Below are 56,731 nucleotides of genomic sequence, written 5' to 3'. Positions count from 1 at the left end.
CCCCAGCAACCCGGTCAGCGCGAGCGCGGCGACCAGCGACGTCCGGTTGCGCCGCACAGGTCCCCGCGCGCCGTCCGGCCCCGGCCCTGTCACAGGTCGAGGTAGTGCTCGAGCCCGACCGTCAGGCCGGGCCGGTCCCCGACGGTCCGCACCGCGTGCAGCACCCCGGGCATGAACGAGACCCGGTCGAACGAGTCGTGCCGGATGGTCAGCTGCTCCCCGGCGTTGCCGAGCAGGATCTCCTCGTGGGCCACCAGCCCGCGCAGCCGCACGGCGTGCACCCGCACCCCGTCGACGTCCGCGCCGCGCGCGCCGTCCAGCGCCGTGGTCGTGGCGTCCGGCATCGCGCCCAGCCCGGCGGCGCGGCGCGCGCGGGCGACGGCCTCGGCGGTGTGCCGGGCGGTCCCGGACGGCGCGTCGACCTTGTCGGGGTGGTGCAGCTCGACGACCTCGACGGACTCGAACCAGCGGGCGGCCTTCGCCGCGAACGTCATGGCGAGCACCGCGCCGAGCGCGAAGTTCGGGGCCACCAGCACGCCGACGCCGGGGCGCGCGGCGAGGTCGGCCTCGACCCGGCCCAGCGACTCCGGCGTCCACCCGGTGGTGCCGACGACCGCGTGCACGCCCTGGGCGACCAGGGACCGCACGTTCGCCTCCGTCGCGGACGGGACCGTGAAGTCCACGGCCACGCGCGCGCCCGTGGCGCCGACCCGGCCGACGTCGTCGCCGTGGTCGAGCACCGCGACCAGGTCCAGGTCGGGCGCCGCCTCGACGGCCGCCACGACCGTCCGGCCCATGCGCCCGGACGCGCCCAGCACGGCCACGGGAGTCTGCTCGCTGCTCGGTGAGGTCACGGGACGTCACCCTAGACGGTCGCCAGGACCTCCTCCATGCCGCGCACGGCCCGGCGCAGCTCCAGCGGGCTGAGCCCGGTGAACCGCTCGACCTCCCGCTGCGGGTACCCGGCGTCGGCGTACGACCGCAGCACCGCGACCACCCGGGGCGCGTCCCCGCGGTCGTCCACGCCGAGCTCCCGGACCGCGCAGGACAGCCGCACCGCCGACAGGAACGCCGCCGGCGTGACGCCGACGTGCGCGGCGAACAGCGCGTGCAGCGAGGCCAGCGACCGGTCCACCGAGCGCGCCAGGTCGATCGAGCGGACCAGCCCGCGCTCGGTGTCCGCGATCCGCACGACGCGCTCGAGGTCGGCACGGTCCCCGGCGGGGACGGGCCGGCGGACGGCGGCGACGAGCTCGGCCTCGAGCGCGCGGGCGACGGCCGCGGCGTCCTCGGGGTCCCCCGCGCGCAGGCGCGCCGCGAGCCCCTCCTCGTCCAGCCCGAGCACCGCGGCGAGCGGCCGGTGGTCGTCCACGAGGAAACCGCCGTCCGGCCGCAGCGCGGACAGCGCCCACGGGGCCAGCCGGGCGCCGACCTCGAAGGACGGGGCGGCCGGGTCGTCGGCGAGCACGACCTGCGGCACGGAGCGGGGCCCGCGCAGCACGCTGCCGATCACCTCGGTCTCGCGGGTCAGCGGGTCGACCCAGCGCACCGGGCCGCCGAGCCGCACCACCGCGGCGGGGCGGCCGTCGGGCAGCGCCACCCGCGGCGGCGCCCCGTGCGGGCCGTGCGCGACCCACAGCGCCTCGACCAGCCCGGACGGGCCGGGGGCGACGGTGACGGAGCGACGGGCGGACGTGACGGCGGCCATGTGCCCATGATCACCCCGCGCGTGCGCGCAGGGAACGGGACCTCGGGCCCGGACGGCGCGGCGGCTCAGTCGCCGAACGGGCCGACGCGGACCACGGAGCGGGGCCGGGACGCGAGGTCCGCGGCGAGCTCCTGGACGTCGCGGGCCGTCACGGCGCGCACCCGGTCCAGCGACTCCTGCGTGGACAGCAGCTCGCCGTGCACCAGCTCCGACTTCCCGAGCCGGCTCATCCGGGAGCCGGAGTCCTCCAGCCCGAGCACGAGCCCGCCGGACAGCTGCCCGACCGACCGCCGCAGCTCGGCGTCGGTGATGCCGCCGTCGGCGAGCCGCTCCAGCTCGGCGACCAGCAGCTCGGTGACCTCGTCCACCTTGCCCGGCGTGCAGCCGGCGTACAGGCCGAACACCCCGGTGTCGGCGTGCCCGGACGCGAACGAGTACGTCGAGTAGGCCAGGCCCCGCTTCTCGCGGATCTCCTGGAACAGCCGGGACGACATGCCGCCGCCCAGCGCCGCGTTCAGCACGGACAGCGTGAACCGGCGGGGGTCGGTGGCGGTCAGGCCGGTGCCGCCGACGATGACGTTCGCCTGCTCGGTGGCCCGGCGCACGGTGACCCGCGACGCCCCGGCCGTGACCGGCAGCGCGTCGGCGGCGCCGCGTCGCGCGGTGGGCGCCGCGCCCTCGTGCAGCGCCCAGCCCCCGTCGTGCAGCGCGCGGACCACCTGCGCGGCGAGCGCCTCGTGGTCCACGTTGCCCGCCGCCGTCACCACGAGGGTCTCGGGGCGGTAGTGCTGGCGGTAGTGCTCCCAGACGGCGTCGCGCGGCACGGCCCGGATCGTGTCCGGGGTGCCGCCGATCGGCCGGCCCAGCGGGTGCTCGCCGAGCACGACGGTGGCGAACCGCTCGTGCGCGACGTCGCTCGGGTCGTCGTCGTTCATCGCGAGCTCTTCGAGGATCACGCCGCGCTCGGTCTCGAGCTCGTCGGCGTCCAGCCGCGCCGAGGTCACCATGTCCGCGATGACGTCGACCGCCATCGGCAGGTCCTCGTCCAGGACGCGGGCGTAGTAGCAGGTGTGCTCCTTGCCCGTGGCGGCGTTGGCCTCGCCTCCGACCTCGTCGAACGCCTCGGCGATGTCCATCGCCGTGCGCCGCGCGGTGCCCTTGAACAGCAGGTGCTCGAGGAAGTGCGTCGAGCCGTGGTGGCCGTCGGACTCGTCGCGCGAGCCGACGCCCACCCACGCCCCCACGGACGCGGACCGCATCCCGGGGACGTGCTCGGTGAGCAGGCGCACCCCGCCGGGCAGGACGGAGCGACGGACGTCGCCGTCGCCCGCCTGCCCGGCGGTCAGGTCGCCGCCCGGCTGACCGGGTGCGACCAGGGGGAGGTGCAGGGGCACGTCAGGCGTCGGCCGGCTCGGTCTCGGCGCCCTCGGCGGGCGCCTCCTCCTCGACCACCGCGTGCAGCGACAGCTTGCCGCGCGGGTCGATCTCGCCGATCTCGACCTGGACCTTCTGGCCCACCCCGAGGACGTCCTCGACCTTCTCGACGCGCTTGCCGCCGACCAGGCGACGGATCTGCGAGATGTGCAGCAGGCCGTCCTTGCCCGGGGAGAGCGAGATGAACGCGCCGAAGGTGGTCGTCTTGACGACCGTGCCGACGAAGCGCTCGCCGATCTCCGGCATGTGCGGGTTGGCGATCGCGTTGATCGCCGCCCGCGCGGCCTCCGCCGACGGACCGTCGGTGGCGCCGATGTAGACCGTGCCGTCGTCCTCGATGGAGATGTCGGCGCCGGTCTCCTCCTGGATCTGGTTGATCATCTTGCCCTTGGGGCCGATGACCTCGCCGATCTTGTCGACGGGGACCTTCACCGTGATGACGCGCGGGGCGTTCGGGGACATCTCGTCCGGGACGTCGATGGCCTCGTTCAGCACGTCGAGGATCGCCAGGCGCGCCTCCTTGGCCTGGGTCAGCGCGTCGGCCAGCACGGAGGCGGGGATGCCGTCGAGCTTGGTGTCGAGCTGGATGGCCGTGACGAACTCGCGGGTGCCGGCGACCTTGAAGTCCATGTCGCCGAACGCGTCCTCGGCGCCCAGGATGTCGGTGAGCGCGGCGTAGCGGGTCTCCCCGTCCACGGTGTCGGACACCAGGCCCATCGCGATGCCGGCGACGGGGGCGCGCAGCGGCACACCCGCGTTCAGCAGCGACAGGGTCGAGGCGCAGACGGAGCCCATCGACGTCGAGCCGTTGGAGCCCAGCGCCTCGGAGACCTGGCGGATCGCGTAGGGGAACTCCTCGCGCGAGGGCAGGACCGGCATGATCGCGCGCTCGGCGAGCGCGCCGTGCCCGATCTCGCGGCGCTTCGGGGAGCCCACGCGGCCGGTCTCGCCGGTCGAGTACGGCGGGAAGTTGTAGTTGTGCATGTAGCGCTTGCGCGTCTCGGGCGACAGCGTGTCGAGCTGCTGCTCCATGCGGAGCATGTTCAGCGTGGTGACGCCCATGATCTGGGTCTCGCCGCGCTCGAACAGCGCCGAGCCGTGCACGCGGGGCAGCACCTCGACCTCGGCGGACAGCGTGCGGATGTCCCGCAGGCCGCGGCCGTCGATGCGGAAGCCGTCGGTGAGGATGCGCTGGCGGATGACCTTCTTGGTCACCGAGCGGACCGCGGCGGACAGCTCCTTCTCGCGGCCCTCGAAGGCGGCGGCGAGCTCGGCCAGGACCTCGGCCTTGACCTCGTCCAGGCGGTTCTCGCGGGTCTGCTTGTCCGCGATCGTCATGGCCTCGCGGATCTTGGCCTCCGCGGCGCCCTCGACGGCCTCGTACGCGTCCGGCTGGTAGTCCGGGAACGTCGGGAACTCGCGGGTCTCCTTGGACGCCTGCGCGGCGAGCTGCTGCTGCGCCTCGACCAGGGCCTTGATGAACGGCTTGGAGGCCTCGAGGCCCTCGGCCACCACGGCCTCGGTCGGGGCGACGCCGCCCTCGTCCTTGATGAGGTTCCAGGACTTCTCCGGGGCCTCGGCCTCGATCATCGCGATCGCGACGTCACCGCCCTCGACCACGCGGCCGGCGACGACGATCTCGAACGTCGCGCGCTCGCGCTCGGTGTACCGCGGGAACGCGACCCACTGGCCGTCGATCAGGGCGATGCGCACGGCGCCGACCGGGCCGGAGAACGGCAGGCCGGAGATCTGGGTGGAGATGGACGCGGCGTTGATCGCCAGCACGTCGTACGCGTCGTCCGGGTGGATCGCCAGCACGGTGACGACGACCTGGACCTCGTTGCGCAGGCCCTTGACGAACAGCGGGCGCAGCGGGCGGTCGATCAGGCGGCAGGCCAGGATCGCGTCGGTCGACGGGCGGCCCTCGCGGCGGAAGAACGAGCCGGGGATCTTGCCGGCCGCGTACTGCCGCTCCTCGACGTCCACCGTCAGCGGGAAGAAGTCGAACTGGTCCTTGGGGTGCTTGCCGGCCGTCGTGGCGGACAGCAGGGCCGTCTCGCCGTCGAGGTAGGCCATCGCCGAACCGGCGGCCTGCTTGGCCAGGCGGCCGGTCTCGAAGCGGACGGTGCGGGTGCCGAAGCGACCGTTGTCGATCACGGCCTCGGCGAACTGGATCTCGGGACCCTCCACGGGTGCCCTCCTCTGCATCGAAGGCGCCGGACCGGTCACGGCGGTCTTCGATCGAGGAACCCGGACACGTGTTCCGGGAACCACTACCGAGGACCGGACGCGTCGACCGGCGCGGTTCTCAGTGGTACGGGGTACAGCATGCGCCAGGGACGGGCCCCGACGCGGGACCAGCCCGGACCCCGCGCGGGGTCCGGGCTGGTCAGGCGGTCAACGCCGCAGGCCGAGCCGCTCGATGAGGCTGCGGTAGCGGTTGATGTCGACCTTCTGCAGGTAGCCGAGCAGGCGGCGACGCTGGCCGACCAGGAGCAGCAGCCCACGGCGGCTGTGGTGGTCGTGCTTGTGCGTCTTGAGGTGCTCGGTCAGGTCCTTGATGCGCTGCGACAGCATCGCGATCTGGACCTCGGGGGAACCGGTGTCACCCTCGTGGGTGGCGTACTCGGTCATGATGGACTTCTTGGTGGCGCTGTCGAGGGGCACGACTCTCCCGGTTTGTCTCGTTGCGCGGTGCTCCGGGGCAGGTCCACCCGGGCGCTCTCGTTCCGCGGCCGTTCTGACGGCTGGGAGAGTCTATCAGCCGGCCACGGGCCGCAGCACCTCGCGGACGCCGTCGACGTCCTGGTGCATCTGCGCGACCAGCGCGTCCACCCCGTCGAACCGCAGGGTGGGCCGCAGCCGCTCGACGAACTCGAGCACGACCTCCTCGCCGTACAGGTCGAGGTCGGTCCGGTCCAGCACGTACGCCTCGACCCGGCGCTGCAGGCCGTCGAAGGTCGGGTTGGTGCCGACGGACACCGCCGCGGGGAGCACCGCGTCCGGCGACCCGGGCGGGAGGCCCGGCCGGCGCAGCCAGCCCGCGTACACGCCGTCCGCGGGGACCATGCCCGCCGACTCGGGGGCGAGGTTCGCCGTCGGGAAGCCGAGGTCGCGCCCCCGCTTGTCGCCGTGCACGACGGTGCCGCGCATCCGGTGCGGGCGGCCCAGGACGCGCGCGGCCTGCCGGACGTCGCCGGCGACGAGCAGCTCGCGCACCCAGGTGGACGACCAGCGGCGGCGCAGCGGGTCGGCGAGCGCGCCGTCCTCGCCGGGTCCGCCCGCCTCGTCGGCCGGCTCCGGGGCGACGTCCTCGATCACCTCGACGCCGAACCCGAACCGCTCCCCCAGCTCGACCATCGTCGCCAGGTCGCCGGCGTTGTCCCGCCCGAACCGCACGTCCCGCCCGACCACGACCGTCCGGGCGCGCAGCCCGTCGACCAGGTAGCGGCGGACGAACTCCTCCGCGGTCTGCCGCGCGAAGTCCAGCGAGTACGGCAGCAGCAGCACGGCGTCCAGGCCGGTCTGCGCGAGCAGCTCCAGGCGGTCCGCGTCCCCGGTCAGCAGCGGCGGGGCCGACTCGGGGCGGTGCACCTGCTGCGGGTGCGGCGTGAACGTGACGGCGACGGAGCGGGCCCCGGCCGCGCGGGCGTCGGCCACCATCCGGGTCAGCACCCCGACGTGCCCGCGGTGCACCCCGTCGAAGTTCCCGATCGTCACCACCGACGGCCCGAAGTCCGCGGGGACCTGCGCCAGGTCCGTCCAGCGCTGCACTCGCACTCCCGTCGGTCGGCGCCTCGCGGCGCGGGTCGCACGCCGGTCCCCGGCGCGGGGACAAGCCTGCCACGCCGCCGGGGGTGCTCCCGCGCGTGCCCGGCGCCCGGCTACGCTCGCCGCAGCCGCGCACGACCCCGCCGCACCCGCCCGCGCCGACCCGCACCCCCCGGAGGCCCGCATGGTCACGCTGCACGCGACGCTCGTCCGCACGGGCGGGAGCACCACCGGCATCCCGGTGCCCGAGGACGTGGTGCTCGGCTTCGACCGCGGCCGGCGGGTCCCGGTCGTCGCGACGATCAACGGCTACGCGTTCCGGAACACGATCGCCGCCTACCGCGGGGCGTACTGGCTCGGCGTGTCCCGGGAGAACCGCGAGGGCGCGCACATCGAGGCCGGCGAGCCGGTGGACGTCGAGCTCGTGGTGGACGACGCGCCCCGCGCCGTCGAGGTGCCGCCCGACCTGGCGGCCGCGCTCGCCGCCGCCGGGCCGGGGCTGACCGACGCCTGGGCGCGGCTGTCGTACTCGAAGCAGCGCGCGCACGTGCTCGCGGTCGAGGGCGCGAAGACCGCCGCGACCCGCGAGCGGCGGGTCGCGGCGGTGCTGGCCGCGCTGGGCTGATCCCGGCTCAGGCCGCGGCCGCGAACACCAGCACCGGCCGCGCGTGCGGCCCCCGGTCCTCCAGCAGCGCGACCAGCGCGCCGTCCGGGGCGACCGCGGCGACGGTCACGCCGGCGCCCGCTCCCCCGGCCGGGATCCGCTGCCCGTAGGACAGCGCCCGGGCCTCGGCCTCCGTGAGCTCGCGCACCGGGAACGTGGCGCGCGCCGCGTCCGCCAGGGGCAGGGTCGGGAGCGGCGCGTCGGCCGGCTCGGCCTCGAGCGCGTCGAGCGTGCGGGCGACGTCGAGGCCGTACCCGCCGACGCGGGTCCGCCGCAGCGCGGTCAGGTGCCCGCCGACCCCGAGCCCCGCGCCGAGGTCGCGCGCCAGGGCCCGGATGTAGGTCCCGGACGAGCACACCACCGTGACGTCGACGTCGAGGACCGCGCCCGACCGGCGCACCTCGTGCACCGCGAACCGGCTGATGGTCACCGGACGCGCCGCGAGCGACACGTCCTCGCCCGCGCGCACCCGGGCGTAGGCCCGCTGCCCGTCGACCTTGATCGCGCTCACCGCGCTCGGCACCTGCTGGATGTCGCCCGTGAGCGCGGCGACGCCGGCCGCCACCCGCTCCGGGGTCACGGCCCCGGCGTCGGTGCGGGCGACGAGCTCGCCCTCGGCGTCGTCGGTCGTGGTGGCCTCGCCGAGGCGGATCGTCGCGGTGTACTCCTTGTCCGCGCCGACGACGTAGGCGAGCAGCCGGGTCGCCCGGCCGACGCCGAGCACGAGCACGCCGGTCGCCATCGGGTCGAGCGTGCCGGCGTGGCCGACCTTCCGGGTCCCGGCGAGCCCGCGCGCCCTGGCGACGACGTCGTGGCTGGTCCAGCCCTGCGGCTTGTCGACCACGAGCAGGCCGTCGGGGGCCGTCGGGCGGCGGGGACGGTCGGGGCGGCGCGGGTCGCGCGCGGGGCTCACGCGGTCGCCCCGGCCGCCGTGCCGCTCGCGGCGGCGACCACCTCGGGCGCGAAGCACCGCAGCAGCGCGTCGAACCCGGCGTCCTCCCCCGCGTGCGCGAACCCGTCCGAGCTCAGCAGCACGTTGATCAGCATGCCGTCCGCGACGAACCGCCGGGAGGTCTCGTCCCCGTCCGGGTCGTCGCCGTCGACGCGCGCCCGGAACAGCCGGAACACCTCGCCGAGCGTGTGCCGCGCCAGCGCGCCGACCTCCGGGTCGCCCGACGTGAAGCCGTGCATCACGACGCGCAGCAGGTCGCGGTCGGCCATGAGCGCCACGTAGGCGCGCCCGGTGCGCTCGACGGCGTCCGGCCCGGGCTCGACCGCCGCCATCGCGGCCAGCACCCTGCCCGTGGCGTACCGGTACAGGTCGAGGAACAGCCGCTGCTTCGACCCGAACAGCCGCACCACGTACGGCTGCGAGACGCCGGCGGCGCGCGCGACCTGGTCGGTCGTCGTGCCGGCGTAGCCACCCTCCGCGAAGACGGTCAGCGCGGCCGCGAGGATCTGCTCGCGGCGCTGCTCCCCCGACATGCGGGGGGCGCGCGGGGCGGCGGGCCAGGCGTCGTCGTCGAGATCCATGGTTGACATGTTATCAGTCGATTACTAGCGTGCGCCGCGTCGAAGTAATCAGCCGATGCTTACAGGAGTCCCCGATGCCGACGCCGACCCGCACCACCGCCCCGCGCGACCCCGTCGCCCCGGGTGCCGCCGCCGGCACCCCCGCGCCGGCGCCCGCCGCCCGCACCGCGACCCGCGCCGTCCCCGTCGCGGTCGCGCTGCTCGCCGCGTCGCTCCCGATGTTCATGGCGACGCTCGACAACCTCGTCGTCACCAGCGCGCTGCCCGTCCTCCAGGCCGAGCTCGGCGCCACGCTCACCGACCTGCAGTGGGTGGTGAACGCCTACACGCTGGCGTTCGCGACCCTGATGATCGCCGCCGCCACCCTCGGCGACCGCTGGGGCCGCCGCCGCACCTTCCTCGGCGGGATCGCGGTGTTCACCCTCGGCTCGGTCGCCGCGGCCCTGGCGGGCTCCCCCGGCGCCCTGATCGCCGCCCGCGCCGTGCAGGGCGTCGGCGCCGCCGCCGTCATGCCGCTCTCGCTCACGCTGCTCGCCGCGGCGGTCCCCGCGTCCCGCCGCGCGATGGCCATCGGCGTCTGGGGCGGCGTGTCCGGCCTCGGCGTCGCGCTCGGGCCGGTCGTCGGCGGTGCCGTGGTCGAGGGCATCTCCTGGGAGGCGATGTTCTGGATCAACGTGCCGGTCGCGCTGCTCGCCGTGCCGCTCGTCCTGCGCGCGCTCCCCGAGGGGCGCGGCCGCGCGCAGCGGCTGGACCTGCTCGGCCTGGTGCTCGCCGCCGCGGGCGTCCTCGGGATCGTGTGGGGCGTCGTGCACGGCAACGAGGACGGCTGGACGTCGGCCGGCGTCCTCGGCCCGATCGTCGGCGGCGTCGCCGCGCTCGCGCTGTTCCTCCGGCACGAGGCGCGCACCCCGCACGCCCTCGTCCCGCTGCGGCTGTTCCGGTCGCGCAGCTTCTCCGTCGCGAACGTCTCGGGCTTCGCGTTCTCGCTCGGCGCGTTCGGGGCGGTGTTCCTGCTCGCCCAGTACCTGCAGGTGGTCCAGGGCTACTCGCCGCTCGAGGCCGGACTGCGGACGCTGCCGTGGACCGCCGCGCCGATGGTGGTCGCCCCGCTCGCCGGGATCCTCACCCCCCGCGTCGGCGTCCGGGTGCTGCTCACCGCGGGCCTCACGGCGCAGGCGGCGGGCCTGGCGTGGCTGGCGCTCGCGACGTCCGACGGCGGCTACGCCGCGCTCGTCCCCGGCCTGGTGCTCGCCGGGGTCGGGATGGGGCTGACGTTCGCGCCCAGCGCCACCGCGGTCCTCGCGGACATGGCACCGGACGACCACGGCACCGCCTCGTCGACGAACTCGACGCTCCGGGAGGTCGGCGTCGCGCTCGGCGTGGCGGTACTGACCGCGGTGTTCACCGGCGCGGGCGGCACGATCAGCCCCGACGGCTTCGACGCGGGCCTGCGCCCGGCCGTCCTCACGGGCGCCGCGGTCATCGCGCTGGCGGCCCTGGCGTCCCTGGCGATGCCCCGCACCACGGGCCGCGAGCCCGCTCGCGCGCAGGCCTGACCGGGCGCGCCCCGTCCCGCCGACGTCGTCACACGCACACGAGGTCGTCACTCACGCCAGTGACGACCTCGTGGCGTCGTGACGACCTCGCGGCCCCACGGCGGGCGGTGGCGCTCAGCGCGCGGCGTCCGCCTCGTCCTCGTCGTCGTCGGCCGGCTTGCGGTACGGGTCCGCCTCGCCGGCGTACTGCGCCGCCGCGGCGAGCGCCGACACCTCCTTGTCGCGCCGGGCCGCCTCGAGCAGCGCGGCGTCCAGGTGCGCGGCGGTCTCCGGGACCGCGTCGAGGTGGAACTCCAGCGTCGGCGTGAGCCGGACGCCGGTCTGCTTGCCGACCTCGGAGCGGATCAGGCCCTTGGCGCTCTCCAGCGCCTGGGCCGTGCCCGTGCGGGCCTCCTCGTCGCCGAGCACCGTGTAGAAGACGCTCGCGTGCTGCAGGTCGCCCGTCACGCGCACGTCGGTCACCGTCACGAAGCCCAGGCGCGGGTCCTTGATCCGGGTGTCGAGCATCTGCGCGACGATCTGCTGGATGCGGTCCGCGAGCTTGCGGGCCCGGGGGTGGTCCACCATGTCGATCTCCTCTCAGCGCCCGCGTCGGCGGGCGGACGAACGGCCGCGGGCCTGCCCCCACGCTCGGCGCGTGGGGGCAGACCCGCAAGTGCGACCGGTCAGGAGCGCGGCTTCTCGCGCATCTCCCAGGTCTCGATGACGTCACCCTCGGTGATGTCGTTGTACGACCCGAGGCCGATACCGCACTCGTAGCCCTCGCGGACCTCGGTGGCGTCGTCCTTGAACCGCTTGAGCGACTCGATGGTGAGGTTGTCGCCGATGACGGTGCCGTTCCGGAGCACCCGCGCCTTGGTGTTGCGGCGGATCTCCCCGGACCGGACCAGCGAACCGGCGATGTTGCCGAACTTGGAGGAGCGGAACACCTCGCGCACCTCGGCGGTACCGAGCTGCACCTCCTCGTACTCCGGCTTGAGCATGCCCTTGAGGGCCGCCTCGACGTCATCGATCGCCTGGTAGATGACCGAGTAGAACCGGACGTCCACGCCCTCGCGCTCGGCGAGGTCCTCCACCCGCTCCGCGTACTTGACGTTGAAGCCGATGATGATGGCGTTGTCGACCGTGGCGAGGTTGACGTCGTTCTGCGTGATCGCACCGACACCGCGGTGGATGACCCGCAGGTCGACCTCGTCGCCCACGTCGATCTTGAGCAGCGCGTCCTCGAGGGCCTCGACGGCACCCGACACGTCGCCCTTGAGGACGAGGTTGAGGGTCTCGACCTTGCCCTGCTGCAGCGCCTGCGTGAAGTCCTCGAGGCTGATGCGCTTGCGGCGCTTGGCCAGGAGGGCGGCACGCTCGGCCGCCTCGCGCTTCTCGGCGATCTGCCGCGCGGTCCGCTCGTCCGGCGCCACCAGGAAGGTGTCGCCGGCGCTCGGCACCGACGCCAGGCCGAGGACCAGCACCGGACGCGCCGGGCCCGCCTCGGTGACGTTCTCGCCGTGCTCGTCGAACATCGCGCGGACGCGGCCGTGGGCGGTGCCCGCGACGATCGCGTCGCCGACGCGCAGCGTGCCGGACTGGACCAGGACGGTCGCGACGGCGCCGCGGCCCTTGTCGAGGTTCGCCTCGATGGCGACGCCTCGGGCGTCCTTGTCGGGGTTGGCCCGCAGGTCCAGCGAGGCGTCCGCCGTCAGCAGGACGGCCTCGAGGAGCTGGTCGATGCCCATCCGCTGCTTGGCCGACACGTCGACGAACATGGTGTCGCCGCCGTACTCCTCGGCCACCAGGTTGTACTCGGTGAGCTGCTGGCGGATCTTCGCCGGGTTCGCCGACTCCTTGTCCACCTTGTTGACCGCGACCACGATCGGCACACCGGCCGCCTGGGCGTGGTTCAGCGCCTCGATGGTCTGGGGCATCACGCCGTCGTCCGCCGCGACCACGAGGATCGCGATGTCCGTCACCTGCGCACCGCGGGCACGCATGGCGGTGAACGCCTCGTGACCCGGGGTGTCGATGAACGTGATGGCCCGGTCCTGGCCCTCGTGCTCCGCACGGACCTGGTACGCACCGATGTGCTGGGTGATCCCGCCGGCCTCGCCCGCGACGACGTCCGTGGACCGGATGGCGTCGAGGAGCTTCGTCTTCCCGTGGTCGACGTGACCCATGACCGTGACGACGGGCGGGCGCGGGAACAGGTCCTCGTCGGACTCGCCCTCCAGCTCGGCGTCGAGGTCGATGTCGAAGGCCCCGAGCAGCTCGCGGTCCTCCTCCTCCGCCGAGACCATCTCGACGACGTAGCCGAGCTCCGCGGCCAGCGTCCCGAAGGTGTCCTCGTCCAGCGACTGCGTCGCCGTCGCCATCTCACCGAGGTGGAACAGCACGGTGACCAGCGAGGCCGGGTTCGCGTCGATCTTGTCCGCGAAGTCGTTCAGCGACGAGCCGTGGCGCAGGCGGATGACGGTCGAGCCGTTCCCGCGCGGCACCTGCACGCCGCCGAGCGATGGCGCCTGCATCTGCTCGAACTCCTGGCGCTTCGCCCGCTTCGACTTGCGCCCGCGGACCGGACGGCCCCCGGCGCGCCCGAAGGCACCCTGGGTGGAGCCGCGACCGCCGGCACCCGGACGGCCACCGCCGCCACCGGGACGACCGGCGAAGCCGCCGCCACCACCGGGACGGCCACCGCCGCCGCCGTAGCCGCCGCCACCGCCGCCACCGGGACGACCGCCGCCGCCACCCGGACGGGCCGGGCGGTCGCCGGGACGGCCGACGCCGCTGGTGCTGCGGCCCGGCATCATGCCCGGGTTCGGGCGCGGGCCGCCGGGACGCGGCGCCGCGGGACGGGGCCCGCCCGGACGGTCGCCGGCACCCGCGCCGGCCGAGGCGGCCGGGGCGTCGGAGCGGCGCTCACCGGGGCGCGGCATGCCCTGCGAGGACGCGAACGGGTTGTTGCCCGGGCGCGGGCCACCGGGGCGCGGCCCGCCGGAGCGGGGCATGCCCTGCGAGGACGCGAACGGGTTGTTGCCCGGGCGGGGACCACCCGGACGCGGCGCGCCACCGCCGGGCCGGGGGGCGCGCTCGCCGCCCTGCCCCTCGGAGCGCGCCGGCTGGGCCGGGCGCGGCGCCGGGGCGGCCGGACGGGCCGGGCCGGGACGCGCGGCCGGGGCGGCCGGGGCCGCGGACGCGGCGGGGGCCGACGGGGCGGCGGCCGCCGGGCGCGCCGCGGGGGCGGGCGCCGGGGTCGACGGCCGTGCGGCCGGGGCCGGGGCCGGGGTCGCCGCGGGCGCCGAGGCGGCCGGGGCCGACGGCGCGGGGGCGGCGGGGGTCGCCGACGGGGCCGGCGCGGCGGCCGGGGCGTTGGCGGGCCGGCTCGCGGCGGGCTTCGCGCCGCCACCGGCCGGGTAGGTGTCCCGCAGCTTGCGGACCACCGGCGGCTCGATCGTCGAGGACGCCGAGCGCACGAACTCACCGAGCTCGTTCAGCTTGGTCATGAGGGTCTTGCTGTCGACTCCGAGCTCCTTGGCGAGCTCGTAGACGCGGACCTTGGCCACATCTCTCCCTGTCTCGGCCCGCCCGGACAGGGTCGGACCGTCGTTAGTGCTGGGTACTCATCGCTGGGTACTCATCGGTGCGTGCTCATCGGGCAGCCATCGGCTCTTCGACCCGCTTTCCCTGTTCGACGGTGCACATGCCACCGGGCCGGTGCCCGGCGGCGACGGTCCTCCTCACGCGACCCCGAGGTGCGCCCGGACCGCGGACGTGTCCAGCGGCCCCGCGAGACGCAGGGCCCGCGGGAACGCACGACGGCGCTCGGCGAGCTCGAGGCAGTGAGGATCGGGGTGCAGCCACGCCCCCCGGCCCGGCAGAGCGCGGCGCACGTCGACCACGACCGCGGGGTCACCCGCGTCCGTCGTCGCCGCGACCACGCGCAGCAGGACCGACCTCGGACCGGTCGTCCGGCACCCCACGCACGTGCGCACCGGGCCCGTGACGACCTCCGCCGCGGGGTCCGCGGCGTGGGTGTCGGGGTGGCGCCTGCTCGGCGAGGAGAGCCGGGCACCCGGCCCAGCCTCGACCAGTCTAGCGCGCGCCCCCGGGTCTGCCGACCGGCGACTCACCCCCGGGCCCGACCGTCACCTCGGCCGTCGCCCTCTGCGGCCCCCGCAGCGGCCGGCTGCGCGTCGGCCGGGGCCTCCTGCGCGTCCGACCGGATGTCGATGCGCCACCCCGTCAGCTTCGCGGCCAGCCGGGCGTTCTGCCCCTCCTTGCCGATCGCGAGCGACAGCTGGTAGTCCGGCACGACGACGCGCGCGGCGCGCGCCGCGGGGTCCACGACGGTGACGGACAGCACACGCGCCGGGGACAGCGCGTGGGCCACCATCTCCGCCGGGTCGTCCGAGTGGTCGACGATGTCGATCTTCTCGCCGTGCAGCTCGGCCATCACCGCGCGGACGCGGGCGCCGAGGGGGCCGATGCACGCGCCCTTCGCGCCCAGGCCCGGCACGCGGGACCGGACGGCCATCTTCGTGCGGTGGCCGGCCTCGCGGGCCAGGGCCGTGATCTCCACGTGCCCCTCCGCGATCTCCGGGACCTCCAGCTCGAACAGCTTGCGCACGAGGTTCGGGTGCGTGCGGGACAGCGTGATCTGCGCGCCCTTCGCGCCGCGCGACACGTCCAGCACGTACGCGCGGATCCGCTCGCCGTGCACGTACTCCTCGGTCGGGACCTGCTCGTGCGGCGGGAGGACCGCCTCGGTGCCGCCCACGTCGACCATGACGACGCGCGGGTCGCGGCCCTGCTGGATGACCCCGCCGAGGACCTCGCCCTCCTTGCCGCGGTACTGCCCCAGCACCTGGTCGTCCTCGGCGTCGCGCAGCCGCTGCACGATCACCTGGCGCGCGGTGGCGGTGGCGATCCGGCCGAAGCCCGCCGGGGTGTCGTCGAACTCCGGGCCGACCACGGACGTCGTCGGCGGCACCGCGGTGACCGTGCCGTCCGCGTCCGCGCCCTCGGCGTCCGGCGCCGGGACCACGGTGCGCTCGCGCGCCCACACGGTCACGTGCCCCGAGCGCCGGTCGAGCTCCACCCGGGCGTCCGGGTGCGCGTCCGGCGTGCGGTGGTAGGCGGAGAGCAGCGCCTGCTCGATCGCCGAGACCAGGACGTCCAGGCTGATGTCGCGCTCGCGCTCGATGAGCCGCAGCGCCTGCATGTCGATGTCCACGTCAGTCCTCCCGGCCCGTCGGCCCGTCCGTCGCGCCGTCGCCGGCGCCGTCCCGGTCGCGCCCGCCGTCCTTGACGAGCTCGACCTCCACCCGGCCCGTGCGCACCCGCGCGAGCGGGACCCGCACGGGGTCGCCGACCTTGGCCGGCCGTCCCTTGACCCCCGGCGTCACCGGGGTCACCACGACCGCCTCGCCGTCGCCGCCGTCCCGCTCGACGTCCACGAGGCGCCCGGAGAGCGTCCCGCCGTCCTCGAGGTCCAGCACCACCAGGCGGCCGATCGCGCGGGCGTAGTGCCGGCGGGCGGTCAGCGGGGCCGCGGCCCCGCGGGTGGACACCTCGAGCGTGTACCGGTCGGGCAGACCGTCCAGGCCGTCCAGCGCGGCGGACACCGTGCGGGACACCTCGGCGACGCCGTCCAGGTCGACGGCCTCCTCCGCGTCCTCCACGGCGTCGACCACGACGCGCACCACGGGGCGGCCGGCGTCGCGCGCGAGCTCGACGTCCTCCAGCCACAGCCCGGCGGCGGCCACCACCGGCTCGATGGTCTCCCGGATGCGCTGCGCGCTGACGGGCGGGGCCATGCTGACCTCCTGGGTCGGTCCTCGGTTCGGGTTCGTGCGGCACGGCCGGCGTGCGCGCACGCCGACCCCGGGGACGTCGACGCTGTGTGGTTGTCGGGTCCTGCGCGTGGAGCGGCGCGCGGCCGGCAGCCGCGTGCTGCCACCAGGGTAACGACTCCGGCGCCCCGCACCCGCCGGACGCCCGGGCGAGCCGCCCGGCGTGGGAGGATCGCGCTCGATGCGCACCACGGTCCCCCGCCCCGCCCCGGCCCGCCCCCGGCTCGCCACCCGCGCGCTCGCGGGGCTCCTCGCGGCGGCCACGGCCGCGACGCTGTCCGGTTGCGGGCTGCGCTGGGAGACCGACGCCCCGTCGGAGCCCGTGCCCGACGCGGCCGAGTCCGCCCGCCGGACCGCCGTCGACGACGCCCTCGACCTCGCGGCCGCAGCCCGCGCCGCGGCGGCCGGTGCCGACGCCGCCACCGCCGAGGTGCTCGCGCTGGTGGACGGCGCGGCGACCGCCCAGGCCGACGCGCTCGGCGGCGTCTACGACTCCGGGCTCCCGGCCGCGACCCCCACCCCGACGACCACCCCGACCCCCGTCACCGCGGACCCCGCGTCCGTGCTCGCGCGGCTCGGCACCGGGACCTCCCAGGCGCGGGCGGACGCGCTCGGCGCCGCCGACCCGGGCCTCGCCCGCCTCCTCGCCTCGGTGGCCGCCTCCCGCGCGCAGCTCGCGGCGCGGCTCGCCGGCGCGCTGGGGACCGAGCCGCCGGCCGCGGACACGGCACTCGCCGCGACGGACTGGACGCCCGGGGCCGCGGCGGACGGCTCGGGCTCGGGCGACGGCTCGGCCGCGCAGAGCCCGTCACCGACGCCGGACGCGAGCGCGAGCGCGACGGCGGCGCCCACCGCACCCGCGGACGCGCAGGGCGACGACCTCGACCGGACCACCGTGCTCGCGCTCGTCCTCGCCGAGGACCAGGCGGGCTTCGGGCTCGAGGTCGCTGCCGCGCGCCTCGACGACGCCGAGCGGGAGCGCGCGCGGTCCCAGGCCGCCGCCCACCGCGCCGCCGCGACCGCGTGGGCGCTGGCCGGCGACGTCGCGGGCACCGCGGACGACCCGCGCCGGGTCAGCTACGCCCTCGGCGCGGACGTGTCGACGCCCGACGCGGTCCGGACGTTCTGCGCGGGGCTGCTCACGGACCTCGCCGCGGCGTACGCGGACGCGGTGCTGGGGACCTCCGCCGGGACGACCGACCGGGCGGCGACGGTGGACGGCCTCCGGGAGAACGCGGTCGCGAGCCTCGCGTGGCAGGGCACCCCGACCCCCCTCCCGGGCCTCCCCGCCGCCGCCTGACCCGCCGCCCCGCAAGCGGCGGGACCGCCGAGAGTGCACGCGACGACGGGGGTGCACTCGCGCGAGCGCACTCTCGCCGCGGGGAGCGCACCCTCGGCGCGGGGGGGGCACCCTCGGCGCGGTCGGCGCCGCGCGCGAGGTCGAGGGTTTCGCGCGGGAGCGGGGGCCGAAACCCTCGACCTCGGCGGAGCGCGGAGGGCGGAGCGCGGAGCGCGGAACGCCACGCGACCCCGGCGCGGGTGCGGGCGGGTCGCGCGGGGCGGGTCAGCGCGCCAGGAGCGCGTCCACCAGCTCGGCGACGCGGTCCGCGGCCTCGGCCACCGGGACCTGCTCGGCCTGCGGGCCGCCCTCGGTCACGACGCGCGGGCGGACCTCGACCACGCCCTCGGCGAGCCCGCGGCCGACCACGACCACGAGCGGCACGCCCAGCAGCTCCGCGTCGGCGAACTTCACGCCGGGCGAGACCTTCGGGCGGTCGTCGTAGAGCACCTCGACGCCGCGGGCGTCCAGGGTCGCCGCCAGGGACTCGGCGGCCTCGAACACGGCCGCGTCCTTGCCGGTCGCCACGATCTGGACGTGCGCGGGGGCCACGCCGGCGGGCCACGCCAGGCCGCGGTCGTCGTGGTTCGCCTCGGCGAGCGCCGCCAGCACGCGGGACACGCCGATGCCGTAGGACCCCATGGTCACGACCTGCGTCTTGCCGTTCTGGTCGAGCACCGTGAGGCCGAGCGCCTGGGCGTACTTGCGGCCGAGCTGGAAGATGTGGCCGATCTCGATGCCGCGCGCGAGCTCCAGCGGGCCGGAGCCGTCCGGCGCCTCGTCGCCCGCGCGCACCTCGGCGGCCTCGACGGTGCCGTCGGCCGTGAAGTCGCGCCCGGCCACGAGGTCGAACACGTGCCGGCCCGGCTGGTCCGCGCCGGTGATCCACCGCGTGCCCTCGACCACGCGCGGGTCGAGCAGGTACCGCACGGCGGTGCGCCCCTCGGCGTCGGCGGCCAGGCCCTCGCGGTTCGGCCCGAGCACGGACGGGCCGATGTAGCCCTTCACCAGCTCGGGGTGCGCGGCGAAGTCGGCCTCGACGGCGGTCTCGACCTCGGCCGGGGACAGCGCGGCCTCGAGTCGCTTGAGGTCGACCTCGCGGTCGCCGGGCAGGCCGACGACGAGCAGCTCGCGCTCGCCGGTCGGGTGCACCAGCGCCAGGACGACGTTCTTCAGGGTGTCGGCCGCGGTCCACGCGCGATCGGGCCGGGCGAACCGCTCGTTCGCGATCGCCACGAGCGAGTCGATGGTCGGCGTGTCCGGGGTGTCCTCCACGTGCGCCGCCGGGGCGTCGTCGTAGGGCAGCGCGGGCGGCGCGACCGTGGTCACGGCCTCGACGTTCGCCGCGTACCCGCCGGGCGACCGCACGAACGTGTCCTCGCCGATGGCGGTCGGGTTGAGGAACTCCTCCGACCGCGAGCCGCCCATGGCTCCGGACGTGGCCGCGACGATGACGTACTCCAGGCCGAGGCGCTCGAACACGCGCTGGTACGCGGCGCGCTGCGCGGCGTACGACGCGTCCAGGCCGGCGTCGTCCACGTCGAAGGAGTAGGCGTCCTTCATGATGAACTCGCGCCCGCGGATCAGGCCCGCGCGTGGGCGCGCCTCGTCGCGGTACTTCGTCTGGATCTGGAACAGCGTGAGCGGCAGGTCCTTGTACGACGAGTACAGGTCCTTGACCAGGAGGGTGAACATCTCCTCGTGCGTCGGCGCGAGCAGGTAGTCGTTCTCGCGGCGGTCCTGCAGCCGGAACAGGTTCGGGCCGTACTCGGTCCACCGGCCGGTCGCCTCGTACGGCTCGCGCGGCAGCAGCGCGGGGAAGTGCACCTCCTGCGCGCCCGCGGCGGCCATCTCCTCGCGGACGACCTGCTCGACCTTGCCCAGCACCCGCAGACCGAGCGGCAGCCACGTGTAGATGCCGGGGGCGGCGCGGCGGATGTAGCCGGCGCGGACGAGCAGCTTGTGGCTGGCCACCTCCGCGTCGGCCGGGTCCTCGCGCAGGGTGCGGACGAACAGGGTGGACAGGCGCAGCAGCATGAGGGGCAGCCTAGTGGGCGCGCCGGGTGTCGGACGCGTGCGCCACCATGGGGTCATGCCGGAGCTGCCCGAGGTCGAGTCGCTGGCCGTCTTCCTGCGCGAGCGCGCCGTCGGGCGCACCGTGGCGGGGGTCGAGGTGGGGGCGATCAGCGCCCTCAAGACGTTCCGCCCCGCCCCGCAGGACCTGGCGGGCGGCACGGTGGTGAGCAGCGACCGGCACGGCAAGTGGCTGGACCTCGGGGTGCGCCCGGCGGCCGGGGGCGACCCGCTGCACCTGGTGTTCCACCTGGCGCGCGCCGGCTGGCTGCGGTGGTCGGACGCCCTGCCCGCGACGCCGGTCCGGCCCGGGAAGTCGCCGCTCGCGCTGCGGGTGCGGCTCGACGACGGCTCCGGCTTCGACCTGACGGAGGCGGGCACCCGCAAGCGGCTCGCGGTGCACGTCGTGGCGGAGCCCGCCGAGGTCCGGCCGATCGCCACGCTGGGCGTCGAGCCGCTGTCGCCGGAGTTCACGCCCGAGCGGCTGGGCGCGCTGCTGCAGGCCCGGAACCAGCAGGTCAAGGGCCTCCTGCGGGACCAGGGCACGATCGCCGGCATCGGCAACGCGTACTCCGACGAGATCCTGCTGGTCGCGCGGACCAGCCCCTTCGCGCTGACCCGGTCGTTCGACGCCGGCAAGGTCGCGCGGCTGCACGAGGCGACCGTCGGCGTGCTGCGGGAGGCCGTCGCCGCCGCGGCCGGGCGCCCGGCCGCGGAGCTCAAGGATGCCAAGCGGCGTGGGATGCGGGTGCACGGCCGCACCGGCGAGCCCTGCCCGGGCTGGGACGGGGTCCCGTGCGGCGACACCGTGCACGAGGTGTCCTTCGCCGACTCGTCGCTGCAGTACTGCCCCACCTGCCAGACGGGCGGCACGCCGCTGGCGGACCGCCGGATGTCCCGCCTGCTGCGCTGACCAGGACCCGAAGGTCCCAGGACCACCCCCGGCTCCGTCCGTAATCTCTCGGTCAAGCCCGCGTCAGTCCCGTCCCGTGCTCCGGGCACGCCCCCGCGCCCGACGGTCCGACGCCCCTCGACCGGGAGATGCGCACATGACCCTGGACACGTTCGCCGACGTGCGGCAGCAGCTCGCCGACGTGACCCTCCCGCCGGAGGTGCGCGCCTGCCTCGAGGCGTGCGAGAACGTGGTCGTCCCGGCGTCCCGGGCCGAGCTGTACCGGCTCGCGCTGGGGCCCGACGGCGGGCCGACGTTCGCCGTCGAGTACGACGTCGACGGGTCCCCCTACCGGGAGGCGGACATCGCCCGGTGCCGCAACGGCATCGCCGTGAACTACCCCGAGGACTACATGCGGCGCCGGGACCCGGACTGCATGCGGATCGCCGACGACCTGCCGACCGACAAGCCGCGCTACCGCGACGTGTTCGGCGCGGAGTTCGCCCCGACCCGGCAGGAGACCCTCGACTGGCTGTCCGGCCAGGACCTCGTCGTCGTCCCGTTCAAGGCCGGCGGGCCGTCGTTCGGCTACCCGTCGCTGGCGATCTGCCCGGCGAACGCCGCGTTCTTCGCCCTCACGCTGGTGGACCTGCAGGGCTGGGTGACGTTCGACGAGCTCGGCGAGCACACGCCGTGGTCGATCCTCTACGTCGCGCCGCCGTTCCGGCACACCCACTTCGGCGGCCGGCAGGTCGTCGTGCACAACCGCTCGGAGTCGCTGCACGAGGTCTGGGCGTACAACCTGTACCCCGGCCCGAGCGCCAAGAAGGGCGTGTTCTCCGCGCTGCTGGACATCGGCGAGCACGAGGGCTGGATCACGGCGCACGCCTCGTCGGTCCGGGTCACCACGCCGTACGAGAACGTCACCGTGATCATGCACGAGGGCGCGTCCGGCGGCGGCAAGTCCGAGATGTGCCAGGAGATCCGCCGCGAGCACGACGGCCGCATCCTGGTGGGCCACAACGTGGTGCGCGACTCGCCGTACTACATCACCCTCGGCGAGACGTCCGCGCTCGCGCCGGTGACCGACGACATGACCCTGTGCCACACCACCCTGCAGCGCGGCAACGGCCGGCTGACCGTCGCCGACGCCGAGGCCGGCTGGTTCGTGCGGGTGGACAACATGACCTCGTACGGCGAGGACCCGACGTTCGAGCGCGCGGTCATCCACCCCGAGGAGCCGCTGGTCTTCCTGTCGATCGACGGCGTGCCCGACGCGACCGCGCTGCCGTGGGAGCACACCCTCGACTCCACCGGGAAGCGGTGCCCGAACCCGCGCGTGGTCATCCCCCGCACCTCGCTGCCGAACGTGGTCAGCGAGCCGCAGGAGGTCGACGTCCGCACGTTCGGCGTGCGGATGCCGCTGTGCACCCGCGAGAAGCCGACGTACGGGATCATGGGGATGATGCACATGGTCCCGCCGGCGCTGGCGTGGATCTGGCGCCTGATCGCCCCGCGCGGGGACAAGAACCCGTCGATCGGCGAGTCCCCGGAGGCGCTGAAGAAGCTCGCGCACCACGGCCTGGTCGCCGAGGGCGTCGGCTCGTACTGGCCGTTCTCGACCGGCACCAAGGTCGGCGCGGCCAACCTGCTGCTCGACCAGATCCTGTCCTGCGACCAGACCCGGTACGTGCTCACCCCGAACCAGCACATCGGGGCGTACAAGGTCGGGTTCGCCGCCGAGTGGCTGACGCGCGAGTACCTGGCCCGCCGATCCGGCGGCCGGTTCCTGCGCGACCAGCTCACCCCGGCCCGGTGCTCGCTGTTCGGGTACCGGCCGATCGAGGTCAAGCTGGACGGCCAGCAGATCCGGCCGACGCTGCTGCAGCCCGAGGACCAGTCGCAGGTCGGCGTCGAGGCGTACGACACGGGTGCACGGATCCTGCAGGAGTTCTTCGCCGAGGAGCTCAGCCAGTTCCTCACGCCGGGACTGGACCCGCTGGGCCGGGAGATCATCGAGACCTGCCTGCGCGGCGGGACGGTGCGGGACTACGAGGAGATCACCCCGATGTTCCTGTGACGCACGGCGGGACGTTCCCCGGTCCGCGACCTCGCGAGTCCGGGCCCGTCCTCCGCGCGGACGGCGGTGGCCCCCACCGGGGAGGTCCCTGCGCCGGCGTGGGATAGCTTCGGCACATGCTGGCGCCGCCGGACGTGGTCCGAGCAGCCGCGGACCCAGGAGCGGGCGAGTGGTTCGGCACCTGGGGCCCGCTCGTCGGCGTCGTCGTCGGCGCCCTGCTCGCCGGGCTCGCCCAGATCGTCGGCGCTTCCCTCGGCACGCGGCGCGAGCGCGTCGCCGCCGACCGCGAGCGCCGTCGCCAGGCGTACCTGGCGTTCACGATCGCCGCCGACGCCGAGATGGACGCGATCCAGCGGCGCCAGCTGGCGTACCTCGGGCACGGGGGCGACCTGGCGTCGGCGATCGAGACCCGCGTGGTGGCGCTCAACCGCCGCGTGGACGCCGTCACGGCGATCCAGTTCTGCGCGCCGCTGCCGGTGCAGGAAGCCGTCGATCGCGTCGGCCGCGCGCTCACCGCGATCCGGGACGACCTGCCGACCCTGGACGAGTTCCGGCGCGAGTGGCGGTACGTCCCTCGGCTCCAGCACGATGCGATCGTGACGATGCGGCACGACCTGGGCATCCCCGGGACGGTCCGGATGGACGCCGACGTGGCCGCCGTCGGCCCCGTGCCGGACGGCTACCCGCCGGGCACCCGGGGACCGGGACCGGCCGCCGGGGGCCGGGCCGGGTCCCGTGGCTAGAACAGCACCGTCGCGTACGTCCCGACCTGCCGGAACCCGACGGCGCGGTAGGCCGCCAGCGCCCGCTCGTTGTAGTGGTTCGCGTACAGCGACACGGTGGGCGCCACGTCCCGCCGGGTGAGCGCCACGACGGCGGCCATGCCGCCCTCGGACAGCCGCTCGCCGCGCCTGCCCGGGTCGACCCACACGCCCTGCACCTGCGCGACCCCGCCGGCGACCGCGCCGAGCTCGGCCTTGAACACCACCTGCGGCGAGCCGGCGACCTGCTCGACGCGCACGTACGACCGGCCGTCCCGGATGAGCGAGCGGACGCGGGCCTCGTAGGCACCGCCGGTGCCGACGACCGGCGAGTAGCCGACCTCCTCGGTGAACATCCGGATGCAGGCGGGCAGCACGATGCCGTACTCGTCGGGCGCGGACCGCCGGACGAGCGGGTCGGGGGCGAGGACGGGCGGGTGGTCGATGACCATCGACGGCTGGTCACCCCGGACCTCGCGCACCGGCCCCCAGGACGGCGCGAGGCGGTCCCACAGCCCGAGCACCGCGTCCGCGTCGCCGACGATCGAGGAGCAGCGCCGGCCCTGCGCCCGGCCGAACGCCGCGAAGGAGTCGAGCGCGGCGGGTCGCACGGCGGGGTCGGGCACGACGGGCACGACGTTGGCGCCGGCCCAGCACACGGCCGCGAGGCGTCCGCCGACCTCGTAGCCCCACACCTGGCCGCCGACGCGCCGCAGCCCGTGCCGGTCGGCCTGCTCGAGCCGCGTCGTGGCGAGCACCGCCGCGACGGGGTCCTGCGCGCAGACGGCGAGGGCGTCCGGCAGGTCGAGGTCCCCCAGCACGCGCGCGGTGCCCGGCCCGGCGACCGGCGACCCGGCCGCCACGTCCTCGCGCGCGCCGTGCACGGCCTCAGCCCACCGTGACGACGGGCCCGCCGCCGGCGACGGGGTCCATCCCGTCCGCGATCCGCAGGGCCTCGTCGATCAGCGTCTCGACGATCGCGGACTCCGGGACGGTGCGGACCACCTGGCCGCGGACGAAGATCTGGCCCTTGCCGTTGCCGGACGCGACGCCGAGGTCGGCCTCGCGCGCCTCGCCCGGCCCGTTGACGACGCAGCCCATGACCGCGACGCGCAGCGGCACCTCCAGGCCCTCGAGCCCCGCGGTGACCCGCTCCGCGAGCGTGTAGACGTCCACCTGCGCCCGGCCGCACGACGGGCAGGACACGATCTCGAGCTTGCGGGGCCGCAGGTTGAGCGCCTGCAGGATCTGCGTGCCGACCTTGACCTCCTCGACCGGCGGCGCGGACAGCGAGACGCGGATGGTGTCGCCGATGCCCTTGCTGAGCAGGGCGCCGAAGGCGGTCGCGGACTTGATCGTGCCCTGGAACGCCGGGCCGGCCTCGGTGACCCCGAGGTGCAGCGGCCAGTCGCCGGCCTCGGACAGCAGCTCGTACGCGCGGACCATGACGACCGGGTCGTTGTGCTTGACGGAGATCTTGAAGTCGTGGAAGTCGTGCTCCTCGAACAGCGACGCCTCCCACACGGCGGACTCGACGAGCGCCTCCGGGGTGGCCTTGCCGTACTTCTGCAGCAGCCGGGGGTCGAGCGACCCGGCGTTGACGCCGATGCGCAGCGAGACGCCGGCGTCCTGCGCGGCGCGGGCGATCTGGCGCACCTGGTCGTCGAACTTGCGGATGTTGCCGGGGTTGACCCGGACGGCCGCGCAGCCGGCGTCGATCGCCGCGAACACGTACCGCGGCTGGAAGTGGATGTCCGCGACGACCGGGATCTGCGACTTGCGCGCGATGGCCGGCAGCGCGTCGGCGTCGTCCTGGCTGGGCACCGCGACCCGGACGATGTCGCAGCCCGCGGCGGTGAGCTCGGCGATCTGCTGCAGGGTGGCGTTGACGTCGGCGGTCAGCGTCGTCGTCATGGACTGGACGCTGATCGGGGCGTCGCCGCCGACCTCGACCTTCCCCACGCGGATCTTCCGGGTCGGCCGCCGCGGCGCCAGCACCGGCGCGGGCGCCTCGGGCATGCCCAGGCTGATCGGGGTCGTCACCGGGTCATCATCCCACCGCGCCGCGCCGGTGCACCCCGCGACCCACCCGCCGGCCCCACCCGCGGTCAGCCGAGCGTCGCGGGGCTGACGATGTCGGCGTAGGCGAGCAGCAGCCCCATGCCGCCGAGCAGCACGAACACGGCGAGCGCCACGGGCTGCAGCCGGGCGGCGTCCGCGGGCCGCGGCCGGGGCAGGTCGCGCACCCGGGCGACGGTCCGCTTCGCGCCCTCCCACAGGGCCGCGGCGACGTGCCCGCCGTCCAGCGGCACGAGCGGGATGAGGTTGAAGACGAACAGCGCGATGTTGAGCGACGCGAGCAGGCTGAGCATCGCGGACACGCGCTCGGTCACGCCGACCCCGGGGGCGTCGCTGGACGCGACCTCGCCGGCGAGGCGGGCGATGCCGACCGGGCCGAGGACGCCGGTGGCGTCCCGCTCCGCGCCGCCGAACGCGCTCTCGGCGATGCCCACGAGGTTGGCGGGCAGCGTGACGACGGCCTTGCCGGTCTGCCACACGGCGTCCGCGGTCAGGGTCGCCACCTCGGAGACGGGCTGGCGCTGGAGCTCGGTCGCGGGGCTGACGCCGAGGAACCCGACGCTCGCGGTGACGGGCTCGCCGTCGTCGTCGAGGACGACCTGGCCGTCGTCGCCGACCACGGGCCGGTCGGCCACCACCGGGGTCACGGACAGCGTCACGCGCTCCCCGTCCCGCTCGACCACGACCGGCACGGCCTCCTCGCCCGTGCCGCGGATCATCCCGGAGAGCTGGTCCCAGCTCTCGACCGCGACGCCGTCGTAGGAGACCACCGTGTCGCCGGGCAGCAGGCCGGCGGCCGCACCGGGGGCAGCGGGGTCGTCCGCGGAGCACTCGGTCGCCGTCGAGTCGGCGGGCAGCACGCACTGGCTGACCGACGCGAGCGTGGTGCTCGCGCCCTGGGTGCCGAACCCGACGAGCACCACGGCGAGCAGCACCACGGCGATGAGCAGGTTCATCACCGGGCCGCCGAGCATGACGACGAGCTTCTTCGGGGTGGACAGCCGGTAGAACGCCCGGTGGTCCTCCCCCGGCCGGATCTCCTCGGCGCTGGCCTCGCGGGCGTCGGCGGCCATGCGGCTGAAGAAGCCGCGCACCGGCGGGTTCCCCACCGCCTCCGGGGTCGGGTACATGCCGATCAGCCGGACGTAGCCGCCCAGCGGGACCGCCTTGACGCCGTACTCGGTCTCGCCGCGGGTGCGGGACCACAGGGTCGGCCCGAAGCCCACCATGTACTGGCTGACGCGCACGCCGAACCGCTTGGCGGGCACCATGTGGCCGACCTCGTGCAGGGCGATGGACACCAGGATGCCCACGACGAGCACGAGCACGCCGATCACGTAGGCCATGCGGCACCTTCCTCGTCGCGGGCGGCGGGTGCGCCCGGGGTGGACGACCCCCCATCCTGCCCCCTCGACCTGGACGCCGGCTGGACGTCCGCCGGGTCCGTGGCGGCGTCGGCGTCGTCGGCGTCCCCGACCTCGACCCGGTCGCGGCCGCCCCGCTTGGCCCGGTACATCAGCGCGTCCACCCGCTCGATGGCGCGGGCCGGCTCCTCGTCGGCGTGCAGCGCGGTCACGCCGAGGCTCGCGGTGACGTGCACGTCCACGGCCCGGCTCACGGCGCGCGGGAGCGCGGTGCGCAGCCGCTCGGCCATCTCCCGGGCGTCCGCGAGCGCCATGCCCGGCGCGACGACCACGAACTCCTCGCCGCCGAGCCGCGCGACGAGGTCGCCCGAGCGCACCTGCTGCTCGAGGGCCCGAGCGACCGTGACCAGCACCCGGTCCCCCACGGCGTGCCCGAGGGTGTCGTTGACGAGCTTGAACCGGTCGAGGTCCAGGTACACCAGCGCGACGTCCAGGCCCGACCCGACGACGCGCGCCTGGTACGCGAGCTCGTCCTCGAGCCGGCGCCGGTTCGCCGCCCCGGTGAGCGCGTCCCGGTAGGCCATCTCCCGCATGGACGCGGCCTCGGCGCTGGCGTGCTCGGCGACGAGGAACGCCCGCGTGGCGTGCTCCTTGGTCCGGGACAGCACCCAGACCATCGCCGCGAGCACCGCCAGGTACACCGCGTACCGGCCCAGGTCGACGGCGTGCGCGCCACGCTCGCCGTCGTCGGGGCCGGCCGCGAGCGCCACGAGCCCCACGCCGAGGACGGCGAGCACGAGCAGCCCCGCGTGCAGCACGGCGAACCGGGTCGGGTACACCAGGTACCCGATCACGACGAACAGGGCCAGGCCCATGAAGGTCGTCGGGAACAGCGCGTCCCAGCCACCGCCCGCCTCCGTGACCAGGCGGCTCGCCATCGTCGCCAGCCACAGCAGGTCGAGGCCCGTCAGCACGACCCGGGACACCGGCACGGTCGCCCGGGGCCGGCGCAGCACCACCCAGCCGAACAGCAGCAGCACGACGAGCAGCAGCGGCGACACCCCGCGCAGCAGCGGGTCCTCCCAGCGCACGACGAGGACGGCGACGACCGCCAGCGCCCCGCCCGCCAGGCAGACGAGCAGGACGCGGCGGATCAGGCCGAGCGTCGGGTCCCCGGACCGGCGCGCCACGGGCAGGTCCCGGGGCGCCGGGGACGGTGCGGACATGGCGGGCTCCGGTGTCGGGGTCGAGGCACGGTACCTCGGCGCGACCCGGCCCGGCCCGCCGGAACGGCCCGGTTCACCCGGTCCTCACCCGTCCGGGCCGGGTGCCGGCACCGCCGGAGGTCACGGCGTGCGCTCGTCCAGCCCCCAGGGCGAGCCGTAGCCGGCGGGCTCCGGCGCCGCGAGCAGGTCGAGGAACGGCACGGCGTCGAACGCCTCCGGCCCGAGCACGCCGGCGCCCCGCCACACCCCGGCCGCGAGCAGCTCCAGGGCGACCACCGGGTTCACCGCGGTCTGCCAGACGACGCACTGCGCGCCGTACTCGGCCATCGACCACGCGTTGTCGACCACGTGGTGCAGGTAGACCTCCCGCGGCGCGCCGTCCGTGCCCGTGCCGGTGACGAGCAGGCCGGCGCACGTGGCGCCCTCCATGCGGGGGCCGATCGTCGCCGGGTCGGGCAGCACGGCCGCCACCACGTCCCGGGGGCTGACGGTCGCGTCCCCGACCCGCACGGGCGCCGTCGAGTCCAGCCCGAGCGTGTGCAGCGTCCGCAGCACGCCGATGAACTCCTCCCCCAGGCCGTACTTGAACGTGACCCGCTCGGCGTCGACCCACCGGGGCATGAGCAGCACCTCCTCGTGCTCGACGTGCACGCACTCCACCGGGCCCACCGGGGCGGGGAAGTCGAACACCTCGGGCTCGTGGAACGGCGGCACCGTGTGCCAGCCCGCGTCGCGGTCGCCGGCCGCCCGGGCGCGCGCGGCGTCGTAGACCACCGGCGGGTTCAGGCACTCCTCGATCGTCGTCCAGATCGAGAACGAGGGCGCGAACACCGGCTCGCCGTCGTCGCCGCGGACGACGAGGTTCGCCCCGTCCCGCACGCCGAGCTCGTCGATCCGGGAGAACAGGTGGTCGGCGGCGTACCGGGCGAACACGTCGGACAGCCCCGGCTCGACCCCGATGCCGAGCAGCGCGAGCCGGCCCGCGGCCTCCCACGCGTCCGCCCGGGCGAACTGCGCGTCGCCCAGCTTCACCCCGACCCGCTCGTACGGGGCCTGCGGGTCGGGCGTGGACAGCGACATCGCCATGTCGAGGTAGTCCACCCCCGCGGCGAGCGCGGCCTCGAACACCGGCAGCACGAAGCGGGGGTCCACCGCGTTCAGCACGTGGGTCGCGCCGTGCTCGCGGAGCAGCGCCGCGACGGACGCGGGGTCGGAGGCGTCGACCGCGGCGGCGACGAACCGCCCGCCGACCACGTCCCGCTCCGCCGCCGCGGCGACGGTGCGCGCCGCCCGGCCGGGGTCGCGGTCCGCGACCACCATCAGCTCGAAGAACTCCCGGCGGGCGGCGATCCGGGCGACCGCGTCGCCCACCCCGCCGCTCCCGACCACGACGACGCGCATGATGTCCCTTCGGTGTGCGGGCGCCGCGGTCAGCGGCGCCGACGGAGCCGTCCGCTGCGGACGACCTGGGCCCCCACCACCACGAGCAGCGACAGGGCGAACATGAACGACCCGATGACGTTCGCCTGCGGCGGGATGCCGCGCGTCGCCGAGACGTAGACGAACTTCGGGAACGTGGTGAAGCTGCCCGAGTTGAAGTTCGTGATGATGAAGTCGTCGAAGCTCAGCGAGAACGACAGCAGCGCGGCCGCGGCGATCCCGGGGAGCAGCAGCGGGAACGTCACCTTCCAGAACGCCTGCCAGGGCGTCGCGAACAGGTCGGCGGCCGCCTCCTCGAGCCGGGGGTCGAGCGAGGCGACGCGCGCCTTGACGGTGACCACGACGAACGACACGCAGAACATGACGTGGGCGGCGACGACGGTCCAGAACCCGAGCTGCACCCGCAGGGAGAGGAACTGCGCGAGCAGCGCCGCGCCGAGCACCACCTCTGGGGTGGACATGGGCAGGAAGATCAGCAGGTTGGCCAGGGCGCGTCCTCGGAAGCGGTAGCGCACGAGGGCGACGGCGAGCAGCGTGCCGAGCACCGTGGCGACGAGGGTGGACAGCAGGCCGACCTGGATCGAGTGCGCGAACGCCTCGCACACCTGCGGCGCGCCGCACGGGTTGCGCCAGTTGTCCCAGGTGAAGCCGCGCCAGACCAGGTTGGTCTTGCCCGCGTCGTTGAACGAGAACGCCACGGTGTAGGCGACCGGGACCAGCAGGTAGAGGAACGCGAGGGCGGCGAACACCGGGACGACGGCGTCGCCCAGCCGCCACCGCCGGCGGCGGCGCGCGGGCCGGCGCGGCGCGGGCGCGGTGCCCGCGGCGGCGGGGGCGGCCGTGACCGCCGGGGCGCTCACAGCAGCTCCTCGGTGCCGGCCCGGCGGACGTACAGCCCGACGAGCAGCAGGATCGCGACCATGAGCACGACCGACAGGGCCGCGGCCGTCGGGTAGTCCAGCACCTTGAAGAAGCGCGCGTCGACGACCTGCCCGATCATCGCGGTGTCCGTGCTGTTGCCGAGCAGGCTGGAGTTCACGTAGTCCCCGCTCGCGGGGATGAACGTCAGCAGCGTCCCGGACACGACCCCGGGCATCGACAGGGGCAGCGTCACGGTGCGGAACGTGGTGACCGGGCGGGCGTACAGGTCGCCGCCCGCCTCGATCAGCCGGGGGTCCAGCCGCTCGAGGCTGGCGTAGATCGGCAGGGCCATGAACGGCAGGAAGTTGTAGGTCAGGCCCGCCACGACCGCGAACGCCGTGGCCGTGAGCCGCCCGTCCGGCGGCAGCAGGTGCAGCCAGCGCAGCGCCTGCACCACGAACGAGTCGTCCGCGAGGATCTGCTTCCAGGCGATCGTCCGCAGGATGAAGCTGGTGAAGAACGGCGCGATGATCAGCACCAGCAGCACGCCCTGCAGGAGGGTGCGGCCCCGGGCGCGCACGGCGATCACGTAGGCCATCGGGTACCCGATCAGCAGCGCGGCCACGGTCGCGACCAGCGCGAAGCCGAACGACCGCACGAGCTGCGGCCAGAACTGCGCGAGCGCCTCGGTGTAGTTCTGCCACCGGAACGCCGGCTGGAACTGCCCGACGTCGCCCCCCGGGACCGGCACGTACAGCGAGGTCGCGAGCAGCGCGCCCACGGGCACGACGAAGAACAGCACGAGGTAGGCGGTGCCGGGCAGCATCAGCCCGAACGCCCCCGACCGCGACCGCCGGGACGGCGCCGGCGCGGGCGAGGCGGGACCGGTCTCGGTCAGCGCGGCGGCGATGCTCATGCGGCGTCCTCGGCAGGCGCCACGGACCCGGTGCCGGGGTCCTCGGTGCCGGCGTCGCGGTCCTCGGCGCCGTCGAGCGCGAAGGTGAAGTCGACGGCCCACGCGAGCCGCACGGCGTCCCCGACCGCCGGCCCGGACCCGCCCCCGGCGTTCTGGGCGAACACGCCGAACGTGCCGACCCCGGGCAGCGCCACCTGGTACTGGGTGCTCACCCCGGCGAACGCCACGTCCGTCACCGTCCCCGGTCCCAGCACGTTCGTCCCCGGCCCGGGCTCCTCACCCGGCGCGAGCACCCGGAGCTTCTCGGGCCGCACCCCGACGAGCACCCGACCCGCGGTGCGCACGGCCCGGCTCGCGGGCACCCGGACCCGGGTCCCGGCGATCTCGACGCCGAGCACCCCGTCCGCCGGCGCCTGGCGGACCTCGCCGGCGACCAGGTTGGACTGCCCGAGGAAGTTGGCGACGAACGCCGTGCGCGGCAGCTCGTACAGGTCGGCGGGCCGGCCGAGCTGCTCGATGCGCCCCTGGTTCATCACGGCGACGGTGTCGGCCATGGTCATGGCCTCCTCCTGGTCGTGCGTGACGTGGACGAACGTGAGCCCGACCTCGGTCTGGATCCGCTTCAGCTCGAGCTGCATCTGGCGCCGCAGCTTGAGGTCCAGGGCGCCGAGCGGCTCGTCGAGCAGCAGCACCGCCGGGTTGTTCACCAGGGCGCGGGCGAGGGCCACGCGCTGCTGCTGGCCGCCGGACAGCTGCGCCGGCCGCCGGTCGCCGAGGTGGCCCAGCTGCACGAGCTCCAGACCCTCGCGGGCCCGGCGCTCCGCGTCCGCCACCCGCCGGCGCCGCAGCCCGAACGCGACGTTGTCCAGCACCGACAGGTGCGGGAACAGCGCGTACGACTGGAACACCGTGTTCACGGGGCGCTGGTGCGCGCCGGTCCCGGTGACCTCGCGGCCGCCGATGGAGATGGCGCCCGAGGTCGGCTGCTCCAGCCCGGCGACCATCCGCAGCGTGGTGGTCTTGCCGCAGCCGGACGGCCCGAGCAGCGCGAAGAACGAGCCCGACGGCACGGTGAGCGTGAGGTCGTCCACCGCGGTGAACGCGCCGAACGTCTTGGTCACGTCCCAGATCTCGAGGGCGGCGCCGGCCCGTGCGGGCGCCGGGGTCGGGGCGCTCACGCGCCGATCACGTCCAGGAACGCGCCGTTGTAGGTGGTCTCCTCCTCGGGGGTGAGCGTGCGGAACACGTGCGCGCTGGCGAGGGTCGCCTCGTCGGGGAAGATCATCGGGTTCTCGGCGAGCTCCGGGTCGATCGCCGCCATGGCCTCCTGGGCTCCCTGCACCGGGGTGATGTAGTTGACCCACGCGGCCACCTGCGCCGCCACCTCGGGGTCGTAGTAGTAGTCCAGGACCGCCTCGGCGTTCGCCTTGTGGGTCGCGCCCACGGGGATCATGAGGTTGTCGCTCCACAGCGTGCCGCCGGCCTCGGGGATGGCGAACGCGAACCGGTCGTCGTTCTCGTAGTTCAGCGCGGTGATGTCGCCGGACCAGCCGATGACCGCGACGGCGTCCCCGCTCACCAGGTCCTGCGCGTAGGAGTTGCCGCGCACCTGCCGGATGTGGCCGGAGTCGATCTTCTCGCGGAGCACCGCGAGCGCCGCGTCGAACTCGGACCCGCCCCAGTCGCCCGAGGGGTCGACGCCCTGGTCGAGCATGATCAGGCCGATCGTGTCGCGCATCTCGGAGAGCACCTCGACCTTGCCCGCCAGCTCGGGCGCCCACAGGTCGGCGACCGAGCGCATCCCGCCCGGCACCGCGTCCTTGGACCAGGCCAGCCCGCCGAACCCGGACTGCCAGGTGAGCGAGTGCGCGCGGCCCGGGTCGAAGTCGACCTCGGCGAGGTCCGGCAGGATGTTCGCCGCGTTCGGGATCGCGGAGCGGTCGAGCTCCTGGGTGTAGCCCATCCGGATCATCCGGGCGGCCATCCAGTCGGTCAGCGTGACGATGTCGTAGCCGATGTCCTGGCCGTTCGCGAGCTGCCCGGAGACCTTGCCGTAGAAGGTGTCGTTGTCGTCGACGTCCTCCGTGTACTCGACGTCGATGCCGGTCTGCGCCGTGAACGCCTCGAGCGTCGGGTAGCCCGTGCCCGCCTCGTCCTGGTCGAGGTACAGCGTCCAGTTCGCCCAGCGGACGAGCTTCTCCGTGTCGGACAGGTCGGTGGCAGCGGTCGCGGAGGTGCCGGACGACGGGCTGCCGCCGGTGCCGCAGGCGGCGAGCAGCAGCCCGGCGCCGACGCCGCCGAGGGCGCCGGTGAGGAACTGGCGGCGGGACGGTCCGGGCACGACGGGGGCGCGCCGGGCACCCCGCGCGGCGGCGATCAGGGCGCGCACGCGCGGGTCGGCCGGGACGGCACGGCGAGGGGACATCGGACTCCTCAGGGGTGGGACGGGGTCGGGCGGGCCGGTCAGTCGATCGCGCTCATCACGTGCTTGATGCGGGTGTAGTCCTCGAGGCCGTACATCGAGAGGTCCTTGCCGTAGCCGGACTGCTTGAACCCGCCGTGCGGCATCTCGGCCACGAACGGGATGTGCGTGTTGATCCACACCACCCCGACGTCCAGGTCGCGCGAGAGCCGCATGGCGCGCGCGTGGTCGGAGGTCCAGACCGAGCCGGCCAGCCCGTACCGGACGCCGTTGGCGAGCGCGACGGCCTCGGCCTCGTCGGCGAACGGCTGCACCGTGATGACCGGCCCGAAGATCTCGTCCTGCACGGCCTCGTCGTCCTGGCGCAGCCCCGCGACCACGGTGGCCTCGTGGAAGTACCCGCGGTCGCCCTGCCGGCGGCCGCCGGCGACGACCTCGGCGTGGCCGGGCAGCCGCTCCAGGAACCCGGTGACCCGCGCGAGCTGGTCGGCGCTGTTCACCGGGCCGAACGCCACGCCCGGGTCGTCCGGGGCGCCGGTGCGCTGGGTCCGGGCCTGCGCGGCGAGCGCCGCGAGGAAGTCGTCGTGCACCGCCGCCTGCACCAGCACCCGCGTCGCCGCGGTGCAGTCCTGGCCCGCGTTGAAGTACCCGGCCGACGCGATCCCGGCGGCCGCGGCGTCGAGGTCGGCGTCGGCGAACACCACCACGGGGGCCTTCCCGCCGAGCTCCAGGTGCACCCGCTTCACGTCGCGGGCGGCGGAGCCGGCGACCTCCGTGCCCGCGCGCACCGACCCGGTGATCGCCACCATGTCGGGCCGCGGGTGCTCCACCAGCGCCCGGCCCGTGCCCCGGTCCCCGCAGACGACGTTGAGCACGCCCGGGGGCAGGATCCCCGCGGCGAGCTCGGCGAGGAGCAGCGTGGACGCCGGCGTGGTGTCCGACGGCTTGAGCACGACGGTGTTGCCGGCCGCGAGCGCCGGGGCGATCTTCCAGACCGCCATCATCAGCGGGTAGTTCCAGGGCGTCACCTGCCCGACCACCCCGACGGGCTCGCGCCGCACGAAGGACGTGTGCCCCGCCAGGTACTCCCCCGCGGACGCCCCCTCGAGGACGCGCGCCGCGCCGGCGAAGAACCGGAGCTGGTCGACGCACGGGGGCACCTCCTCCGTCGCGGTGAGGTGCAGCGGCTTGCCGGTGTCGCGGGACTCGACGGCGACGAGCTCGTCGGCCCGGGCCTCGACGGCGTCGGCCAGCCGCAGCAGCGCGCGCTGCCGCTCCGCCGGGGTGGTGCGGCGCCACGTCGTGAACGCGCGGGCCGCGGCGCCCACCGCGGCGTCGACGTCGGCGGGCCCGGAGACCGGGGCGTGCGCGTAGACCTCGCCGGTCGCGGGATCCACCACGTCGGCGACCCGGCCGTCGCGCGCGTCCGCCCAGGCGCCGTCCACGAGGTTCTGCAGCCGGAGCGGCGCGGTGCTGGTGCTGGTCACGGAGTCTCCTCACGGGTCTGACGTGCTCGGCACGCTAGCCGCGCCGGTGGTGCCGCCACAGCGTCGCTCCGCGAAAATCCACGTAAACTGTGTGTTTCGGCGAGCGGATCCGCGCCGATTCGCGCGCCGGACGACGGAATCCCTTGCGCGGCCCCGGGGCGCTGGGTCACGATCGGGACCGTGACCCCGCGCCACCCCGACACCCCGCCGACCCTGGACGAGACGTCCAAGGCGATCATCGAGCAGCTCCAGGAGGACGGCCGCCGTCCCTACGCGGCGATCGCCAAGGCCGTCGGGCTGTCCGAGGCCGCCGTGCGCCAGCGCGTGCAGCGGCTCACGGACGCGGGCGTCGTGCAGATCGTGGCCGTCACCGACCCGGTCCAGGTCGGGTTCGCCCGGCAGGCCATGATCGGCATCAAGGCGGAGGGGGACCTCGAGGCCCTCGCCGACGCGCTCGCCGGCCTCCCCGAGGTCGACTACGTCGTCATCACCGCCGGCGGGTTCGACGTCCTGGTCGAGGTCGTCTGCACCGGGGACGACCACCTGCTCGCCGTGCTCAACGACCGCATCCGCACGCTGCCCGGCGTGCGGACCACCGAGACCTTCGTCTACCTCAAGCTGCGCAAGCAGCAATACGACTGGGGAACCCGATGACCGACACGCTCACCACCGTCACCCCCCGCGGCACCGACCGGCACGCCGCCGCCCGCGACCACCTCTGGGGCCACTTCACGCGGCAGAGCGCGTGGGCCGAGCAGGTGCCCACGATCGTGCGCGGCGAGGGCCACCACATCTGGGACGACCGGGGCCGGAAGTACATCGACGGCCTCGCGGGGCTGTTCGTCGTGCAGGCCGGCCACGGGCGCGCCGAGCTCGCCGAGCGCGCCCGGCAGCAGGCCGAGGAGCTCGCGTTCTTCCCGCTGTGGTCCTACGCGCACCCGCAGGCGATCGACCTCGCGGAGCGGCTCGCGCACCATGCGCCCGGCGACCTGAACCGGGTGTTCTTCACGACGGGGGGCGGCGAGGCCGTCGAGACCGCGTGGAAGCTCGCCAAGCAGTACTGGAAGCTCGTCGGGAAGCCGGGCAAGCACAAGGTGATCTCCCGGGCGGTCGCGTACCACGGCACCACGCAGGGCGCGCTGTCCATCACGGGCATCCCCGCGCTCAAGGCCCCGTTCGAGCCCCTGGTGCCCTCGACGCAGCGCGTCCCGAACACCAACCGGTACCGGGCTCCCGAGGACCTGCGCGACGACCCCGAGGCGTTCGGGCGCTGGGCCGCCGACCGGATCGCCGAGGCCATCGAGTTCGAGGGCCCCGAGACCGTCGCCGCCGTGTTCCTGGAGCCGGTGCAGAACGCCGGCGGCTGCTTCCCGCCCCCGCCCGGGTACTTCCAGCGCGTCCGCGAGATCTGCGACCGGTACGACGTGCTGCTCGTCTCCGACGAGGTGATCTGCGCGTTCGGCCGGATCGGCGAGATCTTCGCGTGCAGCGACTTCGGGTACGTGCCCGACATGATCACCTGCGCGAAGGGGCTGACCTCCGGGTACTCCCCCATCGGCGCGACCGTCGTCTCCGACCGGGTCTACGAGCCGTTCCGGACCGGGGACGCGACCTTCTACCACGGCTACACGTTCGGCGGGCACCCGGTGTCGGCGGCCGTGGCGATGGCCAACCTCGACATCTTCGAGCGCGAAGGGCTGACGCAGCGGGTGCACGAGAACGCCCCGCTGTTCCGCGCCGAGCTGGAGTCGCTGCTGGACCTGCCGATCGTCGGGGACGTCCGCGGCGCCGGGTACTTCTACGGCATCGAGCTGGTGAAGGACACGGCCACCCGGGAGACGTTCTCCGAGGCCGAGTCCGAGCGGCTGCTGCGCGACTTCCTGTCCCCCGCCCTGTTCGAGGCCGGCCTGTACTGCCGGGCCGACGACCGCGGCGACCCGGTCGTGCAGCTCGCCCCGCCGCTCACCTGCGGGCCGGCGGAGTTCGCCGAGATCGGGCAGATCCTGCGGGGCGTGCTCGGCGAGGCGTGGGCGCGGCTGTGAGCACGCCCGGGGGCGGCGACGCGGCCGCCGCGGGCGCCGCGCTCGCGTGGTCCGCGGGGCGCGACCTGGCCGGCCTGTCGCTGTGGTTCGACCAGGTCGCCGCGGACGCGCCGATCGAGCCGCGCGAGCCGCTGGACGGCGACACCACGGCGGACGTCGTGGTGGTCGGCGCCGGCCTCACGGGCCTGTGGACCGCGTACTACCTGCTCGAGGCGGACCCGGCGCTGGACGTGCTCGTGGTCGAGCAGGCGGTCGCGGGCTTCGGCGCCAGCGGCCGCAACGGCGGCTGGTGCTCGGCCCTGTTCCCCGCCTCCGCCGAGGCGCTGGCCCGCCGGCACGGCGAGGACGCGGCCCGGTCGATGCGGGCCGCGATGCGGGACACCGTCGTCGAGGTCGGCGGCGTCGCGGCGGCCGAGGAGATCGACTGCGACTTCGCCTACGGCGGCACGGTCACGCTCGCCCGGACTCCGGCGCAGCTCGCGCGGCTCACCGCCGAGGCGCGGGACGCGACCCGGTGGGGCGACGAGCTCGACCTGCTGACCCCCGCCGAGGTCGCCGCGCACGTGCGGGCCGACGGCGTGCTCGGCGGCGCGTGGACGCCCGACTGCGCGCGGGTGCAGCCGGCCCGCCTGGTCCGGGGGCTCGCGGACGCCGTCGAGGCGCGCGGCGTGCGGATCGCCGAGCAGACCCGGGCGCTGCGGATCTCCCCGCGCGCGGTCGTCACCGACCAGGGCACCGTCCGGGCGCGGCACGTCGTGCGGGCGGTCGAGGCCTGGACCCCCACCTTCCCCGGGTCCCGCCGCGACCTCGCCCCGGTGTACTCCCTGATGATCGCGACCGAGCCCCTGCCGCCGAGCGTCTGGGACCTGGTGGGGCTGGACCGCGGGCAGACCTTCACCGACGGGCGGCACCTGCTCGTGTACGGCCAGCGCACCGCCGACGACCGCCTGGCCTTCGGGGGCCGCGGCGCGCCGTACCACTGGGGCTCCGCCGTCGAACCCGCGTCCGACCAGGACCCGCGTGTCGCCCGGGCGCTGCGCCGGGCGCTCGTCGAGCTGTTCCCCGCGGTCCGGCACGCCCGCGTCACGCACGCCTGGGGCGGGCCGCTCGGGGTGCCGCGCGACTGGCACGCCTCCGTCGGCCTCGGGGACGACGGCATCGCCTGGGCCGGCGGCTACGTCGGCGACGGAGTGGGCACCGCCAACCTCGCCGGCCGCACCCTGGCCGACCTGCTCACCGGGACCGACTCCGCGCTGACCCGGCTCCCGTGGGTCGGGCACCGGTCCCCCCGCTGGGAGCCCGAGCCGCTGCGCTGGGCGGGGATCACCGCCGGGCTGCGCGGGGCCGCGCTCGCCGACGCCGAGGAGCGGCTGACGGGGCGGCCGAGCAGGGTCGCGCGGCTGCTGGGGTCGCTGACCGGGGCCTGATCAGCCGGCCGCGATGCGCTCCCGCGCCCGGGCCCGGGCCCAGTCCTCCGCGGCGTGCACGTCGGCGACCGACCCGGCCGGCGCGCCGGGGTACGCCGCGAGCACCTCCTCGACCGTCGCCACGATCCCGAGGAACCCGAGGCCGCCGCCGAGGAAGGCCGCGACCGCCTCCTCGTTCGCCGCGTTGTAGACCGCGGGGTGCGTGCCCGAGGCCGCCACGGCCGCGCGCGCGAGCGCCACCGCACCGAACACGTCCTCGTCCAGGGGCTCGAACGTCCAGGACGCCGCGCGGGTCCAGTCGCACGCCGGCACCGCCTCCGCGACCCGCTCCGGCCAGGACAGCCCGAGCGCGATGGGCAGCCGCATGTCCGGCGGGGACGCCTGCGCGATCGTCGAGCCGTCCGCGAACTCGACCATCGAGTGCACGACCGACTGCGGGTGCACCACCACCTGGATGTCCGCGACCGGCACGTCGAACAGCAGGTGCGCCTCGATGAGCTCCAGGCCCTTGTTCACCAGCGTCGCGGAGTTGATCGTCACGACCGGCCCCATCGACCAGGTCGGGTGCGCCAGCGCCTGCTCGGGCGTCACGTCCGCGAGCTCCGCGCGGGTCCGGCCCCGGAACGGCCCGCCCGACGCCGTGAGCACCAGGCGCCGGACCTCGCCGCGCGCCCCGCCCCGCAGGCACTGCGCGATCGCCGAGTGCTCGGAGTCCACCGGCACCACCTGGCCCGGGCGCCCGACCGCGGCCCGGACCAGCGGGCCGCCCGCGACCAGGGACTCCTTGTTTGCCAGCGCCAGCGTGCTGCCCGACTCGAGCGCCGCGAGGGTCGGCCCGAGCCCGACCGACCCGGTGATGCCGTTCAGCACCACGTCCGCCCCGCGGGCGGCGAGCTGCGCGGCGGCGTCCGGGCCGGTCAGCACCTCGACGCCCATCTGCCGCAGCCCCGCGTCGGCCGACGCCCGCACGAGCTCGGCGAACACCGCGCCCGCGGCGTCCGGGTCCGCCACCGCGACGGTCTGCGCGCCGAGCGCCACCGCCTGCCGGGCCAGCGCCGCGGGATCCGCCCCGCCCGCGCTGAGGCCGGTGACCCGGAACCGCTCGGGGTTCCGGGCGACGACGTCGGCGGCCTGGGTGCCGATCGAGCCGGTCGAGCCGAGCAGGACCACGGTGCGCGCGTTCACCCGCCCCATCCTGCCCGAGAGGGTGGGGCCAGCCCCACCCGCGGTCCGCCGGGGGACGTCAGTGCACGCTGACCTGCGCCGACGCCAGACTGGGGGCATGACCCCGACGACGGCCGCCACCCGGCCCGCCCCCGCCGGCGTGCACCGCCGCCTGCTCGCGGACTCCGCGTACCTGCTCACCTCCCTGCCGTTCGCCCTCGCGTCGTTCGTCGTCATGACCGTCGGGCTGTCGCTCTCCGCCGGACTGCTCATCGTGTGGGCGGGCGTCCCCCTCGCCGCCGGGACGGTGGCCGCCGCCTCGGTGCTGGCGCGGGTGGAGCGCGGCCGGCTGGCCGCCGCGGGCCGGCCGCTCGGCGAGCCTGCCTACCTGCCGGAGCGGCACGCGGACTGGCGCCGCTGGCTCGACCGGCTGCGCGACCCCGCGCGCTGGGGCGAGGTCGCGCACGGCCTGGTGGCGCTGCCCCTGACGATGCTCACCTGGTCGGTGGCGCTGGTGTGGTGGACGGGCACGCTCGTCGGGCTGACGTCCTGGGCGTGGCTCCGGTTCCTGCCCGCGGGGGCGGAGGTCGGGTTCACCGGCCTGCCCGAGCTGGTGCCGGGCCTGTCGCGCGGGATGGTCAACCTCGTCGTCGGCCTGGTGCTCGCCGGCACCCTGGTCCCCGTGCTGCGGGGCTGCGCCGCCGCCCACGAGGCGCTCGGCACCGCCCTGCTCGCCCCCTCGACCGACCAGCTCCGGCGCCGCGTCGAGCACCTGGCGCACAGCCGGGCCCAGGCCGCGGACGCCGAGGCGCAGTCGCTCCGCCGCCTGGAGCGGGACCTGCACGACGGCCCGCAGCAGCGCCTCATCCGGCTCGGCATGGACCTGTCGACCGCGGAGCGCCGGCTCGCGGGCGCCGAGGTGGACGGGGCCCGCGAGGTCATCGCCGAGGCCCGGCGGCAGGCCGAGGACGCGCTGGCCGAGCTGCGGGCGCTGAGCCGCGGCATCGCGCCCCCCGTGCTCGCGGACCGCGGGCTGGTCGCCGCGCTCGTCGCCGCGGCGGCCACCTCACCCGTGCCGGCCACCCTCCGCACCGACCTGGCCGAGGGCGAGCACCTGCCCGCGGCAGTCGAGAACGCCGCCTACTTCGCCGCCTGCGAGGCGCTCGCCAACGCCGCCAAGCACGCCGGGGCGACCGCGGTGGACGTGCACCTGACCGCAGGCGGCGGCGAGCTCGTCCTCACCGTCACCGACGACGGCCGCGGCGGCGCGCAGGTGCTGCCCGGCCACGGCCTTGCCGGCCTGCGGGACCGCGCGGCCGGCGTCGACGGCGTGGTGGACGTGACCGACGCGCCCGGCCACGGCACGATCGTGCGGGTGAGGATCCCGTGCGCGTAGTGCTCGCCGAGGACGCCGTCCTGCTCCGCGAGGGTCTGGTCCGCCTCCTGCAGGAGGCGGGCCACACCGTCGTCGCCGCCGTCGGCACCGCCCCCGACCTGCTCGACGCCGTCCGCGAGCACAGGCCCGACCTGGCCGTCGTGGACGTCCGCATGCCGCCCGGCCACCGCGACGACGGGCTCCGGGCCGCCGTCGCGCTGCGGGCCGAGCGGCCGGACCTGGGCGTGCTCGTGCTGTCGCAGTACGTCGAGGAGGCCTACGCCCGCGACCTGCTGGCCGACGGGCGCGGCCGGGTCGGCTACCTGCTCAAGGACCGCGTGCAGGACCTCGACGCCCTGGCCGGCACGCTCGACCGCGTCGCCGCCGGCGAGGTCGTGCTCGACCCCGAGGTGGTCGCTCAGCTCATGGTCCGCCGGACCGCCACGTCGCCGCTGGCCGCGCTCAGCCCGCGGGAGCGCGAGGTGCTCGGCCACATGGCCGAAGGGCGCAGCAACACGGCCATCGCCGACCGGCTCGTCGTCACCGACGGGGCCGTCGAGAAGCACGTGTCGAGCATCTTCGCGAAGCTCGGGCTCGTCCCGTCCGACGGCGACCACCGCCGGGTCCTGGCCGTGCTGGCCTGGCTGCGGGGCTGACTACTCCGCGGCGAGCAGGACGTCGACCGCGCGCTCCAGGAAGGCGTCCACGGGGGCCTCCGCGTACGCGCGGGCGCCCTTCGCCCGTGCGAAGACCGCCGAGCGGATCTCCTGCGCGGTCAGCGGGGTGTTCTTGTCGAAGTAGTCCACGAGCCGGTGGCACAGGGCGTCCACGTCCTCCACCGCGTACCCGGGCTGGCGGCCCTTCGGCGGCGCGAACCGCTCGCCGTCCGGGCGGGTGAGCCGGCCGTACAGCGTGCGCGCCTGGTCCGCGAGCGTCTCGAGCCACGCCTGCCGGCCGTTCTCGGCGATGTAGTCCGCTCGGGAGCGGGCGACGAACGCCGCCTCGAGCCGGTCGAGCGCCGCGTCCACCGCGGTCGTCGAGTAGCCGTGCCGCACGAGGTCGAACGCGACGGTCCGCACGTCCCGGCTCGACAGCGCGCCCGCCGGGCCCTGCTCGTAGACGGTCCGGGCGTGCGTGAAGAAGTCGTCGACCTCCTCCGGGTGGTACCCCGTCCGCATGCCCGTGACCTTGCGGAACATGGCGCCGCCGCTCATCAGTCCTCCTCCGCCGCCAGCTGGCCGCACGCACCGTCGATGTCGCTGCCGCGCGTGTCCCGGACGGTGGTCGGGATCCCGTGCGCCCGCAAGCGTGCCACGAACTCCTGCTCCACCGCCGGGTCGCTGGCGGTCCACTTCGAACCGGGCGTCGGGTTGAGCGGGATGGGGTTGCAGTGCACCCAGCCGCGGCCGCGCCGGTTCAGCTCCGTGCCGAGCAGGTCCGCCCGCCACGCCTGGTCGTTGATGTCCCGCATCAGCGCGTACTCGATGGACACCCGCCGGCCGGTCGCCTGGAAGTACTCGTGGGCGGCATCGATCGTCTCCTTGACGCTCCACCGGGTGTTGATCGGCACGAGCTCGTTCCGGAGCTCGTCGTCCGGCGCGTGCAGCGACAGCGCCAGCGTCACGGGGATGCCCTCACCCGCGAGCTTGCGCATGGCCGGCACCAGGCCGACGGTCGACACGGTGATGTTGCGGGCGGACATGCCCATGCCCTCGGGCACCGGCGCGACCAGGCGGCGCACGGTCTCCATGACGGTCTTGTAGTTCGCGAGCGGCTCGCCCATGCCCATGAACACGACGTTCGACAGCCGGGTCGGGCCGCCGGGCACCTCGCCGGCCTGCAGCGAGGCCGCCGCGGAGCGGACCTGCTCGACGACCTCGGCCGTCGACAGGTTGCGGGTGAGGCCGAGCTGGCCGGTCGCGCAGAACGGGCACGCCATGCCGCAGCCGGCCTGGCTGGACACGCACAGCGTCGAGCGGTGCGCGTACCGCATGAGCACGGACTCGACCTTGGCGCCGTCGAACAGGTGCCACAGCGTCTTGACGGTGGTGCCGCCGTCCGCCTGCATCGTCCGCGCGGCCGTGAGCAGCTGCGGGAAGAGCGCTTCGACGAGCTTGTCCCGGCTGCCGGCCGGCAGGTCGGTCATCCGCTCGGGGTCGGCGGTGAGGTGGCTGAAGTAGTGCGTCGCGAGCTGCTTCGCGCGCAGCGGCTTCTCGCCGAGCGCGGTGACGGCCTCGACGCGCTGCTCGGGCGTGAGGTCGACGAAGTGCTTCGGCGGCTTGCCGCGGGCGCCCCGGGTGGGGGCGGACAGGTCGAGGGCGACGGGCGTGGCGCTCATGCTGAGCCTCCTCGGGGTCTCGGGGTCAGGTGGTGGCCGGGAGCAGGAGCTCCAGCAGCAGGAAGACGACGGGCGCGGCCAGCAGCATCGAGTCGATCCGGTCCAGGATGCCCCCGTGGCCGGGCAGCAGCGTGCCCATGTCCTTGAGCTCCAGGTCCCGCTTGATCATCGACTCGCCCAGGTCGCCGAGCGTCGCGACCGCGACGGTCGCCACGCCGAGCAGCGCCCCGACCGCGGGGTCGCCCTCGAGCAGGAAGTGCACGCCCAGCACGCCGACCACGCTGGCCAGCACCACCGAGCCGAGCAGGCCCTCCCACGTCTTCTTCGGGCTCACCGACGGCGCGAGCGGGTGCCGGCCGATCAGCACGCCCACGACGTAGCCGCCGGTGTCGTTCGCGACGCAGAGCAGGATGAACAGCGCCACCCGCATCGCGCCGTCCTCCGCCGCGAGCAGCAGCATGACGAAGCCGGCCATCAGCGGCAGGTACGCCGCCGCGAACACCCCCGCCGTGGCGTCGCGCACCGCCGCCGGGCCGGAGCCGTCCAGCACGCGCCAGACGACGATCCCCCCGACCGTCAGCACGAACGCGACGAACAGCGCCTCCATGCCGGCGACGTACGCCGACACGAGGATCCCCACGTCCCCGACCAGTAGCGGCAGCACGGGGATGTGCACACCCCGCCGGGCGAACGCCTGCGTCAGCTCCCACAGCCCCGCGCCCACCGCGACGATCGCGACGACGCCGAAGACCTCCTTGCGGATGAACAGCGACGCCGCGACCGCGACCAGCAGCCCGAGGCCGACGGCGACGGCGACGGGCAGGTCCCGCCCGGCACGCGAGGTGCCCGGTGCGGGTGCGACGGCGGGGTGGGCGGACATCAGACCTCGAGCAGCTCGCTCTCCTTGGACGAGAGCAGGGCGTCGATCAGCTCGACGTGCCGCTTGGTGACGGCCTCGAGCTCCTTCTCCGCGCGCACGACCTCGTCCTCGCCGGCCTCGCCGTCCTTGACCAGGCGGTCCAGCTCGTCCTTCGCCCGGCGGCGCACGTTGCGGACGGACACGCGGGCGTCCTCCGCCTTGGACTTCGCGAGCTTCACGAACTCCTTGCGGCGCTCCTGCGTGAGGGCCGGCAGGGTCACCCGGATGACGTTGCCGTCGTTCGTCGGGTTCACGCCCAGGTCCGAGTCGCGCAGCGCCTTCTCGATCCCCTGCATCGACGACTTGTCGAACGGGGAGATGAGGATGGTGCGCGCCTCGGTCACGTTGAACGACGCCAGCTGCTGCAGCGGCGTCGGGCTGCCGTAGTAGTCGACCGTGATCTTGTTGAACATCGCGGCGTTGGCCCGGCCGGTCCGGATCGCGGCGAAGTCCTCCTTCGCCACCTCGACGGCCTTGTCCATCTTCTCCTCGGCCTCGAGGAGGATCTCGTCGATCACGGTTGCTCCTTCGGTTCTGGTGCTGCGGGGGGCGTGCGGCCGGGCGGGCGTGCCGGCGCGAGGGGTCAGTCCTCGGTGACCAGCGTCCCGATCTTCTCACCCCGGAGCACGCGGGTGACGTTGCCGTGCTCCTCGAGACCGAAGACGCGCATCCGCACGCCGTTGTCGCGGCACATCGACAGGGCCGTGGAGTCCATGACCCCGAGCTCCTGGACGATCGCCTCGGTGTAGGTCAGGTGGTCCAGCCGCACCGCGTCGGGGTTGGTCCGCGGGTCCGCGGAGTAGACCCCGTCCACGCCGTTCTTGCCCATGAGGACCTCGTCGCAGTGCGTCTCGAGCGCGCGCTGGACGGAGACGGTGTCGGTGGAGAAGTACGGCATCCCCGCGCCGGCGCCGAAGATGACGACGCGGCCCTTCTCGAGGTGCCGGATGGCGCGCAGCGGGATGTACGGCTCGGCGACCTGGCCCATCGTGATGGCGGTCTGCACGCGCGTGTCCACGCCGGCCTGCTCCAGGAAGTCCTGCAGCGCCAGGCAGTTCATGACGGTGCCCAGCATGCCCATGTAGTCCGCGCGCGCCCGGTCCAGGCCGTTCTGGGCCAGCTCCGCGCCGCGGAAGAAGTTGCCGCCGCCGACCACGATGGCGACCTGCACGCCCTCGCGGACCGCCTCGGCGATCTCGGCCGCGACCCGCCGGACCACGCCGGCGTCCAGACCGATCGCGCCGCCGCCGAAGGCCTCCCCCGACAGCTTGAGCAGCACCCGCCGGGCGTCGGTGTCGTTGGTCACGGGGTCCTCCGGTGTCGTCGGCGTGTCGGGTGGTGCTCGCGCCGGTGGCCCCGGCCCTGCCGGGCCGGGGCCACCGGGTGGTGCGTCGTCAGGCGCCGACGCGGAACCGCACGAAGCCGGTCACCGTGCCGCCGACCTCGGCGAGCACCTGGGCGACGGACTTCTTCGAGTCCTTCGCGAACGGCTGGTCCAGCAGGACGACGTCCTTGAAGTAGCCGGTCAGGCGACCCTCGACGATCTTCGGCAGCGCGGCCTCGGGCTTGCCCTCGTTGCGGGCGGTCTCCTCGGCGATGCGGCGCTCGTTCTCGACCGTCTCGGCCGGGACCTCGTCGCGGGTCAGGTACGCCGGCGAGAACGCGGCGATGTGCGTCGCGATGTCGCGGGCCACCTCGGCGCCCTTGGCGTCGGTCGCGACGAGCACGCCGACCTGCGGGGGGAGGTCCTTGTTCACCTTGTGCAGGTAGACCGAGACCTTCTCGCCGGCGACGCGGGCCACGCGGCGCACGACGACCTTCTCGCCGAGCACGGCGGCCGTCTCGTCGACGACCTCCTGCAGCGACTTGCCCTCGGCGTCGGCCGCGAGCAGCGCGTCGGCGTCCCGGGCACCCGAGGCCACGGCGGTCGCGAGGACCTTCTCCGCCAGGGTGATGAACGTGGCGTTCTTCGCGACGAAGTCCGTCTCGGAGTTCACCTCGACGATCACGCCGACCTCGTCCGCGCCGTCACCGGCGGTGACGACCTCGGCCGCGACCAGGCCGTCGGAGGCCGAGCGGCCCTCGCGCTTGGAGACGCCCTTGAGGCCCTTGACGCGGATGATCTCGAGGGCCTTGTCGGAGTCGCCCTCCGCCTCCTCGAGCGCCTTCTTGACGTCCATCATGCCGGCGCCGGTCTTCTCACGGAGCGCCTTGATGTCGGCCAGGCTGTAGTTGGCCATCTGTTCCGTCCTTCTCGTCAGTACGTGCGATCGGCGGGCCGGGTCACTCGGACTCGGCGGCGCCCTCGGACTCGGCGGCGGCGGTCTCGGCGGCAGCGGCCTCGGCGGCGGCCTCGACGGCCGGGGCGGCGTCCTGGCCCGGGGTGGCAGCACCCTCGGCAGGGCCGGCCTCGCCCGGCGCGGCGACCGGGTCGCCGGCGGCGGCAGCCGTGGCGGCCGACTCGGCGGTCGCGTCGGAGGCCAGCGACTCCTCGGCACCGGCCAGGAGCTCGCGCTCCCACTCGGCCAGCGGCTCGGCGTCGGCCGGGGCGGCCTCGGCGCCGCCACCCTGGCGGGCGGAGTGGCGCTGCAGGGTGCCCTCGGCGGCGGCGTCCGCGATCACGCGGGTCAGCAGCTGCACGGCGCGGATCGCGTCGTCGTTGCCCGGGATCGGGTAGTCGACGACGTCCGGGTCGCAGTTGGTGTCGAGGATCGCGACGATCGGGATGCCGAGCTTGCGCGCCTCGTCGACGGCCAGGTGCTCCTTGTTGGTGTCGACGATCCAGACCGCGGACGGGGTCCGGGTCATGTCGCGGATGCCGCCCAGCGTCTTCGCGAGCTTGTCCTTCTCGCGACGCATGATGAGGAGCTCCTTCTTCGTGTACGCGCTCCCCGCGACGTCGTCGAAGTCGATGAGCTCGAGCTCCTTGAGGCGCTGCAGGCGCTTGTTCACCGTGGCGAAGTTGGTGAGCATGCCGCCGAGCCAGCGCTGGTTGACGTAGGGCATGCCCACGCGGGCGGCCTGCTCGGCCACCGGCTCCTGCGCCTGCTTCTTGGTGCCGACGAACAGGATGCTGCCGCCGTGCGCGACGGTCTCCTTGACGAAGTCGTACGCGCGGTCGATGTAGGACAGCGACTGCTGCAGGTCGACGATGTAGATGCCGTTGCGCTCGGTGAAGATGAAGCGCTTCATCTTGGGGTTCCAGCGGCGGGTCTGGTGCCCGAAGTGGACACCGCTCTCGAGCAGCTGGCGCATGGTCACGACGGCCATGACAGGTCCTTCCGACGCGCCCACGTCGGGGGCGCGCACAGTGATCGCGGGCCTGCCGTCACGGCCGGCCCGCTCGTCCGGTTGTCGACGCCCCCCGGTCGGGCGGCGTCCCTGGCGCCACGCCCACGCCGACGCCGGGACGAACCCGGACCGCTGCCGGCGTCGGCCCTCGGACGCGCCGCCGGTTCCGTCGGGACGGAGCGGCTGCGGCCTCGGTGATGACGCGCGATGTCGACCGGCACGCACCGGTCGCAGGAAGGAGTCTACCGGACCGGCACCAGCGCCCGGGACCGTCCGCGGGCCCGCGCGGGGTGAGCCGCGCCACCGCGCCGCGCCGTCACGGGGCGCCGAGTCCTCCACAGGGGATGCGGGGGTGCGTGGTCCCCAGGATCGCACGGGGGCGGTGGTGACCGGCGGGGGACGCGGGGCAGCGTCGGGGCGTGCCCCTGCCGCTCCTCCCCCCGCTCCCGCCGCTCCATGGCCGCGCCGGCCGGTCGTCGCCCGCCCTGCCGGCGACGCTGGCCTGCGCACTCGCCTCCGCGGTGCTCGTTCTGGCGTCGCTCACCGGGGGCGTGGCGGTGCCGTCGGCCCCCGACGCCTCCGCCGCCTGGTCGCCGCCCGTCGAGCCGGTCGTGGTGCGGCAGCCGTTCGACGGGCCGCCGCAGCCGTGGGCCGCCGGTCACCGCGGGGTCGACCTGGAGGCCACCGCCGGGACCCCGGTGCGGGCGCCGCGGGCCGGGACGGTCACGTTCGCGGGCGTGGTGGTGGACCGGCCCGTGCTCACCGTCCTGCACGACGACGGGCTGCGCAGCTCGGTCGAGCCCGTCGCCGCCGCGGTGCCCGTGGGCACCCGGGTGGCCGCCGGGGACGCCGTCGGCACCGTCACGGCCGACCCCGGGCACTGCGCGCCGGGGACGTGCCTGCACTGGGGGGTGCGGGACGGCACGACCTACCTGGACCCGGCGCTGCTGCTCCGGGGCGGGCCGGTGGTGCTGCTCGCGGGGGCGCCGCCGGAGGGGCCCGTCGTGGGGCCCGCGGCGGGGTGGGCCGCGGCGTCAGCCGCGGTCGGCCTCCGTGAGGCGCGCCCGCAGCCGGAGCATCGCCGCGGTGTGCATCTGCGAGATCCGGGACTCCGTGACCCCGAGCACCCGCCCGATCTCCGCGAGGGTCATGCCCTCGTAGTAGTAGAGGACCAGGACGAGCTTCTCGCGCTCGCCGAGCTGGTCGATCGCCCGGGCCAGCAGGAACTTGGTCTCCTGCGCCTCGAACGAGTTCTCCGGGTCGGGGGTGCGGTCGTCGCCGAGGGTGTCGAGCAGGGACAGGCGGTCGCCGCGGTCCTCCCCCGCGCCCAGCAGCTCGTCCAGGGCGGCCACGTTCACCGTCGACAGCTGCGTGAACAGCGCGCGGAGCTCGCGGATGTCCATCTGCAGGCGGGCGGCGACCTCGCTCTCGGTCGGCACGCGGTGCAGCTCGCTCTCCAGCTCCGCGTACGCGCGGTCCACCGCCCGGGCCTTGGTCCGCACGGAGCGCGGGATCCAGTCCATGGCCCGGAGCTCGTCGATGATCGCCCCGCGGATGCGCGCGCTCGCGTAGGTCTCGAACTTCACCGAGCGGCCCGGCTCGTACTTCTCGATCGCGTCGATCAGGCCGAACATGCCGTAGGACACGAGGTCCGCCTGCTCGACCATCGCGGGCAGCCGCATGCCGACCCGGCCGGCCACCGCGGTGACGAGCGGGGCGTAGTGCAGGATCAGCCGCTCGCGGACCAGGCGGTCGCCGCCGGCCTTGAACAGCTGCCAGTCCAGGGCGACCGGGTCGACCGGGAGCGCCACGACCTCGGCGAGGTCGGCGTCCTCGACCGCGGACAGGGAGACGACCACGCCGTCCAGGTCGGCGTCGTCGAGGTCCGCCGCCGCGCCCGCGAACCCGGGGTGCGGGAGCGCACCCGCCGGGTCCAGGACGTCGACGAGCTCCGGGTCGGCCGTCTGCTGCCGCGGGATGACACCGAGCGGAGCCCGCGGCGCGCGCGTGGCCGCCACCGGGACCGTGTCCTCAGCCGGGACTGACATGGGGCTCTCCATCTCGGACGTCATGCGCGGGGGTGCGCCTGCTCGTAGGACGCGCGGAGGCGGTCCGCGGTCACGTGGGTGTAGCGCTGGGTGGTCGCGAGGCTCGCGTGGCCGAGCACCTCCTGCACGCTGCGGAGGTCGGAGCCGCCCTCCAGCAGGTGCGTCGCGACCGAGTGGCGCAGCGCGTGCGGAGCGACGTCGTCGACCCCGGCGAGCCGGGCGACCTCGTGCACGGCCTGGCGCAGCCGTCGCTGGTCGACGCGGCCGCCGCGGCGGCCGAGCAGCAGCGCCGGACCGGAGCCCGGCACCGCGAGGGCGGGCCGGCCACGGGTCAGCCACGCCTCGACGGCGTCGACCGCGAGCTCACCCACGGGCACGACGCGCTGCCGGTCGCCCTTGCCGGTGACCCGCAGCGTGCGCGCCCCGAGGTCCAGGTCGTCCACGTCGGCGCCGCAGAGCTCGGCGACCCGCACGCCCGTCGCGTACAGCAGCTCGAGGGCCGCCCAGTCGCGCAGGTGCACCGGGTCGCCGTCGTCGGCGCGGACGCGCGCCGTGTCGAGCAGCGTGGCCGCGGCGCCCTGGTCCAGGACGGTCGGCAGGTGCGAGGCGGGGCGGGCGCTCGCGAGGCGGAGCGCCGGGTCCTCGGCGACGCGTCCCGTGCGCGCCGCCCAGGCGAAGAACGTGCGCGCGGCGGCGCCCCGGCGCGCGAGCGTCGCGCGGCTGCGGTGCGTCGTGGCCATCGCCGCGAGCCACCCGCGGAGCACCGCGATGTCGACCTCGGCGAGGTCCGCGACGCCGTGCCGGCGGGCGTAGCCCTCGAGGTCCGCGAGGTCGCCCAGGTAGGCCCGGACGGTGTGCTCGGACAGGCCGCGCTGGGCCCGGAGGTGCACGGCGAAATCGGCGGTCGCGGGGTGTGTCCCCCGTGCCGTCCGCGTCTCAGCCCCCGTGTGCACGGGACTACGGTCGCCCGTCACACCTCCGGGCGACAAGCGGTCTGTGGTGCGATTCACCCACCCCTGTACGAATCACGGTCAAATGTCCGATTTCGGAGTACGGATTTCGCTCCGTTCGGGGGCTGTCCGGGCGTTCGCGTGTCCACCGGGTGGCCCTCGCGCTCACCCGCGAGGGCCACCCGGAGGTGTGAAACGCTTTCCCCCGGGATGCGGGGACGGCGCAGCTGTGCCAAGGCGCGCCTTCGGGGGGTCACCCGCGTGCGCGCCGTGCACGTGCGCCCTGCGTCGGCCGGGGACGGCTCCGGCGCCAGCCCCCCTCGGACCGTTCGGCGCGTCCGGTGAGCTCGAGCAGGCCCAGGGCTGCCAGCACCTCGTCCTCCGCGAGCCCCGAGCACCGGGCGAGCCCGGTGACGTCGAGCGACCGCCGGACCGGCAACGCGTCGAGGACCCGCGAGGCGGGGCTGTCGGCGCGGTCGGTCGGATCGACGTCGTCGGCGGGGCGGGCGCCCTGAGCCGGGTCGGCGCGGGCGGTCGGATCAGCGCGGTCGGCCGGGTCGGCACGGCCGGTCGGATCGACGACGTCGGCGCGATCGGCCGGGTCGGCGCGATCGGTCGGACTGGAGCCGTCGGCGCGATCCGCCCCGTCGGCGCCTCCGGTGGGCTCGGCGGGGTCGGCTGAGCGCCCGCGGGCGGCACGGTCCGAACTGCCGCCACGGGCGGCCGAACCGCCGGGGCTGCCGGCGACACCCGCGAGGTCGAGCACGCCGGCGTCGTCGTCGCCTCCGTCCTCCCGCCCCCGCTCCCCTCCGAGCAGCTCGAGCACGTCGTCCACCCCCGTCACGCAGACCGCCGCCCCGTCGCGCAGCAGCCGGTGGCACCCCGCCGACGCCATGGAGGTCACCGGCCCCGGCACCGCCCCGACCGGCCGCAGCAGGTCCCCCGCCCGCGCCGCCGTGCTGAGCGCCCCGGAGCGCCACGCCGCCTCGACGACCACCGTGGCGCCGGTGACCGCGGCGATCAGCCGGTTGCGCTGGAGGAACCGCGCGCGGGTCGGCGGCGTGCCGGGCGGGCTCTCCGCGACGAGCGCCCCGCCGGACGCGGCGAGCCGCTCGAGCAGGTCCAGGTTCCCCGCAGGCGAGGGTCTGTCGACTCCCCCGGCGAGCAGGGCGACCGTCGGACCGCCGACGACCACCGCGCCGCGGTGCGCGGCGACGTCGATGCCGAACGCGCCACCGGACACGACCGTCACCCCGCGGGCGGCCAGCCCCGCGGCGAGGTCGCGCGCCACGTGCTCGCCGTACGGCGTGGCGGCACGGGCGCCCACGACCGCGACCGAGCGCCGCAGCAGCGCGTCGGTCGCGCGGTCCCCGCGCACCCACAGGACCGGCGGTGCGAGCGGTCCGAGGTCGCCGAGCCGCTCCGGCCACCCGGGCCGACCGGGGACGAGCACGGCGCCGCCGACGGCCGCGAGCGCGTCGAGCGCCCGGCGCGGCTCCAGGTCCGCGAGCCGCGGCGCCCAGCGGGGCAGCGCCCGCGCGAGCACCCGCGCCCACGCGCCCGGCGGGGTCGCGACGGGGCGGCCCGCTCCCCCGTCCTCGTCGCGCAGCAGGTGGCGCAGCCGGTGCAGCGCGGCGTCCGTGCCGACGCCGACCGCCCACGCCGCCCACGCCAGCGCGGCGGGCGCACCCAGCGCCGCGACGACCGCCCCGGCGGTCGCGTCGCCCGGTTCGGCGACGAGGCTCCACGCGACGCGGGACAGCACCTCGGGATCGTCGCGCGGGTCGCTCCCGTCGCCCGGGCGACGCCGGTCACCCGGGTCACGCCCGTCGCCCGGGTCACGCCCGTCCCCGCGGCCACGCCCCCCGAGCGGCTCGCCCGGCCCCGCAGCACGGCCGCTCCCGCCCCTCGTCACGCGCCCGCCTGCCCTCGGGTGCGCAGGGACATCGCCGTGCCGACGTCGTCCCGGCTCGGCGCCGATCGCCCGTGCGTGTCCGCCACGGTCCACGCCAGCCGCAGCACCCGGTCCGCCCCGCGCAGCGTGAGCCGCCCCTCGTCCACGGCGCGGTCCACCGCGACGAGCAGCCGCCGGTCCGGCCGCAGCCGCTCGCGCAGCACCCGTCCGGGCACCTCCGCGTTCACCCGCCACGGGGAGCCCGCCCACCGCTCGCGCTGGGCGGCGCGGGCGGCGGCGACCCGCGCGGCGACCGCGGCCGATGCCTCGCCCTGCTCGGCGAGGGCGGCGCGGCCCACCGGCGGCACCTCGACCTGGACGTCCACCCGGTCGAGCAACGGCCCGGACAGGCGCCCGAAGTACCGCCGCCGCTCCAGGGACGTGCAGGTGCACGCGAGCCCCGACCCGACGGCGCGCCCGCACGGGCACGGGTTCGCCGCGAGCACGAGCTGGAACCGCGCCGGGTACCGCGCGGCGCCGCCGGTGCGGTGGATGACGAGCTCGCCGTGCTCGAGCGGCTGCCGCAGGGTCTGGAGCACGGCCGCCGGGAACTCGGGGGCCTCGTCCATGAACAGCACGCCGCGGTGCGCCCGGGAGGCCGCCCCGGGCCGCGGGGTCCCCGAGCCCCCGCCGACGATGCTCGCCGGCGTGGCGGTGTGGTGCGGGTCCTCGAACGGGGGCCGCCGGAGCAGGCCCCCGGACGGGTCGAAGGTGCCGGCCACGGAGTGCACCGCCGTGACCTCCACCGCCTCCGGCTCGCTGAGGTCCGGGAGCAGCCCCGGCAGGCGGGAGGCGAGCATCGTCTTGCCCGCCCCGGGTGGTCCGACGAGCAGCAGGTGGTGCGCCCCCGCCGCGGCCACCTCGACCGCGCGGCGCGCCTCGTGCTGGCCGCGGACGTCGGCCAGGTCGCCCGCCGCGGGCCGGCCGGTGCCGCGGGGGCGCACGGCCCGCACCTCGGCGACCTCCGGCACGTGCACCGCGCCGCCGTGCCGGTGCACCACCTCGGCGAGCGTCCGGCACCCGACGACGCGCGCGCCCGGGACGAGTGCGGCCTCCGCCGCGTCCGCGGCCGGGACGACGACGTCGCACCGACCGGCCGCGACGGCGGCCGCGACCGCCGGGAGCATCCCGCGCACCGGGCGGAGCCGGCCGTCCAGCCCGAGCTCGCCGAGGTGCACCGCCGACGCGGCGCGGGCCGGGTCCAGCAGCCCGGCGGCAGCCAGCACCGCCACCGCGACCGCCAGGTCGAACGCCGGCCCGGACTTCGGCAGGGCGGCGGGCGACAGGTTCACGGTGACCCGCCGGTTCGGCCAGGTGAGCCCGGTCGAGCCGACCGCCGCGCGGACCCGGTCGCGCGCCTCGGCCAGCGAGGCGTCCGGCAGCCCGACGAGCACGAACGCCGGCAGCGCGGACGCGAGGTGCGCCTCGACCTCCACCACGTGCCCGGTCAGCCCCACCAGGCCGACCGCCTGGGTGCGTCCGAGCGCCATCAGCCGATGCCCACGAGGTGCTCGACGCGCGGCGCCCGCCCGGCGCGGAGCTCCACGGCGAGCAGGTCGAGGCGCACCTCGTCCGCGTGCACGGCGTGCACCGCGAGCCACCGCGCGAGGAGCCCGCGCATCCGGTGCACCTTCCGCGGCGTGACCGCCTCGGCCGGGGTGCCGAACGCGGTACCCCGCCGGGTCTTCACCTCCACCCCGACCACGGCGTCCCGGGCGGGCTCGTAGGCCACGACGTCGAGCTCGCCGCCGGGGCCGTACCAGTTCCGGTCGAGGATCCTGAAGCCCTGCTGCCGCAGGCACGCCACGGCGATGTCCTCGCCGAGCCGGCCCGTGTCCCTGTTCGTGCGCATCCGCGTCACCTCCGGGCACGACGCTGCCCGGCGGACGGCCCGGGGAGGGCGGCCGCCCGTCCCGCCTGGGGACCACGCACGCCAGCGCCGCCTGTGGAGGACTCGGCGCGCCGTGATCACGCCGATCCGCGGTGTCGGTGCCGGGGACTAGTGTCCGAGCGCCGCGGGTCCCCGCGGCCCCCACCCAGGAGGTCACCCGTGCTGCACCGCACCGCCCGCGGCGAGGGCCGCACGCTCCTGATGGTCCACGGCTTCGCGGTGGACCACCGGATCCTCACCCCGCTCGACGGGGCGGCGGCCCGCGCGGGCTGGCGGCGGCTGTACGCCGACCTGCCCGGCATGGGGCGCAGCGCGGGCGTCCCGGCGGCGAGCACCGACGACGTCCTCGACGCGCTCGAGCAGGTCGTCGACGCGGAGATCGGGACGGAGCCGTTCGCCGTGCTCGGCGCGTCGTACGGCGGCCTGCTGGCCCGCTGCCTCGCCGCCCGCCGCCCGGGCCAGGTCGCGGGCGTCGGCCTGCTGTGCCCGGTCGTCGGCGAGGTGCGCGACCTGCCGCCGCGGCACCTGGCCCGCGCCGACCCGGCCCTGCTCGCCGCACTCGACCCGGAGGACGCCGAGGCGTTCGCCGAGGTCGCCGTCGTGCAGAGCCCCGCGACGTGGGCGCTGTTCCGGGACCACGTGCTGCCCGGCCTGCGTGCGGCCGACCAGGGGGCCCTCGCGCGGATCCGCGCCCGCTACGCGCCGTCGCGGACGCCGGAGGCGGACGCCCCGTTCGCCGGCCCCACGCTGCTGGTGGCCGGCCGGCACGACCACGTCGTCGGCTACCGGGACGCGCTGCGGCTGCTGGCGGACCACCCCCGGGCGACCGTCGCCGTGCTCGACGACGCCGGCCACAACGCGCACCTCGAGCGGCCGGACGTGGCGGCCGCGCTCGTGACCGAGTGGCTCGGCCGCGTCGCCGCTACGGTCAGCGGGTGAAGCCGCCCCCGCCGCCGAGGTCGAGGTCCGCCTTGACGAGCTCCTCGACGTTGACGTCCTTGAACGTCACGACGCGCACGGACTTCACGAACCGCGCCGAGCGGTAGACGTCCCAGACCCACGCGTCGGCGAGCGTGAGCTCGAAGTAGACCTCGCCGGCCGCGGAGCGCACCTGGAGGTCCACGTGGTTCGCCAGGTAGAACCGGCGCTCGGTCTCGACGACGTACGAGAACAGCCCGACCGCGTCCCGGTACTCGCGGTAGAGCGCGAGCTCCATCTCGGTCTCGTAGTTCTCCAGGTCCTCCGCACTCACCGACCCATCATCCCCCATCCGGGCGCCGCGTCCGCACGCGAGCCGCCTGCACCCCTCAGCCGGCGACGTCGAGCGCGAGCGTCTCGTCCGGCAGCACCGCCGCCGGCGCCGCGGGCCCGGCCTCCGCGCCGGACAGCCCCGGCAGCCGCCAGGACGTGCGGTGGTGCGGCGTCGGGCCGAGCCGGCGCAGCGCGGCCAGGTGCTCGGGCGCGGAGTACCCCTTGTTCTCGGCCCACCCGTACTCCGGGTGGTCGTCGTGCAGGCGGGTCATGATCGCGTCCCGCTCCGTCTTCGCGAGGATGCTCGCCGCGGCCACCGCGGCGCACCGCAGGTCGGCCTTGACGAGCGTGCGGACCGGCGGCACGGAGTCCAGGACGGGCGGCGGCCCCAGCAGCGTGTCCTGGGCGGGCGACGTCACGTAGTCGTGGTTGCCGTCCAGCAGCAGCGTCGCGGGCGGGATGCTCAGGCCGGCGAGGGCGCGGTGCGCGGCCAGCCGCAGCGCGGCGATGATGCCGTACGCGTCGATCTCGGCGGGCTCGGCGTGCCCGACGGACCAGCAGGCGGCCCAGCGCTGGATCTGCGGGGCGAGCCGGGTCCGGGCGTCGGGGGTGAGCAGCTTGCTGTCCCGCACGCC

The 56,731-nt window shown here is 75.6% G+C and carries 52 protein-coding genes and 1 pseudogene (2 of these 53 running past the window's edge); 13 read left to right on the top strand and 40 right to left on the bottom strand.

Features of this window, described 5'->3' with window-relative positions:
• The 7 genes from HNR08_RS15435 to HNR08_RS15405 form a co-directional block, all read right to left on the bottom strand.
• Positions 1-57 carry the 5' portion of a tetratricopeptide repeat protein gene (locus HNR08_RS15435; protein ID WP_146833594.1) on the bottom strand. It extends 420 nt beyond the left edge of the window, so only the first 57 of its 477 coding nucleotides appear in the window; it begins with the start codon at positions 55-57; its stop codon lies beyond the left edge, outside the window.
• Between the two features lie 32 nt (positions 58-89).
• The gene (gene dapB, locus HNR08_RS15430) at positions 90-854 is read right to left on the bottom strand and encodes a 4-hydroxy-tetrahydrodipicolinate reductase (protein ID WP_276509338.1); all 765 of its coding nucleotides are present in this window, start codon (positions 852-854) and stop codon (positions 90-92) included.
• Positions 855-865: 11 nt separating this feature from the next.
• The gene (locus HNR08_RS15425) at positions 866-1,708 is read right to left on the bottom strand and encodes an AraC family transcriptional regulator (protein WP_146833597.1); all 843 of its coding nucleotides are present in this window, start codon (positions 1,706-1,708) and stop codon (positions 866-868) included.
• Positions 1,709-1,773: 65 nt separating this feature from the next.
• Positions 1,774-3,102 (bottom strand): M16 family metallopeptidase, encoded by a 1,329-nt coding sequence (locus HNR08_RS15420; RefSeq protein ID WP_146833600.1) that lies wholly within the window; start codon positions 3,100-3,102, stop codon positions 1,774-1,776.
• Position 3,103: 1 nt separating this feature from the next.
• Complete coding sequence (locus HNR08_RS15415) at positions 3,104-5,332, bottom strand: polyribonucleotide nucleotidyltransferase (protein WP_146833602.1); 2,229 nt, start codon at positions 5,330-5,332, stop codon at positions 3,104-3,106.
• 207 nt (positions 5,333-5,539) lie between these two features.
• The gene (gene rpsO, locus HNR08_RS15410; protein ID WP_146833605.1) at positions 5,540-5,809 is read right to left on the bottom strand and encodes a 30S ribosomal protein S15; all 270 of its coding nucleotides are present in this window, start codon (positions 5,807-5,809) and stop codon (positions 5,540-5,542) included.
• 93 nt (positions 5,810-5,902) lie between these two features.
• Positions 5,903-6,916 (bottom strand): bifunctional riboflavin kinase/FAD synthetase, encoded by a 1,014-nt coding sequence (locus tag HNR08_RS15405; RefSeq protein ID WP_146833608.1) that lies wholly within the window; start codon positions 6,914-6,916, stop codon positions 5,903-5,905.
• Between the two features lie 181 nt (positions 6,917-7,097).
• On the opposite strand from HNR08_RS15405, the gene HNR08_RS15400 reads away from it, so the two are divergent.
• A complete protein-coding gene (locus HNR08_RS15400) occupies positions 7,098-7,538 on the top strand; it encodes a DUF1905 domain-containing protein (RefSeq protein WP_146833610.1) in 441 nt (146 codons plus the stop codon).
• A 7-nt stretch (positions 7,539-7,545) separates the two neighbouring features.
• On the opposite strand, the gene truB is transcribed toward HNR08_RS15400, so the two are convergent.
• Complete coding sequence (truB, locus tag HNR08_RS15395; protein ID WP_146833613.1) at positions 7,546-8,490, bottom strand: tRNA pseudouridine(55) synthase TruB; 945 nt, start codon at positions 8,488-8,490, stop codon at positions 7,546-7,548.
• Positions 8,487-9,110 (bottom strand): TetR/AcrR family transcriptional regulator, encoded by a 624-nt coding sequence (locus tag HNR08_RS15390; protein ID WP_246582005.1) that lies wholly within the window; start codon positions 9,108-9,110, stop codon positions 8,487-8,489. Before HNR08_RS15390 ends, truB begins: the two co-directional genes overlap by 4 nt.
• Before the next feature lie 74 nt (positions 9,111-9,184).
• On the opposite strand from HNR08_RS15390, the gene HNR08_RS15385 reads away from it, so the two are divergent.
• The gene (locus HNR08_RS15385; protein ID WP_146833615.1) at positions 9,185-10,666 is read left to right on the top strand and encodes a DHA2 family efflux MFS transporter permease subunit; all 1,482 of its coding nucleotides are present in this window, start codon (positions 9,185-9,187) and stop codon (positions 10,664-10,666) included.
• 114 nt (positions 10,667-10,780) lie between these two features.
• Here the strand turns inward: HNR08_RS15385 and rbfA are convergent, their stop codons facing one another.
• From rbfA to HNR08_RS15360, 5 genes are all read right to left on the bottom strand, one after another.
• Positions 10,781-11,233: a 30S ribosome-binding factor RbfA gene (gene rbfA, locus HNR08_RS15380; protein ID WP_146833618.1), complete on the bottom strand. Its 453-nt coding sequence runs from the start codon at positions 11,231-11,233 to the stop codon at positions 10,781-10,783.
• A 98-nt stretch (positions 11,234-11,331) separates the two neighbouring features.
• A complete protein-coding gene (infB, locus tag HNR08_RS15375; protein ID WP_146833621.1) occupies positions 11,332-14,217 on the bottom strand; it encodes a translation initiation factor IF-2 in 2,886 nt (961 codons plus the stop codon).
• Between the two features lie 174 nt (positions 14,218-14,391).
• Positions 14,392-14,634, bottom strand: coding sequence for a YlxR family protein (locus tag HNR08_RS15370; protein ID WP_338075806.1), 243 nt, complete (start codon positions 14,632-14,634; stop codon positions 14,392-14,394).
• 146 nt (positions 14,635-14,780) lie between these two features.
• Positions 14,781-15,887: a transcription termination factor NusA gene (gene nusA, locus HNR08_RS15365; RefSeq protein WP_146833624.1), complete on the bottom strand. Its 1,107-nt coding sequence runs from the start codon at positions 15,885-15,887 to the stop codon at positions 14,781-14,783.
• A 1-nt stretch (position 15,888) separates the two neighbouring features.
• Positions 15,889-16,470, bottom strand: a complete 582-nt coding sequence (locus HNR08_RS15360) for a ribosome maturation factor RimP (RefSeq protein WP_146833627.1) — start codon at positions 16,468-16,470, stop codon at positions 15,889-15,891.
• A gap of 217 nt (positions 16,471-16,687) precedes the next feature.
• Between HNR08_RS15360 and HNR08_RS15355 the strand changes: the two genes are divergently transcribed.
• Positions 16,688-17,806, top strand: coding sequence for a DUF4439 domain-containing protein (locus HNR08_RS15355; RefSeq protein WP_146833629.1), 1,119 nt, complete (start codon positions 16,688-16,690; stop codon positions 17,804-17,806).
• Between the two features lie 264 nt (positions 17,807-18,070).
• Here HNR08_RS15355 and HNR08_RS15350 read toward each other — a convergent pair whose 3' ends face one another.
• Positions 18,071-19,882, bottom strand: a complete 1,812-nt coding sequence (locus HNR08_RS15350) for a proline--tRNA ligase (RefSeq protein ID WP_146833632.1) — start codon at positions 19,880-19,882, stop codon at positions 18,071-18,073.
• A gap of 55 nt (positions 19,883-19,937) precedes the next feature.
• Between HNR08_RS15350 and HNR08_RS15345 the strand changes: the two genes are divergently transcribed.
• The 3 genes from HNR08_RS15345 to HNR08_RS15335 all read left to right on the top strand — a co-directional run bounded on the left by HNR08_RS15345 (position 19,938) and on the right by HNR08_RS15335 (position 23,633).
• The gene (locus tag HNR08_RS15345; RefSeq protein WP_146833635.1) at positions 19,938-20,831 is read left to right on the top strand and encodes a DNA-formamidopyrimidine glycosylase family protein; all 894 of its coding nucleotides are present in this window, start codon (positions 19,938-19,940) and stop codon (positions 20,829-20,831) included.
• Between the two features lie 136 nt (positions 20,832-20,967).
• Positions 20,968-22,890 (top strand): DUF4914 family protein, encoded by a 1,923-nt coding sequence (locus HNR08_RS15340; protein WP_146833638.1) that lies wholly within the window; start codon positions 20,968-20,970, stop codon positions 22,888-22,890.
• Between the two features lie 116 nt (positions 22,891-23,006).
• A complete protein-coding gene (locus HNR08_RS15335) occupies positions 23,007-23,633 on the top strand; it encodes a hypothetical protein (RefSeq protein ID WP_146833641.1) in 627 nt (208 codons plus the stop codon).
• On the opposite strand, the gene HNR08_RS15330 is transcribed toward HNR08_RS15335, so the two are convergent.
• The 10 genes from HNR08_RS15330 to HNR08_RS15285 all read right to left on the bottom strand — a co-directional run bounded on the left by HNR08_RS15330 (position 23,630) and on the right by HNR08_RS15285 (position 35,446).
• Positions 23,630-24,535 (bottom strand): GNAT family N-acetyltransferase, encoded by a 906-nt coding sequence (locus HNR08_RS15330; RefSeq protein WP_246802920.1) that lies wholly within the window; start codon positions 24,533-24,535, stop codon positions 23,630-23,632. The genes HNR08_RS15335 and HNR08_RS15330 overlap by 4 nt on opposite strands.
• A gap of 4 nt (positions 24,536-24,539) precedes the next feature.
• Entirely contained in the window at positions 24,540-25,670 is a 1,131-nt protein-coding gene (ispG, locus tag HNR08_RS15325; protein WP_210736800.1) for a flavodoxin-dependent (E)-4-hydroxy-3-methylbut-2-enyl-diphosphate synthase, read from the bottom strand.
• A gap of 89 nt (positions 25,671-25,759) precedes the next feature.
• Positions 25,760-27,076, bottom strand: a complete 1,317-nt coding sequence (locus HNR08_RS15320) for a M50 family metallopeptidase (RefSeq protein ID WP_146833647.1) — start codon at positions 27,074-27,076, stop codon at positions 25,760-25,762.
• On the bottom strand, positions 27,064-28,320 hold the full coding sequence (locus tag HNR08_RS15315) for a GGDEF domain-containing protein (RefSeq protein ID WP_146833650.1): 1,257 nt from the start codon (positions 28,318-28,320) through the stop codon (positions 27,064-27,066). The genes HNR08_RS15320 and HNR08_RS15315 overlap by 13 nt, the downstream gene beginning before the upstream one ends.
• A gap of 120 nt (positions 28,321-28,440) precedes the next feature.
• Positions 28,441-29,721, bottom strand: a complete 1,281-nt coding sequence (locus tag HNR08_RS15310) for a saccharopine dehydrogenase family protein (RefSeq protein ID WP_146833653.1) — start codon at positions 29,719-29,721, stop codon at positions 28,441-28,443.
• 29 nt (positions 29,722-29,750) lie between these two features.
• Positions 29,751-30,530 (bottom strand): ABC transporter permease, encoded by a 780-nt coding sequence (locus HNR08_RS15305; RefSeq protein ID WP_210736801.1) that lies wholly within the window; start codon positions 30,528-30,530, stop codon positions 29,751-29,753.
• Positions 30,531-30,616: 86 nt separating this feature from the next.
• Positions 30,617-31,537, bottom strand: a complete 921-nt coding sequence (locus HNR08_RS15300) for an ABC transporter permease (protein ID WP_146833658.1) — start codon at positions 31,535-31,537, stop codon at positions 30,617-30,619.
• Positions 31,534-32,715: an ABC transporter ATP-binding protein gene (locus HNR08_RS15295; protein WP_146833661.1), complete on the bottom strand. Its 1,182-nt coding sequence runs from the start codon at positions 32,713-32,715 to the stop codon at positions 31,534-31,536. The genes HNR08_RS15300 and HNR08_RS15295 overlap by 4 nt, the downstream gene beginning before the upstream one ends.
• Positions 32,712-33,962 (bottom strand): polyamine ABC transporter substrate-binding protein, encoded by a 1,251-nt coding sequence (locus tag HNR08_RS15290; protein ID WP_146833664.1) that lies wholly within the window; start codon positions 33,960-33,962, stop codon positions 32,712-32,714. Before HNR08_RS15290 ends, HNR08_RS15295 begins: the two co-directional genes overlap by 4 nt.
• Before the next feature lie 38 nt (positions 33,963-34,000).
• On the bottom strand, positions 34,001-35,446 hold the full coding sequence (locus tag HNR08_RS15285; RefSeq protein ID WP_222595990.1) for an aminobutyraldehyde dehydrogenase: 1,446 nt from the start codon (positions 35,444-35,446) through the stop codon (positions 34,001-34,003).
• A gap of 180 nt (positions 35,447-35,626) precedes the next feature.
• Here HNR08_RS15285 and HNR08_RS15280 point away from each other — a divergent pair, with 180 nt between their 5' ends.
• The 3 genes from HNR08_RS15280 to HNR08_RS15270 are packed head-to-tail and all read left to right on the top strand — an operon-like array spanning position 35,627 to position 38,915.
• Positions 35,627-36,100 carry an Lrp/AsnC family transcriptional regulator gene (locus HNR08_RS15280; protein WP_146833667.1) on the top strand — a complete coding sequence of 158 codons (474 nt, stop codon included), beginning with the start codon at positions 35,627-35,629 and terminating at the stop codon, positions 36,098-36,100.
• Positions 36,097-37,488 (top strand): aspartate aminotransferase family protein, encoded by a 1,392-nt coding sequence (locus HNR08_RS15275; RefSeq protein WP_146833669.1) that lies wholly within the window; start codon positions 36,097-36,099, stop codon positions 37,486-37,488. The genes HNR08_RS15280 and HNR08_RS15275 overlap by 4 nt, the downstream gene beginning before the upstream one ends.
• The gene (locus HNR08_RS15270; RefSeq protein ID WP_246802921.1) at positions 37,485-38,915 is read left to right on the top strand and encodes an NAD(P)/FAD-dependent oxidoreductase; all 1,431 of its coding nucleotides are present in this window, start codon (positions 37,485-37,487) and stop codon (positions 38,913-38,915) included. Before HNR08_RS15275 ends, HNR08_RS15270 begins: the two co-directional genes overlap by 4 nt.
• Here the strand turns inward: HNR08_RS15270 and dxr are convergent, their stop codons facing one another.
• Entirely contained in the window at positions 38,916-40,109 is a 1,194-nt protein-coding gene (dxr, locus tag HNR08_RS15265) for a 1-deoxy-D-xylulose-5-phosphate reductoisomerase (protein WP_168430373.1), read from the bottom strand.
• Between the two features lie 88 nt (positions 40,110-40,197).
• On the opposite strand from dxr, the gene HNR08_RS15260 reads away from it, so the two are divergent.
• A complete protein-coding gene (locus HNR08_RS15260) occupies positions 40,198-41,475 on the top strand; it encodes a sensor histidine kinase (RefSeq protein WP_146834930.1) in 1,278 nt (425 codons plus the stop codon).
• Positions 41,466-42,110 (top strand): response regulator, encoded by a 645-nt coding sequence (locus tag HNR08_RS15255; protein WP_146834933.1) that lies wholly within the window; start codon positions 41,466-41,468, stop codon positions 42,108-42,110. Before HNR08_RS15260 ends, HNR08_RS15255 begins: the two co-directional genes overlap by 10 nt.
• On the opposite strand, the gene HNR08_RS15250 is transcribed toward HNR08_RS15255, so the two are convergent.
• From HNR08_RS15250 to rpsB, 7 genes are all read right to left on the bottom strand, one after another.
• On the bottom strand, positions 42,111-42,668 hold the full coding sequence (locus HNR08_RS15250; RefSeq protein ID WP_146834936.1) for a DivIVA domain-containing protein: 558 nt from the start codon (positions 42,666-42,668) through the stop codon (positions 42,111-42,113).
• Positions 42,668-43,792 (bottom strand): dual-specificity RNA methyltransferase RlmN, encoded by a 1,125-nt coding sequence (gene rlmN / locus HNR08_RS15245; RefSeq protein WP_146834939.1) that lies wholly within the window; start codon positions 43,790-43,792, stop codon positions 42,668-42,670. Before rlmN ends, HNR08_RS15250 begins: the two co-directional genes overlap by 1 nt.
• 25 nt (positions 43,793-43,817) lie before the next feature.
• Positions 43,818-44,672, bottom strand: coding sequence for a phosphatidate cytidylyltransferase (locus HNR08_RS15240; RefSeq protein WP_146834942.1), 855 nt, complete (start codon positions 44,670-44,672; stop codon positions 43,818-43,820).
• On the bottom strand, positions 44,672-45,229 hold the full coding sequence (gene frr, locus HNR08_RS15235) for a ribosome recycling factor (protein ID WP_146834945.1): 558 nt from the start codon (positions 45,227-45,229) through the stop codon (positions 44,672-44,674). The genes HNR08_RS15240 and frr overlap by 1 nt, the downstream gene beginning before the upstream one ends.
• Positions 45,230-45,294: 65 nt before the next feature.
• On the bottom strand, positions 45,295-46,017 hold the full coding sequence (gene pyrH, locus HNR08_RS15230; RefSeq protein ID WP_146834948.1) for a UMP kinase: 723 nt from the start codon (positions 46,015-46,017) through the stop codon (positions 45,295-45,297).
• Positions 46,018-46,105: 88 nt separating this feature from the next.
• A complete protein-coding gene (gene tsf / locus HNR08_RS15225; RefSeq protein ID WP_146834951.1) occupies positions 46,106-46,951 on the bottom strand; it encodes a translation elongation factor Ts in 846 nt (281 codons plus the stop codon).
• A gap of 43 nt (positions 46,952-46,994) precedes the next feature.
• Positions 46,995-47,981 (bottom strand): 30S ribosomal protein S2, encoded by a 987-nt coding sequence (gene rpsB, locus HNR08_RS15220; RefSeq protein ID WP_146834953.1) that lies wholly within the window; start codon positions 47,979-47,981, stop codon positions 46,995-46,997.
• Between the two features lie 440 nt (positions 47,982-48,421).
• Here rpsB and HNR08_RS22780 point away from each other — a divergent pair.
• Positions 48,422-48,883 (top strand): annotated as a pseudogene (locus HNR08_RS22780) (peptidoglycan DD-metalloendopeptidase family protein); the annotation flags it as partial.
• A 153-nt stretch (positions 48,884-49,036) separates the two neighbouring features.
• Here HNR08_RS22780 and whiG read toward each other — a convergent pair.
• The 5 genes from whiG to HNR08_RS15190 form a co-directional block, all read right to left on the bottom strand.
• Positions 49,037-50,050 (bottom strand): RNA polymerase sigma factor WhiG, encoded by a 1,014-nt coding sequence (gene whiG, locus HNR08_RS15210; RefSeq protein WP_146834956.1) that lies wholly within the window; start codon positions 50,048-50,050, stop codon positions 49,037-49,039.
• A gap of 20 nt (positions 50,051-50,070) precedes the next feature.
• On the bottom strand, positions 50,071-50,940 hold the full coding sequence (locus tag HNR08_RS15205; protein ID WP_246802963.1) for a tyrosine recombinase XerC: 870 nt from the start codon (positions 50,938-50,940) through the stop codon (positions 50,071-50,073).
• A 313-nt stretch (positions 50,941-51,253) separates the two neighbouring features.
• Positions 51,254-52,765, bottom strand: coding sequence for a DNA-processing protein DprA (gene dprA / locus HNR08_RS21930; RefSeq protein WP_246802964.1), 1,512 nt, complete (start codon positions 52,763-52,765; stop codon positions 51,254-51,256).
• Between the two features lie 146 nt (positions 52,766-52,911).
• Positions 52,912-54,444, bottom strand: coding sequence for a YifB family Mg chelatase-like AAA ATPase (locus tag HNR08_RS15195; RefSeq protein ID WP_146834963.1), 1,533 nt, complete (start codon positions 54,442-54,444; stop codon positions 52,912-52,914).
• Complete coding sequence (locus HNR08_RS15190; protein ID WP_146834966.1) at positions 54,444-54,806, bottom strand: YraN family protein; 363 nt, start codon at positions 54,804-54,806, stop codon at positions 54,444-54,446. Before HNR08_RS15190 ends, HNR08_RS15195 begins: the two co-directional genes overlap by 1 nt.
• A gap of 198 nt (positions 54,807-55,004) precedes the next feature.
• Here HNR08_RS15190 and HNR08_RS15185 point away from each other — a divergent pair, with 198 nt between their 5' ends.
• Positions 55,005-55,784 carry an alpha/beta fold hydrolase gene (locus HNR08_RS15185; RefSeq protein WP_246802965.1) on the top strand — a complete coding sequence of 260 codons (780 nt, stop codon included), beginning with the start codon at positions 55,005-55,007 and terminating at the stop codon, positions 55,782-55,784.
• Here HNR08_RS15185 and HNR08_RS15180 read toward each other — a convergent pair.
• Complete coding sequence (locus HNR08_RS15180) at positions 55,774-56,097, bottom strand: DUF2469 domain-containing protein (RefSeq protein ID WP_146834969.1); 324 nt, start codon at positions 56,095-56,097, stop codon at positions 55,774-55,776. The genes HNR08_RS15185 and HNR08_RS15180 overlap by 11 nt on opposite strands.
• Before the next feature lie 55 nt (positions 56,098-56,152).
• Positions 56,153-56,731, bottom strand: the 3' portion of a protein-coding gene (locus tag HNR08_RS15175; RefSeq protein ID WP_146834972.1) for a ribonuclease HII. 195 nt of this gene lie beyond the right edge of the window; 579 of the gene's 774 nt are visible here — the last part of the coding sequence; its start codon lies off the right edge, out of view; the stop codon is at positions 56,153-56,155.

The organism is Cellulomonas hominis (genome assembly GCF_014201095.1).
In the GTDB taxonomy this organism is placed as follows: domain Bacteria; phylum Actinomycetota; class Actinomycetes; order Actinomycetales; family Cellulomonadaceae; genus Cellulomonas; species Cellulomonas hominis.
This window is presented reverse-complemented; position numbering and strand designations above follow the sequence as displayed.

Coding starts and splice junctions, on each gene's coding strand:
- HNR08_RS15425 (WP_146833597.1), bottom strand. CDS start 1,708: ATGGCCGCCGTCACGTCCGCCCGTCGCTCCGTCACCGTCGCCCCCGGC.
- HNR08_RS15400 (WP_146833610.1), top strand. CDS start 7,098: ATGGTCACGCTGCACGCGACGCTCGTCCGCACGGGCGGGAGCACCACC.
- HNR08_RS15390 (WP_246582005.1), bottom strand. CDS start 9,110: ATGGATCTCGACGACGACGCCTGGCCCGCCGCCCCGCGCGCCCCCCGC.
- HNR08_RS15385 (WP_146833615.1), top strand. CDS start 9,185: ATGCCGACGCCGACCCGCACCACCGCCCCGCGCGACCCCGTCGCCCCG.
- rbfA (WP_146833618.1), bottom strand. CDS start 11,233: ATGGTGGACCACCCCCGGGCCCGCAAGCTCGCGGACCGCATCCAGCAG.
- HNR08_RS15360 (WP_146833627.1), bottom strand. CDS start 16,470: ATGGCCCCGCCCGTCAGCGCGCAGCGCATCCGGGAGACCATCGAGCCG.
- HNR08_RS15355 (WP_146833629.1), top strand. CDS start 16,688: ATGCGCACCACGGTCCCCCGCCCCGCCCCGGCCCGCCCCCGGCTCGCC.
- HNR08_RS15350 (WP_146833632.1), bottom strand. CDS start 19,882: ATGCTGCTGCGCCTGTCCACCCTGTTCGTCCGCACCCTGCGCGAGGAC.
- HNR08_RS15345 (WP_146833635.1), top strand. CDS start 19,938: ATGCCGGAGCTGCCCGAGGTCGAGTCGCTGGCCGTCTTCCTGCGCGAG.
- HNR08_RS15340 (WP_146833638.1), top strand. CDS start 20,968: ATGACCCTGGACACGTTCGCCGACGTGCGGCAGCAGCTCGCCGACGTG.
- HNR08_RS15335 (WP_146833641.1), top strand. CDS start 23,007: ATGCTGGCGCCGCCGGACGTGGTCCGAGCAGCCGCGGACCCAGGAGCG.
- ispG (WP_210736800.1), bottom strand. CDS start 25,670: ATGCCCGAGGCGCCCGCGCCGGTGCTGGCGCCGCGGCGGCCGACCCGG.
- HNR08_RS15320 (WP_146833647.1), bottom strand. CDS start 27,076: ATGGCCTACGTGATCGGCGTGCTCGTGCTCGTCGTGGGCATCCTGGTG.
- HNR08_RS15315 (WP_146833650.1), bottom strand. CDS start 28,320: ATGTCCGCACCGTCCCCGGCGCCCCGGGACCTGCCCGTGGCGCGCCGG.
- HNR08_RS15310 (WP_146833653.1), bottom strand. CDS start 29,721: ATGCGCGTCGTCGTGGTCGGGAGCGGCGGGGTGGGCGACGCGGTCGCC.
- HNR08_RS15300 (WP_146833658.1), bottom strand. CDS start 31,537: ATGAGCATCGCCGCCGCGCTGACCGAGACCGGTCCCGCCTCGCCCGCG.
- HNR08_RS15290 (WP_146833664.1), bottom strand. CDS start 33,962: ATGTCCCCTCGCCGTGCCGTCCCGGCCGACCCGCGCGTGCGCGCCCTG.
- HNR08_RS15275 (WP_146833669.1), top strand. CDS start 36,097: ATGACCGACACGCTCACCACCGTCACCCCCCGCGGCACCGACCGGCAC.
- dxr (WP_168430373.1), bottom strand. CDS start 40,109: ATGGGGCGGGTGAACGCGCGCACCGTGGTCCTGCTCGGCTCGACCGGC.
- HNR08_RS15260 (WP_146834930.1), top strand. CDS start 40,198: ATGACCCCGACGACGGCCGCCACCCGGCCCGCCCCCGCCGGCGTGCAC.
- HNR08_RS15250 (WP_146834936.1), bottom strand. CDS start 42,668: ATGAGCGGCGGCGCCATGTTCCGCAAGGTCACGGGCATGCGGACGGGG.
- rlmN (WP_146834939.1), bottom strand. CDS start 43,792: ATGAGCGCCACGCCCGTCGCCCTCGACCTGTCCGCCCCCACCCGGGGC.
- HNR08_RS15240 (WP_146834942.1), bottom strand. CDS start 44,672: ATGTCCGCCCACCCCGCCGTCGCACCCGCACCGGGCACCTCGCGTGCC.
- tsf (WP_146834951.1), bottom strand. CDS start 46,951: ATGGCCAACTACAGCCTGGCCGACATCAAGGCGCTCCGTGAGAAGACC.
- rpsB (WP_146834953.1), bottom strand. CDS start 47,981: ATGGCCGTCGTGACCATGCGCCAGCTGCTCGAGAGCGGTGTCCACTTC.
- whiG (WP_146834956.1), bottom strand. CDS start 50,050: ATGTCAGTCCCGGCTGAGGACACGGTCCCGGTGGCGGCCACGCGCGCG.
- HNR08_RS15195 (WP_146834963.1), bottom strand. CDS start 54,444: ATGGCGCTCGGACGCACCCAGGCGGTCGGCCTGGTGGGGCTGACCGGG.
- HNR08_RS15190 (WP_146834966.1), bottom strand. CDS start 54,806: ATGCGCACGAACAGGGACACGGGCCGGCTCGGCGAGGACATCGCCGTG.